At 46.6% G+C, this 46,642-nt stretch carries 38 protein-coding genes and 1 other RNA gene; 14 read left to right on the top strand and 25 right to left on the bottom strand.

What is annotated here, in order from left to right:
* Nucleotides 1-83 precede the first annotated feature (83 nt).
* The 3 genes from QUA13_RS18700 to QUA13_RS18690 all read right to left on the bottom strand — a co-directional run bounded on the left by QUA13_RS18700 (nucleotide 84) and on the right by QUA13_RS18690 (nucleotide 2,758).
* Entirely contained in the window at nucleotides 84-1,535 is a 1,452-nt protein-coding gene (locus tag QUA13_RS18700; RefSeq protein ID WP_333200844.1) for a cryptochrome/photolyase family protein, read from the bottom strand.
* 96 nt (nucleotides 1,536-1,631) lie between these two features.
* Nucleotides 1,632-2,291, bottom strand: a complete 660-nt coding sequence (locus tag QUA13_RS18695) for a class I SAM-dependent methyltransferase (RefSeq protein ID WP_333200842.1) — start codon at nucleotides 2,289-2,291, stop codon at nucleotides 1,632-1,634.
* A gap of 179 nt (nucleotides 2,292-2,470) precedes the next feature.
* Nucleotides 2,471-2,758: a hypothetical protein gene (locus QUA13_RS18690; RefSeq protein ID WP_333200840.1), complete on the bottom strand. Its 288-nt coding sequence runs from the start codon at nucleotides 2,756-2,758 to the stop codon at nucleotides 2,471-2,473.
* A gap of 199 nt (nucleotides 2,759-2,957) precedes the next feature.
* Between QUA13_RS18690 and QUA13_RS18685 the strand changes: the two genes are divergently transcribed.
* Complete coding sequence (locus QUA13_RS18685; RefSeq protein ID WP_333189688.1) at nucleotides 2,958-5,003, top strand: ATP-binding protein; 2,046 nt, start codon at nucleotides 2,958-2,960, stop codon at nucleotides 5,001-5,003.
* A gap of 31 nt (nucleotides 5,004-5,034) precedes the next feature.
* On the opposite strand, the gene QUA13_RS18680 is transcribed toward QUA13_RS18685, so the two are convergent.
* From QUA13_RS18680 to QUA13_RS18660, 5 genes are all read right to left on the bottom strand, one after another.
* Nucleotides 5,035-6,231 (bottom strand): Gfo/Idh/MocA family oxidoreductase, encoded by a 1,197-nt coding sequence (locus QUA13_RS18680; RefSeq protein WP_333200838.1) that lies wholly within the window; start codon nucleotides 6,229-6,231, stop codon nucleotides 5,035-5,037.
* Nucleotides 6,232-6,394: 163 nt separating this feature from the next.
* Entirely contained in the window at nucleotides 6,395-7,117 is a 723-nt protein-coding gene (gene rnc, locus QUA13_RS18675) for a ribonuclease III (RefSeq protein WP_333189691.1), read from the bottom strand.
* A gap of 370 nt (nucleotides 7,118-7,487) precedes the next feature.
* An RNA gene (gene rnpB, locus QUA13_RS18670) (RNase P RNA component class A) lies at nucleotides 7,488-7,914 on the bottom strand.
* A 436-nt stretch (nucleotides 7,915-8,350) separates the two neighbouring features.
* Complete coding sequence (gene corA / locus QUA13_RS18665; protein ID WP_333200835.1) at nucleotides 8,351-9,541, bottom strand: magnesium/cobalt transporter CorA; 1,191 nt, start codon at nucleotides 9,539-9,541, stop codon at nucleotides 8,351-8,353.
* Between the two features lie 76 nt (nucleotides 9,542-9,617).
* The gene (locus tag QUA13_RS18660; protein ID WP_333200834.1) at nucleotides 9,618-13,853 is read right to left on the bottom strand and encodes a PAS domain S-box protein; all 4,236 of its coding nucleotides are present in this window, start codon (nucleotides 13,851-13,853) and stop codon (nucleotides 9,618-9,620) included.
* Between the two features lie 840 nt (nucleotides 13,854-14,693).
* Between QUA13_RS18660 and hemG the strand changes: the two genes are divergently transcribed.
* Nucleotides 14,694-16,154 (top strand): protoporphyrinogen oxidase, encoded by a 1,461-nt coding sequence (hemG, locus tag QUA13_RS18655; RefSeq protein ID WP_333200832.1) that lies wholly within the window; start codon nucleotides 14,694-14,696, stop codon nucleotides 16,152-16,154.
* Between the two features lie 117 nt (nucleotides 16,155-16,271).
* Here the strand turns inward: hemG and QUA13_RS18650 are convergent, their stop codons facing one another.
* From QUA13_RS18650 to QUA13_RS18630, 5 genes are all read right to left on the bottom strand, one after another.
* Nucleotides 16,272-16,964, bottom strand: a complete 693-nt coding sequence (locus QUA13_RS18650; protein ID WP_172187699.1) for a response regulator transcription factor — start codon at nucleotides 16,962-16,964, stop codon at nucleotides 16,272-16,274.
* A 105-nt stretch (nucleotides 16,965-17,069) separates the two neighbouring features.
* Nucleotides 17,070-19,277 carry a tetratricopeptide repeat protein gene (locus QUA13_RS18645; RefSeq protein WP_333200830.1) on the bottom strand — a complete coding sequence of 736 codons (2,208 nt, stop codon included), beginning with the start codon at nucleotides 19,275-19,277 and terminating at the stop codon, nucleotides 17,070-17,072.
* Between the two features lie 432 nt (nucleotides 19,278-19,709).
* Nucleotides 19,710-19,877: a photosystem II assembly protein Psb34 gene (gene psb34 / locus QUA13_RS18640; RefSeq protein WP_015177107.1), complete on the bottom strand. Its 168-nt coding sequence runs from the start codon at nucleotides 19,875-19,877 to the stop codon at nucleotides 19,710-19,712.
* 69 nt (nucleotides 19,878-19,946) lie between these two features.
* Complete coding sequence (locus tag QUA13_RS18635) at nucleotides 19,947-20,978, bottom strand: thiazole synthase (RefSeq protein WP_333189697.1); 1,032 nt, start codon at nucleotides 20,976-20,978, stop codon at nucleotides 19,947-19,949.
* Nucleotides 20,953-21,471, bottom strand: coding sequence for a CdiA C-terminal domain-containing protein (locus tag QUA13_RS18630; protein ID WP_333200828.1), 519 nt, complete (start codon nucleotides 21,469-21,471; stop codon nucleotides 20,953-20,955). The genes QUA13_RS18635 and QUA13_RS18630 overlap by 26 nt, the downstream gene beginning before the upstream one ends.
* 45 nt (nucleotides 21,472-21,516) lie before the next feature.
* Here QUA13_RS18630 and QUA13_RS18625 point away from each other — a divergent pair, with 45 nt between their 5' ends.
* On the top strand, nucleotides 21,517-22,218 hold the full coding sequence (locus QUA13_RS18625) for a Crp/Fnr family transcriptional regulator (RefSeq protein WP_333200826.1): 702 nt from the start codon (nucleotides 21,517-21,519) through the stop codon (nucleotides 22,216-22,218).
* A 170-nt stretch (nucleotides 22,219-22,388) separates the two neighbouring features.
* Here the strand turns inward: QUA13_RS18625 and QUA13_RS18620 are convergent, their stop codons facing one another.
* The 4 genes from QUA13_RS18620 to QUA13_RS18605 all read right to left on the bottom strand — a co-directional run bounded on the left by QUA13_RS18620 (nucleotide 22,389) and on the right by QUA13_RS18605 (nucleotide 25,159).
* Complete coding sequence (locus QUA13_RS18620) at nucleotides 22,389-22,721, bottom strand: cupin domain-containing protein (protein ID WP_333200824.1); 333 nt, start codon at nucleotides 22,719-22,721, stop codon at nucleotides 22,389-22,391.
* A 100-nt stretch (nucleotides 22,722-22,821) separates the two neighbouring features.
* A complete protein-coding gene (locus tag QUA13_RS18615; protein WP_333200822.1) occupies nucleotides 22,822-23,601 on the bottom strand; it encodes a class I SAM-dependent methyltransferase in 780 nt (259 codons plus the stop codon).
* 177 nt (nucleotides 23,602-23,778) lie between these two features.
* Complete coding sequence (locus QUA13_RS18610; RefSeq protein ID WP_333200820.1) at nucleotides 23,779-24,717, bottom strand: DUF389 domain-containing protein; 939 nt, start codon at nucleotides 24,715-24,717, stop codon at nucleotides 23,779-23,781.
* Nucleotides 24,718-24,958: 241 nt separating this feature from the next.
* Nucleotides 24,959-25,159 (bottom strand): hypothetical protein, encoded by a 201-nt coding sequence (locus QUA13_RS18605; RefSeq protein WP_333200818.1) that lies wholly within the window; start codon nucleotides 25,157-25,159, stop codon nucleotides 24,959-24,961.
* Nucleotides 25,160-25,190: 31 nt separating this feature from the next.
* Between QUA13_RS18605 and QUA13_RS18600 the strand changes: the two genes are divergently transcribed.
* The 4 genes from QUA13_RS18600 (at nucleotide 25,191) to QUA13_RS18585 (ending at nucleotide 26,500) form a co-directional block, all read left to right on the top strand.
* Nucleotides 25,191-25,601: an MAPEG family protein gene (locus tag QUA13_RS18600; protein ID WP_333189704.1), complete on the top strand. Its 411-nt coding sequence runs from the start codon at nucleotides 25,191-25,193 to the stop codon at nucleotides 25,599-25,601.
* Nucleotides 25,602-25,779: 178 nt separating this feature from the next.
* The gene (locus QUA13_RS18595) at nucleotides 25,780-25,962 is read left to right on the top strand and encodes a hypothetical protein (protein ID WP_333200816.1); all 183 of its coding nucleotides are present in this window, start codon (nucleotides 25,780-25,782) and stop codon (nucleotides 25,960-25,962) included.
* Nucleotides 25,931-26,293, top strand: coding sequence for a hypothetical protein (locus QUA13_RS18590; protein ID WP_333189718.1), 363 nt, complete (start codon nucleotides 25,931-25,933; stop codon nucleotides 26,291-26,293). The genes QUA13_RS18595 and QUA13_RS18590 overlap by 32 nt, the downstream gene beginning before the upstream one ends.
* A gap of 51 nt (nucleotides 26,294-26,344) precedes the next feature.
* Nucleotides 26,345-26,500 carry a hypothetical protein gene (locus tag QUA13_RS18585; RefSeq protein ID WP_172187672.1) on the top strand — a complete coding sequence of 52 codons (156 nt, stop codon included), beginning with the start codon at nucleotides 26,345-26,347 and terminating at the stop codon, nucleotides 26,498-26,500.
* A gap of 21 nt (nucleotides 26,501-26,521) precedes the next feature.
* Here QUA13_RS18585 and tnpC read toward each other — a convergent pair whose 3' ends face one another.
* The 3 genes from tnpC to glyS form a co-directional block, all read right to left on the bottom strand.
* On the bottom strand, nucleotides 26,522-27,964 hold the full coding sequence (tnpC, locus tag QUA13_RS18580) for an IS66 family transposase (protein WP_333200813.1): 1,443 nt from the start codon (nucleotides 27,962-27,964) through the stop codon (nucleotides 26,522-26,524).
* Between the two features lie 138 nt (nucleotides 27,965-28,102).
* A complete protein-coding gene (gene murD, locus QUA13_RS18575; protein ID WP_333200812.1) occupies nucleotides 28,103-29,455 on the bottom strand; it encodes a UDP-N-acetylmuramoyl-L-alanine--D-glutamate ligase in 1,353 nt (450 codons plus the stop codon).
* A gap of 417 nt (nucleotides 29,456-29,872) precedes the next feature.
* On the bottom strand, nucleotides 29,873-32,089 hold the full coding sequence (gene glyS, locus QUA13_RS18570) for a glycine--tRNA ligase subunit beta (protein WP_333200810.1): 2,217 nt from the start codon (nucleotides 32,087-32,089) through the stop codon (nucleotides 29,873-29,875).
* 167 nt (nucleotides 32,090-32,256) lie between these two features.
* Between glyS and QUA13_RS18565 the strand changes: the two genes are divergently transcribed.
* Both QUA13_RS18565 and QUA13_RS18560 read left to right on the top strand, forming a co-directional pair.
* A complete protein-coding gene (locus tag QUA13_RS18565) occupies nucleotides 32,257-33,438 on the top strand; it encodes a HetZ-related protein 2 (protein ID WP_333200808.1) in 1,182 nt (393 codons plus the stop codon).
* Between the two features lie 603 nt (nucleotides 33,439-34,041).
* On the top strand, nucleotides 34,042-35,109 hold the full coding sequence (locus tag QUA13_RS18560) for a hypothetical protein (RefSeq protein ID WP_333200806.1): 1,068 nt from the start codon (nucleotides 34,042-34,044) through the stop codon (nucleotides 35,107-35,109).
* Nucleotides 35,110-35,520: 411 nt separating this feature from the next.
* Here QUA13_RS18560 and QUA13_RS18555 read toward each other — a convergent pair whose 3' ends face one another.
* The 4 genes from QUA13_RS18555 to trpB all read right to left on the bottom strand — a co-directional run bounded on the left by QUA13_RS18555 (nucleotide 35,521) and on the right by trpB (nucleotide 38,072).
* A complete protein-coding gene (locus QUA13_RS18555; RefSeq protein WP_333200804.1) occupies nucleotides 35,521-36,153 on the bottom strand; it encodes a ribonuclease D in 633 nt (210 codons plus the stop codon).
* Nucleotides 36,119-36,274 carry a hypothetical protein gene (locus QUA13_RS18550; protein WP_333200803.1) on the bottom strand — a complete coding sequence of 52 codons (156 nt, stop codon included), beginning with the start codon at nucleotides 36,272-36,274 and terminating at the stop codon, nucleotides 36,119-36,121. The genes QUA13_RS18555 and QUA13_RS18550 overlap by 35 nt, the downstream gene beginning before the upstream one ends.
* Complete coding sequence (locus QUA13_RS18545; protein ID WP_172187659.1) at nucleotides 36,258-36,764, bottom strand: CAP domain-containing protein; 507 nt, start codon at nucleotides 36,762-36,764, stop codon at nucleotides 36,258-36,260. The genes QUA13_RS18550 and QUA13_RS18545 overlap by 17 nt, the downstream gene beginning before the upstream one ends.
* A 69-nt stretch (nucleotides 36,765-36,833) precedes the next feature.
* On the bottom strand, nucleotides 36,834-38,072 hold the full coding sequence (gene trpB, locus QUA13_RS18540) for a tryptophan synthase subunit beta (RefSeq protein WP_333200800.1): 1,239 nt from the start codon (nucleotides 38,070-38,072) through the stop codon (nucleotides 36,834-36,836).
* 16 nt (nucleotides 38,073-38,088) lie between these two features.
* Between trpB and QUA13_RS18535 the strand changes: the two genes are divergently transcribed.
* Nucleotides 38,089-38,211 (top strand): hypothetical protein, encoded by a 123-nt coding sequence (locus QUA13_RS18535; RefSeq protein WP_333200798.1) that lies wholly within the window; start codon nucleotides 38,089-38,091, stop codon nucleotides 38,209-38,211.
* Nucleotides 38,212-38,544: 333 nt separating this feature from the next.
* Here QUA13_RS18535 and QUA13_RS18530 read toward each other — a convergent pair whose 3' ends face one another.
* Nucleotides 38,545-38,817, bottom strand: coding sequence for a hypothetical protein (locus QUA13_RS18530; protein ID WP_333200796.1), 273 nt, complete (start codon nucleotides 38,815-38,817; stop codon nucleotides 38,545-38,547).
* A gap of 224 nt (nucleotides 38,818-39,041) precedes the next feature.
* Here QUA13_RS18530 and QUA13_RS18525 point away from each other — a divergent pair, with 224 nt between their 5' ends.
* The 4 genes from QUA13_RS18525 to QUA13_RS18510 form a co-directional block, all read left to right on the top strand.
* The gene (locus QUA13_RS18525; RefSeq protein WP_172187651.1) at nucleotides 39,042-39,410 is read left to right on the top strand and encodes a translation initiation factor; all 369 of its coding nucleotides are present in this window, start codon (nucleotides 39,042-39,044) and stop codon (nucleotides 39,408-39,410) included.
* A 152-nt stretch (nucleotides 39,411-39,562) separates the two neighbouring features.
* Nucleotides 39,563-40,156 (top strand): recombination mediator RecR, encoded by a 594-nt coding sequence (gene recR, locus QUA13_RS18520; protein ID WP_190744271.1) that lies wholly within the window; start codon nucleotides 39,563-39,565, stop codon nucleotides 40,154-40,156.
* A 125-nt stretch (nucleotides 40,157-40,281) separates the two neighbouring features.
* Complete coding sequence (locus tag QUA13_RS18515) at nucleotides 40,282-42,405, top strand: prolyl oligopeptidase family serine peptidase (protein WP_333200794.1); 2,124 nt, start codon at nucleotides 40,282-40,284, stop codon at nucleotides 42,403-42,405.
* An 804-nt stretch (nucleotides 42,406-43,209) separates the two neighbouring features.
* On the top strand, nucleotides 43,210-46,642 hold a 3,433-nt coding region (locus QUA13_RS18510), incomplete at its 3' end, for a DUF4347 domain-containing protein (protein ID WP_333200792.1).

Here is a 46,642-nt window from a genome sequence, read left to right as displayed (position 1 = left end):
GGGGGCATCGCGGCAGGGGTTGTCTCTTTCATGGGTCATTTTTTAACGTTATATGCTTGCTATGTAAGCATTATAACCTATTTTTATCGTATTTTATGTTTAAGTCCCGCTAAGATAAAGCTCATGCGACCGAGCGACTGAAGTTTGTCCCGGTGGCGCGCTAGGAAATCCCAGTAGAAGAAGTTGAAGGGACAGGCATTTTCGCCGGATCGCACTGTACGATCGAATTTGCACCCCCGACAATAATCGCTCATTTTATTGATGTAATTGGCAGAAGCAGCATAGGGCTTCGACGCCAACACACCGCCGTCAGCAAACAAACCCATGCCCAGCACATTAGTCTGCATTACCCAGTCGTAGGCATCAACAAACGCACTGTGGAACCACTTTTCTACCTCTGTCGGCGAGATTCCCGCAATTAGACCAAAATTGCTCAAAATCATCAACCGCTGGATATGGTGCGCGTAACCGCTGCCTTCGACTTGAGTTAAAACTTGGCGCAAACAGTTCATATCTGTTTTGCTGGCGTCCCAAAAAAACTCCGGCAGCGGCTGAGTGTGGTTGAACCAATTATTCTTAAAATAATCAGCATCCACGTAAAAATACATACCGCGAATGTATTCTCGCCAGCCCAGAATTTGGCGGATAAAACCTTCGACGCTGTTTAAATTTAAGTTTTTTTCTAGGTAGGCTGTTTCGGCAGCTTGAATAACTTCTAAAGGATGCAGCAAGCCAATATTGAGATACGGAGAAAGTAGGGAATGCCACATTGTTTCCTCCCCCTTTACCATCGCGTCTTGATAAGGGTCAAAAGCGGGGAGACACTGTTCGATGAAATTATCTAATACTTGCAGTGCTTGCTCTCGTGTAACCGCCCAGCGAAAAGGTTCAATGTTTCCGTAAGTTGGGAAAGATAGAGATTTAACTTGTGCGATAACTTCTTGAGTTATGGCGTCCGGTTCAAACCGCAGAGGTTTCGGTGTATCCAGTTTTCCTTTGGGTGGCTGACGATTTTCTTTGTCAAAATTCCACTGACCTCCGACAGGCTTATCGCCCTCCATTAAAACTTGGAAACGCTGGCGGCTGGCTCGATAGAAGTCTTCCATTAACAAACGTTTTCGGCTTGACGCCCAATCTTTGAATTCTGTTTCTGTCCAGAGGAATTGATTGTTGGGAATTAGGGTTGTTTTGCAGGGGAGTTGCAAGTTTTGAATGAGCTGTAAAAAAGGTCGATCGTTCGGAGCCATCACCCGCACTTCGGTGATATTGTGAGCTTGTATCCAAGCTTTGAGAGGTGCTTCAAAGTCCCCCGATGTTGTGTAAGTGACTTGGCAGCCCCCGCCGCGCAATTCTTCAGCGAAGTGCCGCATTGCCGACCAAATTAATACTAATTTTTGTCGGTGGTAGCGGCGCTGTTGAACGTGCTGCCAAGATTCAATTAAAATTACGGGTAGGGAAGAGTTATCATCTGTGCGGTTGAGAGCAGCTTGGTTCTGCCAAAGTTGATCGCCTAATATCCAAACGCCAACAGTCATTTTACTTTTTTTACCTTAAAAGTTATATTTTACTTTTCCTGAGCGCTGATTGTCTGTTCCGACAACTTAATGGGATGAAAAATCACCACTCCAAACTTATGATTTTTTCGTTTTTCCCGAAAACTCACTAGAGCATAACATTGATTTCCAAAGATAGGGACACCGACCAGCAAATTTAAATTTTATGTCTGTGTATCCTTCAGATGTTAATAACTTGGTTAGCGTCTTTACTGAAAAAAATTTAATGTGACCGTTATCCCAAAGTACGGTAAAATGTTGATCTAGTTTGCCAGAAATAGCTAACGCCAGGTTTTTCAAATAGCCGTGATAGGGTGTGGAAATAATTAGTTTTCCTCCCGGCTTGAGGCATTTTTTTGCAGCTTTTGCTAATTCTTTAGGATAAAGCAAGTGTTCGATTACTTCAATGGCTAAGACAACATCAAATGATTGCAGCATATCGGTATCTGGGAGGTCGTAAATATCTGCTTGGATAAACTGACAGTCGGGGAAACTTTGACGGGAGATGGCAATTCCGGGTGCAGAAGTGTCAACGCCGACAACTTCGCAGCCGTGCTCTGCGATGACGTGACTGAGGCTGCCATTGCCGCAGCCGAGATCCAAAACTCGGAGTTGTGTCTTGCTGGCCTGCTGAAGTGTCGCCAGCATTTCTAAAAGGGGAGATATCAAATAAGCGTGATGATATCTGGGACGGTTGTTTGTGTAATAATACGTATAATTGCTAAAGTTTTTTTTCATCGATTAAGTTATGGAAATTATTGCCGAGACCGCCAATTTACGGAGCGCGGGTGTACTGTTTGGGCCAACCTTCGCCAGCTTAGGGTTGTCAGAGTCGATCGGCAGCTCGATCGTCTCATTCTTTTTTTTTGACAGGTGAATTGTTATCACCGGATCAATCGGATGTCAAAAGAAATCTTTCACAGGGTGCAAAATCTCGAATCGCCCATCTCTCGCCCATCTCTCGAAGGCATTCGGAAAGAAAAAGTCCTATCGAGCAAAAATTCTCTCCGTACACTAGCCGGAAACCGAACTTTTTGCCTCTTAACTTTGGCCGAGTCCATCCATGCGATTCTAGCTTCAAACAACTGCGGTACGTCCAGCCGAGGCTTTTTTGCAGCCTGAAAAATCTGCGCTGGGGCGATCGGGTGCAAGTCGATCGGAGAAGTGAGGAGGGATGTGTGACCGAAATCACAGGCATTCGCCAAACAAATTGCTGAGCATCTTTAAGTCCACACACTTAGAATCGAGATTACTACAAGTGGCTTCTATAATTGTGTTTAAATGTTGTTCGGACGCTGTGTTGTCCCGTCAGCAGAGCACCCTAGACTGATTGGCGCTTTGGATCTGGTTTATTTCACTTTAATGGTCGCTGTTGGGTGTTGCACCTTAAGTTAGATACGTCCTATGGTTAAGTTAGGTCAATCCTCCTTTCGCCGTATTTTACTGTCGCGGATTTTGTTGCTCAGCGTACCTGTTCTACTGGTGGGGGAGTATGTTACCTATCGCAAGGCACGCTCGACGCTTCTGGAAACTGCTCGTCAAAACTTGACAGAAAGTGCAGTCAGAAAAGCAGAAACTATTGAACAGTGGGCGAAATCGCTGAAGTCGAATCTGATCGGCGCTTCGGAAAGCTCGATGTTGCAGTCTGTAAATCCGAAGGATTATCAAAAGTTTATCGCGCAATTAGGGCAGCGGTTGCCAGCGCAGGTTGATTGCTTGCAATTGACTAATTTAAAGACAAATCAAGTCATAGCAAGCACTTGCGGGCAGCAGCCGATTCAGTCGCTGCCGGCTAAATTTTGGCCGCCAGTACAGCAGCAGCAGACGCTGCTGGACGACAAGAGCGTTTACATCAGTCTGTCGTTGCCTCAGCAGCCGCAGGCGAAAGCAAACGACCAGAAGGTGGCTTTGGGTGCTGAGGATTTTCCAGAGGCGGGTAAAGAAGGCCGCGATAGCCAAGTGAGTTTGGTGTTGAGCGCTCCTGTTTACATTCGTCGGGGCAATAGCCTGCAGTTGAGTTATGCTTTGAGTTTGCAGTCGGCCTTGCCTGTGCAAACCAGCGCTCCCAAGGGTTCTCTAGCCGGCTATACGGTGGCGATCGACCAAGATGGGACGATTTTGGCGCACCCGAATATCAACCGCGTGGGCCGCAATATCGCCCAAGAGGCAGATGCCGATCGACTAAAAAGTATTGTCAGAAGGGCGATCGCAGGCGGAACAGCTTTTCTCCACCTATTTTCCTTTGAAAGAAATGGTGTAGAGTTGCTAGCAGGATACGCTGCTATCCCGAGTCCTTCAACTAAACAGGAGAACAGCAAGTGGATTATTTTAGCTGTTTCTCGTTTAGATTACGCTCTGTCAGGTTTGGAAGAAATTCAGCAAGTTTTATTTAATTTAATTGTAGGTTTGGTTGCTGCTAGTATCATCGCGACTTTATATCTGTCTCGCGACTTGGCGCGTCCTCTGGAAAAACTGAGAGATTACGCGCTGAAAGTAGATACAGAAGCGCCTCAGGCAGTGCCGCAAAATTTCCAAATTAGGGAATTCAATCAACTATCAGAAGCGCTAAACAGCATGGTGCAGCGCCTCAGATCCTGGGCTAGAGAATTGGAAGTGGCAACCAAGGAAGCGCAAGTTGCCAATCAGTTAAAAAATGAATTTTTGGGAAATATTTCTCACGAATTGAGAACGCCGCTCAACGGGATTATTGGTTTTATTCAAATTGTTCGGGACGGCTACTGCGATGACAGAGATGAAGAGATGGAGTTCTTACAGCGGGCTCACGACTCGTCTATGCAATTGCTAAATATTATTAATGATATTTTGGACATTGCTAAAATAGAAGCCGGTACGTTCTCCATGATGTTAGAAGTAGTTGATATTACCCAGGTACTTGAAGACGCGATTGATTTGCAAGCACCTCTAATGGAGGAAAAAGGCTTGAATTTAAGTTTGCCCGCACCTCACGATCCGATTATTGTTCATGCCGATCCGGAGAAGCTAAAACAGGTGTTTTTGAACGTTTTGAGCAATGCGATTAAGTTTACCGAGTCGGGCAGCGTTAATATATCTGTGCGGCTAGAATCGAGGAAGAATTCTCCTGGTTTTAACGGCAGTGCGGAAAGTACGACTGGCCACAGCAGTCAAAGCGATTGGGTAGTGGTGACAATTAAAGATACGGGAATTGGTATCGATCCCGAGCAACAGCAGAAATTGTTTCAACCTTTTGTGATGGCTGATGGTTCTACAACTCGCAGGTTTGGCGGTAACGGTTTGGGTTTGGCTATCTCCAGAAGGATAATGGAATCTATGATCGGAAGCATTACCCTGCACAGCGCGGGTGTGAATCAAGGTACTACGGTGATGATTTCTTTGCCTGTCAATCAGCAGTCAAGTTTTTATTATCACAGCGAGGACTTGGTAACAGAAAATGGGAATTTCAAAAGTTGATGAGTGATTTTCCCAATCTAAAATCTAAAATCTAAAATGGTATTAGGGGCTGTCCGCCGAGTTCGAGGGATTTGCTCAAAGTGCTGAGAATGCGGATTAATTCTACGGAGGCAGAGCCGGATGAGGTAGGACAGGGGGTATTAGTTTGCACGCTGTTGAGGAAGCGATCGCACACTCGCTGTAGCGGTTCAGCCGATTCTAAATTCAAGACTTCGCGGTGTCTGAGGCCCGTTGGCTGCGGTGCGATCCTCTTCGAGGGCTTCGCTAACGCACTTTCAAAAGAGTTATTCTCTTCGCCTCCCCAATCTGAATTGCCGCGCTGCACAATCAGGGGAGTTTCTGGGGACATTTCATCAAAAATCAAGGTTCCCAAACTGCCAACAACTGTTAAGCGCCTTTGTTTGTCGGGATTTAGCCAGCACAGGTGAATAAATGCTTGAAATCCGTCGGGATAGGTGAGGGTTACCCACACTAAATCTGCTAGTCCTTCTGAATGATTCGCAGTCATCCGTGAAGAAGCAAATTGATTTTGTATTTCTGCTGCTACTTCTTTATTTATTCCTTCTTCCTTCTTCCCTCTTCCTTCTTCCTTCTTCCCTCTTCCTTCTTCCTTCTTCCCTCTTCCTTCTTCCTTCGGAAATACAGTGCCGATCGCGCTTACTTGAATTGGGGTTTGTTCCAGCCAAGTATTGAAAATAGCGATATCGTGAACGGCCAAGTCCCAAAGGGCATCAACGTCATGGCGCACCGGTTCAAAATGCGTGCGCTGGGCGTAACCGTAGCGCAATTTTCCGAGTTGATGCTGTTGAATAATTCTTTGGCCTCGATCGACTGCTGGATGAAACAAATAAGTGTGGTCAACGAAGAGTTGCCGCTGCTGTTTTTCGGCTAATTGACAGAGTTCTATTGCTTCAGTCAGGTTGAGGGCGAGAGGTTTTTCTGCTAAGACGTGGTAGCCTTTTTTCAGCGCTGCTGCTGCGAGGGTGTAGTGTGTGGAAGCTGGAGTGGCGATCGCCACAGCTTCCAGTCCCGGCAATGCTTGCACTTGAGACCAATCGGCAGCTAAAATCACCGAGGCATCGAGATTAAACTGTTTTTGGACGGCCGCCAATGAATCGAGATTCGGGTCTACTACCGCTAAAACTTGGCTGTTGGGATGTTTGAGAAAGTTGCGAATTAGGTTAACTCCCCAGCGGCCGGCACCCAATACAGCTATTCCGATTTTCATTGATTATAATTTCAAAAATCGCACGGTAATTATAGCATATTTTGTTATTATTATCTATGTTTTAACTCCAAAAAATCACTGTTGACTGTTGACTGTTGGCAGTAGTTATTGGTTATTGGTAGCAGCTAACAAATAACCAATAACTGATAACACCAGTCAACAGTCAACAGTCAACAGTCAACTGACTACCAACTAATTTATTGAAAGCTGCCTGAGCCGCTGCTTGTTCCGCCGCTTTAATCGATCGACCTTTTCCCTCTGCTACCAACTTTCCCTGAACGAGAACTTCTGCTGTAAAACGATCTTCCCCGCCCTGCACTGTCCCGGTTTCTTGCACGCTATATTTGGGCAAAGTTTTGTATTTCCCTTGAGTCAATTCTTGGAGAGCAGCTTTGTAGTTTTGGCGGGCCGGATCGCTGCGGATTTCTGTCGCTAAGCGTTGAAAGTGAGAATCTAGCCAAGGGCGAATTAATTCTAACGTCTGGGTACTCAAATAAAGCGCAGCCAGTACCGCTTCCAAAGCATCGGCCAGTCGGGGTTCAGCGCCTGTTTTGTCCGAGGCGGCGCTGCTGGAAACAATTAAATAGCGATCGAACCCGTAACTTTCAGCGATTTTAGCAAGATTGCGATCGCTCACCAAGATCGATCGAATAGCAGCAAATTCCCCCACTGTACAGTCGGGATAAGTCTCAAACAACAATTCCGACGCCGCCAGCCGCACAACTGCATCCCCCACAAACTCTAGTTGCTCGTAATTTGCCTTAGCTGACGCGCTCGCATGAGTTAAAGCTAAATCGAGGAGATGCCATTTGATCGCAGCATTCTTTGGCAGTCCCAATTTTTGAATTAATGTTTCAAGTTGCTTTTGGCGACCCGGATAAATCATACCATTTTAGATTTTAGATTTTAGATTTTAGATTTTATAATTGGGAATTACGCATGACTCTCCGGGCTTGGAGCTTGTCTAAAATTCCATTCTTTTTGGAAAATGGTATCAGATTCATATCACTAGAAAGCTTTTCATTAAAAAACTAAATAGTCCTCCGGGTGCTTGTAGTCCGCTCTGTCAAGGCGATCGAGAAGTGCCTCAAACGCTGGAAATCTCTGCTTCGGGCGATCGAGAAATCTTCTTTATTTAATAGACCATTAGCAATAAATAACATTTCAAGAACAAAGCTCAACGGTTACGATGACGCAAACACGTTAACGACACCTTGACAAGTCTGGCCACAAGCACCTTACCCAAAATTGGGTGGGGAAAAAGTCGGACATAAGCCGGGTTCTGTTCTCTCAACTGCAAGCAGTTTTCGAGGGCAGTTATCTATCTGGGACGCCTGTTACCAGACGCCTCAAGCGGTACCAAAAAACAGAACTGGTAAAAAACCAACCGTAGTCCCTCCGACCTTGCTCCCAACTGGGGTTTACCTAGCCAGCACCTCTCGATGCTGCTGGTGCGCTCTTACCGCACCTTTGCACCCTTACCCCCTAACACTTTGCGATTTTTGATGCTCGATTTTTGATGCAATCTCAAATCTCAAATCTCAAATCGGGGGGCGGTATCTTTCTGTGGCACTATCCTCACGATCGCTCGCACTGGGCGTTACCCAGCAAGTTTGGTTTTTCGGGAGCCCGGACTTTCCTCAGACAAGCTTTCGCTAATCCGCAACCGCCTGCGCCTACTTTTTCCCCAGATTTATTGTACGCGATCGTTCGTCAATCAATTTGGGATTTGAGATTGACGATTTTAAGTCGCCCAGTTAATTTGGACATTTGTGTTTCTTCAAACTCTTGTGCGGTGGTCACGAAAGCCCGCCCAACAATTAAATTGCCATGCAAATCCCAATACGGTTCAGTTAACGCTGTCCGACGAATTTAACCTCACGATTTTATGGGAAATACAGGCATCTTTTAGAAGTCAGATTGCTCTTAACTGAACCGTATTGATGCAAATCCCCTTAAATTCACTCACGGATGAATCTGGAGGCGGAAAAATTTGGGAATTATGATGCAAGGGTTTATGAGACGGCTTCAACTAAGGCAAGGAAACCTTTTTACCTCACAGGATTTTGAATTATTCAATCCTCAACCCAAAATCTTAAACCTCAAGTATTAAATCCGGTTACTTTACTGAGTCATCTTTCACCACAGTAGAAAAATTATCAAACCAGCCCCGCCGCCAGAAGAAGTAAACTAAAGCCGAGGCGATCGCTAGCATCAGTGCCCAACAAAGCGGATATCCAAAATACCAATTCAGTTCCGGCATATTGAAAGGCGATTTCTCTGTATCGAAATTCATCCCGTATACTCCCGCCACAAAAGTTAGAGGAATAAAGATACTAGAAATTACTGTGAGCAATTTCATAATTTCATTCATTTTATTGCCCACCGATGACAGATAAACATCCATTAAACCCGAAGACAACTCTCGATAGGTTTCCACCATATCCATCACCTGCACCGTGTGATCGTAACAGTCGCGCAGGTAAATTCGCACCTCTGGACTAATCAAATCACTGCTATCTCGAATCAAAACATTAATTGCATCCCGCTGCGGCCAAATAGCGCGGCGCAGCGTCAGCAATTCTCGCCGGATTTTATAAATTTTTTCCAGGGTTTTGCGGGTGGGGTTCACCACCACTTCATCCTCTAGTTCTTCAATGCGCTCTCCGTAAACTTCTAATACTGGGAAAAATCCATCTATAATCGAATCTAACAGAGTATATGCCAGATAATCTGAGCCGTGTTTTCTAATACTTCCTTGTGCTTTACGAATGCGATCGCGCACGGGGTCAAAACAATCATAGTCCGGTTCTTCCTGAACAGTTAGCAGGTAATGTTTACCCAAAAGCAAACTAACTTGTTCTTTATGAAAATTCTCTGAATTCGGCTTAATCATCACCATCCAGGCAATGATTAAAATATGATTTTCGTAATGTACAACTTTAGGGCGCTGGGGTACATTAACCACATCCTCTTGAGCCACAAGATGCAAATCAAACACTTCGCCCATTTGATGCCAAGTTTCTTTATTTCCCAATCCCAACATATCAACCCAAGAAACAGATGCTGTATCTAAATACGCAGCAGCTTCTTGAGGATTGGCTAATGTGGTGCGAGTAGCTGCTGTCTCGCAATAGTCAATTAATATAATCTCGGGAGGCGGCGCATCGATTGGTAAGTCGAGAGTTCCCGGCGGAGACCCCGGAACGTCATAAAAATAGTCAACGTAGGAATCATCATCATCATCATCATCATCATCTTTAATTGTTTTTGCAACTGCACTAGAAGTATGTATGCTTTTGGATACCATGCTAATATTCCTGACTTTTAGAACCTTTAATTAGATTATCATTTTTCTCGTGCGACTACCAATTACCAATTACCAATTACCTCTGCCGAATTGGAATCTCGATCGCGAATTCAGTTCCCCCTCCCGGCGCGTCCTTGCAGCGCAGCGTACCCCCGTGTCTTTCCACCACAATCTGATAAGAGATAGACAGTCCTAAACCAGTATTTTTGCCCACTGGTTTAGTAGTAAAAAACGGGTCAAATATCCGAGACTTAACAGACTCTGCCATTCCCGAACCGTTATCTGAAATTGCGATCGCAACCCGATTGTTTTCCAACACCTCCGTGCGAATCCGAATCCAAGGCAATGCGTCGCCACTTAAAGGTAAAGTCGGAAAATCTTGCCGTTCCGCATCCGAAGAACTCACCAATTCTAACTTTCTATTCCTGACATTTGCCAAAGCATCAATGGCATTACTTAATATATTCATAAAAACTTGATTTAACTGTCCGACATAGCACTGTATTAATGGCAGATTTCCATATTCTTTAACTATTTCAATATTACGATTCCTGCCATTTTCTTTAAGTCTGTGCTGCAAAATCAACAGAGCACTGTCTATTCCTTCGTGGATATCAACACGCTTAATATCTGATTCTTCGAGGCGGGAAAAGTTGCGCAAAGACAGAACTATTTGGCGAATTCGCTCGGCTCCGGTTTCAATTGAAGTCAGCAAATTCGGGAAATCCTCTTTCATAAACTCGAATTCTATTTCTTCAGCAAACTCCGCAATCAAAGAAACAGGTTCCGGGTAATGTGCTTGGTACAAACTGCACAGTTCCAGCAAGTTTTTAGCATACTCGCTAGCGTAAATGATATTACCGTAGATAAAACTGACAGGATTATTAATTTCGTGAGCAATTCCCGCGACTAGCTGTCCCAAACCCGACATTTTTTCCGCTTGAATTAGTTGAGCTTGAGTCCTGCCTAATTGTTTCAATGTTTGCTCTAGCTGGCGATTTTTATGTTTTAATTGAGCTTCGGCTTGTTTGCGCTTGGTAATATTGCGGGCGATAGCGATCGCTTGATTCGAGTTAAAAGGCAGCAATCTCGCTTCATAAGTTTCTTCTCCTGCCGGCAGGGGTAGCGAATACTCTAGATTAACAGGAGTTCTATTTTCTGAAACTTCAAGCATTGCCTGCTCGAATTGGCTGGCGGCGGTTGCCGGCAATATATCGATCATTCGTTGGCCCACAAAATACTCGGGACTCAGGTACAAATCCGATGAATTTCCTGACAAGTAATCCAAAATAATTCCGTCAGCATCGATTCGGAAATACAAATCGGGCAATGCCAGAAAAACAGCTTCCAACTCGGAAGTTTTTTGTCGCAATGCTTCTTGGGCGCAGTAGCGATCGCTAATATCAACAATCACCCCATCCAAACAGCAAACGTTCCCATCTGCGTCGAACACAGGAGAACCTTTATCCCACACCCATTTAACCGTGCCGTCTGCTGCTAGCAAGCGGTATTCCAAGTTATAAGAGTGTTTGTTTTCTATTGCTTGCTGAATAGTGCCTTCTACTTTTACCAAATCTTCTGGGTAAATAATGCTAGCAAAAGCCCTACCTCCCCTGTTCAAAGGCGAAATAAAATCGGCAGCAGGGTAGCCCGTTAGTAAGTAAACGGCATTGCTAATAAAACTTGTGGAAAAATCGCATTGCCAGCGATAAACTACTCCGGGAATATTCGCGACCAAAGACCTAAATCTGGTTTCGCTCCGGCGCAAAGCTGCTTCCGATTCATAGCGTTCTGTAATATCGCGAGCGAAAGCTAGCACTGCAAATATATTGCCTTCAGCGTCGCGCAGGGGAAGTTTTTGGGTGTCAAGAATATGTACTGAACCGTCTGCAACAGTGGCCGGATCGCAGGGATTGTGGATGATTTCGCCGGCTAGTACAGCAGAGTCGTCTGTGCGGAATCCTCGGATATTTTTGGCTAAATTTCCAAACACTAGCTCTAATGAAAACCCTAATTCTAAATCTGATTGGCTAATGATTTCTTCGACTGTTTTACCAATTGCTTGAGCGAAACTATTGTTTGCCAAAATATAGCGAAAATTTTTGTCTTTGGCAAAAATCCAGTCGCTGGTTTTGTCTATTACTGTGCGCAGCAGTTGTTCGGAACGTTCGGTTTTTTCCAAAGCTACCTGCAGTTCTACTTCCAGGCACTTGCGAGCAGTAATATTTTCAAAAGCAACGCCGACGCAGTTGTTGGGTAATGGAAAAGCTTTAATAGAAAAAGCGCGAGTTATTCTGCCGCCTTCATCGCAGTCAATATCTTCAATTTCTACGGCTTTTTGACCCAGAATTACCGAAGCAAAAGCTTGGGGAATGTTTTTCGATCGCAGGTGGGGAAAAATCTCGTCGATTGTCATGCCCAAAACGTCGGCCATTTCTAATCCGGTAAACAGGGTAGCAGCGGGATTCGAGGCGATCGCCCTCAGAGTGCTGTCATCGTCTATATTTTCTAAATGGTAGACGTACAAACCAATTTGCATATTCTCGACAATTTGGTCGTAGAGGCGCACGCTTTCGTCTACCTGCCTGCGTTCGGTGATATCTTCAGTAATACCTAAAACGTACTGAGGACGGCCTGCAGCGTCGAGAATTGGCACTTTGCGGGTGTGCAGTATTCTCATACCTTTGTGGCGAGTTTGAATCGGCTCTTCGGCTATGTCTTTAACAGTAGATTGGTTGTGCTCGCCGGTCAATATTTCCCTGTCTTGAGCAGTAAAAACATCAGCTTGTTCTTTCGGGTAAATATCGTAGTCATTTTTGCCGATCGCCTCTTGAGAGGTAACACCTGCGATCGTTTCTCCCGCTTTATTCCACAGCACAAATTTCAGCGAAGAAGCATCTTTAGCAAAAACTCCCACAGGCAGATTTTCTACTACGGAATTGAGGAACCCTCTAGCTGATTTTAATTCAGCTTCTGCACGCTTGCGTTCGATGCCTAAAGCGATGACATCGGCAACCGATGCTAAAGTTTCTTGAAAAGGTGTTGTCAGCGGCTGGCTGCTGATAATTACCATGACTCCCACCAGGCGTTCTTCGACTATCAAAGGGTAGCCGGCGAAGGTGAGAATTTGCTTGGGGATTGGGCAATTGTCCGGCTTGTGACTGGTGTCGATCATTGCTACTTCGGAACTGTGTGCCGCTGTTTCTTTCGCGGATTCTTCCTCTGCGAGTCCAAAATTATTCAGTTCAAATCCGCAGTCAAATTCCGGTTTTTGCTGTTTGGCGATCGAGTTAACCTTACTTTCAATAAAGCTAGCCCGATCGTCTGTACGGCCGTAGATTCCCGAGGCTGCTTGCAATTCCCAAACATTATATTGAGAGTTGAAAGTCCAAATTTCAGCAGAGGCGACATCGAGATTCCGCACCATTGCCTCACAGCAGGGAAGCAGGATATCTTGAGGGTGTTTGGTGAGGGCAATACCAACATCGGCTACCATTGCTGTGAGGCGAGAAGCTTGGGCTTTTTCTGCTTCCAACCGTTTGCGATCGGTGATATCTTCCACCAAAGAAAGCACGGTAAAAGTCTCGTCGCTGCGAATAATCGAGTTGAACCAGCGACACCAAATTACCTGTCCGCTTTTAGTATAGTTGCGGTTAATTGAAGTATTGCCGTTGCCGGTGGCTAGTTCGAGTTCGATCGCGCTTACAGCCTCTCTATCTTCGTCGCAAACCAAATCTAAATCGCCGAACTGCTTGCCCATCATATCATCGGATGTCCAGCCAAAGATTTCCTCGGCGCGTTTAGACCACTCAACTATCCGAAAATCTTCATCCCAGCCCACCATTGCCAGGGGAGTGTTAGCTGCATTCAACCGCAGTAAATGGTTCGATCGGCGCAACTGTTGAGTTTTCTGCTGCTGCCAGCGGTAGTGCCTGGTGATATCTCTACCGACGCCCAAAACCCGCATCTGGTTGCTAGAGGCATCCACCGCTGGCGTGTAAGCAGTTTCGTAAATTTTAATCCCGCCGTTTGCCGACGTAACCTCATGAATTGCCAGCCTTTTTTCCCCGCTTATAAATACTTGTTGCAGGCAGGAATCAACCTGCAAGATTATATTTTTAAGAGCAGCATTATTGGGATATAATTTTAATAATTCCTGATTAGTTTTGTTGACTATTTCAGCAGGATCTAATCCCATCCAAGCAGCAGCAACAGGATTGATTGATAGGTACTTTTGCTGTCGATCGCACTCTAGGAAAGCATCAACAGAGTTAGAGAAAAAAGACTGAAACGAGTTGATAACTTCCTGCATGGGTATTTTTTCATGAGAAAAGCTTAGAAGTGTGGAAACCTCGTGTCTTTAGGCTCATACGTTGCACCATTTTCAATAAGTTTTTATGGGCGGGAGCTCCTGCCCACCCCACATGAATTTAACTCTTCGCTTCACAGGCCGGAAAGCCTGTTCTTAAGAATGGTGCAAGATGTGAGTAGACTAGGCGAGGAAACACACATCAGGCAGTTTTAACCGCCTTGAATATTAATTATTGTTACAGGGGGACTACTTGGTCGCTTAATACTTTTGTGATCTACTTTCCACGGGACAATTACCGTTTCAAACATTTCACCCGCGATCGCATAGCAGCTTGCACTAACACCCATATTTTTGATAACGTCATCAGTTAAGACGATATGTGGTCAACTCTCTCTTTTGATTAGGGCAGGAAGCCCCATCTCTTCAGAGCGGGTGACTTGCAAGTTAAGCTGTAAAATTTTCCTAAAGTTAGTTTAACCCACTCAATTCTTTTTGCGCACTTTACTGCTGCGTTTCCTAGTGCAATTTTCGGCACAGTTCCCTATAATACAAAAATTTTCAATAAATAGTATTTTTGGAAATATAGCTTAATTAGAGCATCTGCTGTTTTTTTAAACCAGACCCAGCGGATACAAAACGGAGATGGGGAGAAGGGGAGACGGGGAGAGGTTAATCGATAACCTTCGAGAAAAATGCTTGAGAAATGCGGGATAGCTTACCGATTGCCCATTCGCAATTCGCAATTCGGTAATCTGAAAGCGGTTTTGCAGTACGCTCCGCAAAGAACGCAAGCCGTGCAAAGCCATGTAACATAAAGATTGCGATATTTTTATATGTAACATGGAACTATTAGATACCTTGATTGTGGGTGCGGGTATTAGCGGTTTGAGTTTGGCGCACGCACTTCACAAGGAAGCAACGAGTGCATCCTCGCTGAAGATTTTAGTCGCTGAGAGTCAGGGACGTGTGGGCGGGAACATCACAACTGTGACAGCGGGGGGGTTTCTCTGGGAGGAGGGCCCGAACAGTTTTTCGCCGACTGCGGAATTGATGAAGTTGGCTGTGGATGTGGGATTGAAGCAGGAGTTGATTTTTGCCGACCACAAATTGCCTCGTTTTGTTTATTGGGAAAATAAGCTGCAACCGGTGCCGATGACTCCACCGGCGATGATTCAGTCTCAGTTGCTGAGTTTTCCGGGGAAACTGCGGGCGCTGTTCGGGGCTTTGGGGTTTGTCGCGCCGGCAATGGGCGATCGACTTTCGCAGCAGGGTGACGAGGAAACTGTTTCTCAATTTTTCCGCCGTCATCTGGGGACGGAAGTGATGCAGCGGTTGGTCGAACCTTTTGTTTCTGGGGTTTATGCCGGAGATCCGCAACAACTTAGCGCGGCGGCGGCTTTTGGGCGAGTAACGAAGATGGCTGATGTGGGTGGCGGGCTGGTGGCGGGGGCGCTGCTTTCTGCTAGGAAAAGACCGAAGAAAATGCCCGCAGATCCGAATGTGCCTAAAACTAGGCCGGGGGAGTTGGGTTCGTTTAAACAGGGGTTGAAGGCTCTGCCAGAGGCGATCGCTGCTCAATTGACCGATCGACTGAAACTCAACTGGCAATTGACTCGCCTCCAGCGTACAGAACGCGAAACTTACATTGCTGAATTTTCCACGCCCGATGGGCCCCAACAAGTTGAGGCGCGCACCGTGGTTTTGACAACGCCGGCTTACGTTACAGCCGATTTGTTGCAGCCTCTGCAACCGGAAGTTAGCAGCGCTTTACAAGCTTTTACTTATCCTACGGTTGCCTCCGTTGTATTAGCCTACCCGCAGTCGGATGTCAAGGGTAAATTAGTAGGTTTTGGAAATTTAATTCCGAGGGGGCAGGGAATTCGCACTCTCGGAACGATTTGGACATCGAGTTTATTTGCCGATCGCGCGCCTGCAGGCTGGCAAACTCTAACCAGTTACATCGGCGGGGCAACAGACTCGGAAATTGGCAATCTCGACTCAGAACAAATCGTTCGGGAGGTGCACCGAGATTTGTCTCGGATTTTGCTGAAACCAGATGTGCCACAGCCAAAAGTTTTAACGGTGAAGCTGTGGAAGCGGGCAATTCCTCAGTACAATCTGGGGCATTTCGATCGCCTGCAACAAATCGATCGGGGCTTAAAATCTTTGCCTGGGGTGTATTTGTGCAGCAACTACTTTGGCGGTGTGGCTTTGGGAGATTGCGTGCGCAGGAGTTTTGAGCGTGCGCTAGAAGTGCGCGAGTATTTGCAGAACCAGGAATCAGATACTCGATCGATCTGAATTATTGCGTGGGGAGGGCGGGTTTACAAATATCGAGTATGTTAATCAGAGATATTCGTGAACCCGCCCCTATACAGCCTTCTGCCTTGTGTTCCGGCGGACGTTTGGCGAATGGTACTAGGTTGTTGGCTCAAACTTGTAACCCACCCCCCGGACGGTTTGAATCATCGATATTTGAGTGGCATCTGGTTCAATTTTGCGGCGAATTTGACCGATATGAACATCCACCACGCGATCGGCTCCTACATACTCGTAGTCCCACACTTCATGCAGCAATTCCGATCGCCTCCACACGCGACCGGGTTTGCTGGCCAAACAGTACAACAGGTCGAATTCTAAAGCAGTCAAAGCAACTATCTGACTGCCGATAATTACCTCGCGGCGAACCGGATCTATTAGTAGCTCTCCAAAGGTAAGACTTTGTTGTTCGGCGGGAGTAACAATGCGCTTGCGCTTTAAAATTGCTGCCACGCGAGCTCCAATCTCTACAAGACTAAAAGGTTTAGTAATGTAGTCGTCAGCACCTTCGGCAAACCCTTTCATTTTGTCAGCTTCATCGGTTCGGCTGGTCAGCATCAACACAAACACGCCCGTGCGTCTTTGCATTTCTTGACACAGTTTGTAGCCAGTAGTATCGGGTAAATTTACATCTAGAACTACTAAGTCAGGATTGAGTTGCTCAAATAATTCCAGACCAGTCTGACCGTCCTCGCCAGACTCAACTTGATAACCTTGCTGGCTCAAAAAACGCTGAATTAAATTTCGGATTGCCGGGTCGTCATCAACCACAAGGATTTTTACAGGGGCCATGACCACAAGTTTGCTTGAAGAATTTGGCAAGAATATTCAGCCATAATAATAGAAAACTGGATACAAATCTCGAAAAAATTGAGCTTTTAATAGTTATAGCCATATTTATAACCTACGCAAGATTTCAGGCAATAAATCTCCGGGAACTTTGGATAAGGCTAAATTTTGGCCAGGCAGCCCACATTCACTATAGAAAGCTCTAATCGTTTTGACAATATAGCTCAATGCTGTTTGCCGGGAATCAGCAGCTTGGGAGTTTGCTGGGGCTTGCAGGCTGAGTTTATCCCCATATGTTAACCCTTTGTCCTTGAGATGTTGTCCCCATTCGGCGCACACTTGCAACTGGTGGTGCAGGGCTGCTTCTAGATGGCTTGTCTGTGCGGCTTTGTTGAGGGCGAAATCTGGGTCTGTGGCTAGTTGATAGTGGGCTAGTCCAAGATTGTTGCGGGCGGCCAAGGTGTCAAAGGTGAGTTGCGTTCGATCGATCTCTCCGGCGATATCCAGGGCGGCTTCGTAGGCGGTAATTGCCTGCTGCAAAGATTCCGTCCGCGCCTGTTTTTGCTGAAACTGGTTCGCCAAATGCCAATAAGCGGTACCGAGATTGTTGTAGGTGGCGGCGGCTGCTGCGGGTACTAATTCTCGGGTGCGGTATTTCAATGCTTCGCGGTAGGCCTCAATCGCCGTGACTAGCAGGGGTTCTGAGGGTTCGTGCTGGGCGAGGTTCCAGTAGGCGGTACCGAGGTTGTTTTGCACTCCGGCATAGTTGAGCGGTTCTCGTTGGGGACTGTAGCAGGAAAGGGCTTGGGTGTAAGCTACGATCGCGCTTTTGAGGTAGACGATCGGCTGACCATCTTGGGCTAAATTCCAGTATGCTGTCGCCAAATTATTCTGAGCAGCAGCGTACTGCTGGGGTTCCGCGGCGGGGTCTAGATCCTGTAGCGCTTGTTGGTAAGCTGCAACTGCTTGCTGCAAGTTCTCTGTCTTGTCTCGATAGCGCGCTAAATCTGCCGAGGCGATTCCCAAATTTTTGTTTAATCTAACGCGGGTTTGGGGTGCGCTCTCGGGATCTGTTCGCCTCAAACCTTCAAGGTAGAGGGCGATGCTGCGTTCGAGGCAGGATACCGGATCTGAGGCGTTGTGCTGCGTGCGATCGCGCGACAGCATCCAGTAGAGAGTGCCGAGATCGTTGAGCAGATCGGAAATTGGCGGTAGGCTGTAGGACTGTTGGGCGTACTGAGTTAAATTTTGTGTCAATTGGGCAATCAGCCGGGCGCATTCTTCGGTTGGTGGTTGATTTTGCTGCGAGTTGGCGTCAAGTTCGAGGTACGCAATCACTTGTTCGATCGCGCCAATGGCGATTGTCAGGTTTTGCTCTGAAGCGTCTCCGCCCAGAATGCGATCGCGGTAGTAATTCCCCAAACTGTGATAAGCCAAAGCCAATGCTTCGCAACAACACTGATGTTCTTGCAGCAGTTCGATGTATTGCAAGGTTTGCAGCGGCAGAAAATTGTCCTCCGATGCGGCATTATTTTCTGCTTCCAACTCCTGCGAGGTGGCTGCTAGCACCAAATCTGCCAGTTCGACGGATTTAGAATCTGGCGCTGGGGATGGGGAATCGGGAATTGGGGATGGGGAATCGGGAGTTGGGGATGGGGAATCGGGAGTTGGGGATTGTCCGGACAGAAAAGATATTACAAGTTTGTCGCCGGAGTCTCCGTTGTCCTGACAGTTTCTCAAATCTTTGGAGTGCCCGAAGTCTCCCTTAGCTGGAGTTGGTTCGCCTTCAAATTCAAATACTCCGGTTCGCCAGTGCCAAAATTCCGGGGCCGACTGCTCGATCGAACTCAGCCAGGGGCGCGACACCCACAGCAACAGAGTAGACTCGCACAATTGCAGGTGTGCTTCGATGTCCCTCAAATAGCTCAGGAACGACCACTGCACGGATGCTGAGTGCCTGGTCAGGTGTTCTGCCCCGATAATTTGGAATCCCGGCAAACGGCTGTAGCTGCCCCTGTTTTGGGGCGGTGGGTGTTGGGTCAGCCACGCGGCGATCGAAGCCCAAGGATTTGGATCGCTCAAGTCGAGTTCCAAACTGACAAATCGGGGGTAGTCGATCGGGGAGCGACGAGGATTGGAGCCTGCGCTCTCTGCAAGTAATTCTGCCTGCAAGCGGGCTGCCAGACAGTCCCGCAAGCACAAGTCGTCGCAGGCGGCAATAAAAATTTGACGGCGTAAATTGAGGTCGATCGCCTGTTTCAAGCGTTGGTAGATCAGCTTGTTGGAGCTAGAAACTTTTTGGGAAGGAATAGACATCAGAGTCTGGCGATTTTAGATTTTAGATTTTAGATTTTGGATTGTAGATTTTGGATTGTAGATTGTAGATTGTATAGTTGAGAGTTGAAATCTCGATCGCTCATAACTCGCAACTAAGCCCCGAAGGCAGTCAATCGCACCGGTGATGACCAAAGGATTGTAGATTTTCAATTGGCAATTTTATATTGGTGACGCACCCGTCGGATTAATTGCAACTTAAGTCCCCGATCCCGACGGCAGAGAGGAAAAAACCAAAATTCTGCTTGTGTTATTTAGCTTTCCAGCTCGCTTGGCACGCTTCAGGATTGTTGCAACTACCTGCTTTGTATTGAAACACAAAAACCATGTTTCCATTGGTTGGAAAACATGGTTTGCTGAAGGATTATTTAAAATTGCGATTTGATGAAGCAGCTTTGAGTCTCAGCCCAGCTTTTAGACGGAAGCAGCCACGAACACCAAACCAGCGACCAACATGGCTGCTGCAATTCCCATGATGATATAGTTCCGTTGCTGATTTTTGTTGGGAGGTACGGCTTCATACACCTTCGGCTCTTTAGCAAAGTTGTTCAGGCGTCCATCGTCATCTTTGATGTAAGGCATCAGTCACAATCCTTAATATTTTTGATGTTTACAACTGTACCAAAAAAGCGCCCAGGAAAATTCGGCCATTTATTTGGAGGTGACAGTGCCTGTTTGGGGAGAAGAGGCGATCGCGTAATCTTTGACCGGCATTCTGCCTGCTAAGTACGCTATCCGGCCCGCTTCTGCTGCCATTCCCATTGCTTTTGCCATTGCCGGGGAATTTTGGGCATTGGCGATCGCGGAATTAATCAAAAGTGCATCGGCTCCCATTTCCATTGCTTGAGCCGCTTCGCTGGGCGTTCCGATCCCCGCATCGACAACCACAGGAACCTTTACCGTCTCAATAATTATTTGAATGTTGGCGGCATTGTTGATCCCTTGTCCCGAACCGATGGGCGAACCTAAAGGCATGACTGTCGCACAACCGACTTCTTCGAGCCGTTTTGCCAGCAAGGGATCGGCATTGATGTAAGGCAAAACTGCAAAACCTTCTTTAACTAATTGTTCTGCGGCTTCCAAAGTGCCGATCGGATCTGGCAGCAAATATTTAGCATCGGGAATCACTTCTAATTTGACAAAATTATTGTCTTCTTGCCCTAATAGTTTCGCCATTTCCCGGCCCAAACGAGCTACTCTAATCGCCTCATCCGCAGTTTGACAACCGGCAGTATTTGGCAGCATCCAGATTTTAGTCCAATCGAGAGCCTCTGCCAATCCTTCATGGCCGGGAGCATTTGTTTGCACTCGCCGCACAGCTACGGTAACAATTTCGCACCTGCTAGCGTTGACACTTTGCTGCATTTCTGCAATGCTGCGATATTTTCCCGTCCCCGTCATCAAGCGAGAATGAAAAGTTTTGCCTGCAATAACCAGAGGTTTGTCTAAAGGTGGCGTTGCTGTGTCTACTGGATAGCCAAAAATGCTGTACTCAAGTGCCTCTTCCCACTGTGTTCGGCCACCCATCATCTCTTCAAGCTTCCAACCTTCTTCTATTGTGAGATCGTCGTGGCTAACAGCATATAAAATTTGCCCTACAGTAATTAATTTAGCATCTCGCGGCATATTGTTCTGCAATCCCCGCGCTACAATCTCTTTAAATTCGCTGAAATGATCTTCCATTGTTCCACTCTTCCCTTGTGATGATTTGAATTTGTTCGCTATTAACAACAAAAAATATTTTTTGAATTTGCTTTTCGGTATCCCAAAACAGAGCTTGTTTGATGCCAGCGTTGATTTTCCCGACATCATAATTTTCTCGATTGATGTGAAAAACAACGGCTGATGCACCTTGCTTTTTGGATCTACTGATGCCTTCTTGCACTCGGTCTCTGATGTTTTGAGTCTGTTCAGTCAACTCCTTAAATTCGCAAATCTCACCGTCAATCTCAGCGTCTGGTGTTCTCACACCTTCTGCTGCTTGCTCGCTCAACATTCTAACTCTCTTCCCTATTTTAGCCAAAATTTCAGCTAGAAATATTTCCGAATTATTAAGATTGTGTTGTTGGTGAATTAGCACAAATCCGCCAGCTATCTCATCAAAATAATATCGCCGATATTCTGGTTCTGCATTTTCGTAGATGGCTCTGCTTGTCTCGATATATTCTGAATTCACCGTTATTATACTGTTGATAGGCTCCGAGCGGGTAGAGTTAAAGGTATGAAATCAACTGTCGAGCAACTGGCTCAAATTGGAATATTTGCCAGCTTAAACCGAACTGAATTAGAGCGATTGCAAGAACATACAGCAATTCGGACGTACCGGCAGGGAGAAGTTGTGATGTATGAGGGCGATCGCATCCCCGAAAAATTATACACTCTTTTGAGCGGTTCTCTGCGGGTTGCAAAAACAGCGGCGGCGGGCAAAGAAACAATTCTCCGCACTTTATTTCAGGGAGATATTTTTGCCGCACCTGCTTTGTTAGGCAACGGCATTGCCCCCGCAACGGTGACGGCAGAAACTGATGTCCAAGTTCTTACCACAGAACGGGAAGTTTTGCTAGCAGCTATTCGGGAAAATCCCGAGATTGCTTTGCGAATATTGGCGGTTTTCAACCAGCGGTTGCAGCAACTGCACGAGACAGTACACGGTTTGGTGTCGGAAAGGGCGATCGTGCGGCTGGCCAGATTTATTCATTACTTTGCCGTCGAGCAAGGTACGAAGATTGCGGATAATAGTGTATGTTTAGAGAAACGTTTTCCCTACTATCAAATTGCTCGCAGTATTGGAATTACCTACGAAGAATGCGTGCGGTTATTTAAGAAACTCAAACCGTTTGTATCCTACAGTCGAGGCGGTAAAATTATTGTATTGGATTGGGAAAAATTGGAGAATCTCGCCTCGGGAGAAGAAATAGACTAAATGTTAAAATGCCAATTTTTGTAGGCGGCTTTCACAAAGAATACTTGATTGCAACTCACTATCTATATAAACCCGCCCCGCACAACCTGTGAATCGGGGCGGGTTGATGAGATTATTGATTTTAGGCAATTAGGGTTGGTAAAACCTGTGCCTACAGAATAATGAGGGCATTAATGAGGCTCAGAAAGTGTCAAGATAAATGCCAAATTTGACTCGGCTTTCAAAGCGTGGAGTGCGCGAGCAGGCATGAAAACAAACACCCCCGATTCCAAAACAATATCCTTGCCTTCCAAAGTCAAAATACCCTTTCCTTCGATGACATTAACCGTGGCATTGCGCGGCGAAAAGTGTTCTGCAACTTCGCTACCCGCAGCCAGACAAAGTAAATTGTACTGACAATTATTGTCTTTGATTAAAACTTTGCTCGACACTCCGGCGGGATATTCAATTGTGTCTCGGAGTTGGATAGCTGAGGATTGTAGCGGTAAAAGAGTAGTAGTCATAGTTTTTGACAATTAATTAATTCGGTCACAAGGCCCCGGATTTATCAGAGGCTTCACTTTCTTCAATCGAAAATAGAAAATAGAAAATCGATTGACTTTGTTAAGATGGTTTTTTTGCAGAGATAACAATGTAGCCTAGATCTTGTTGGTAATGCTGGAAAACTCGACGCATTGCTAAGATACGATCGCGAATTTGCGATCGGCTTAATATATTCCACAAAATCCGCACAGTACCCACAAACCCTTCATCTTCAACCATTCGCGGCAAATTGAGGAGCCCCATCGCCCCGGTTTGACACTTTTCTACTTGCAAACCCGCGTTTTCGTAAACAGCAATCCAGCCAGACTCCGACAAAGGCGTTGAATTAATCCGAATCACTTCTGATAAAGCTTTGTGAATTTCAGATTCTCGGTTTCTAGCTAAAAGTTCGTGAGAGAGAAACTTGCCGCCTGGTTTTAAACGATCGCAAATTCCCGATACAATTTTAGCTTTCCCTGACGGCGACTGCATCGTCAGGATAGCTTCAGCCAAAACCCAATCAAACTGTTGGGAAATCCGATCCAAGTGAAAAATATCTCCTTCCACAATTTCCACTCGATCGCTCAAACCGGCTGCTGCAACATTAGCACGAGCGCGGGCCACACTGTCGGGATTTTTCTCAACTCCCACTACTTTTACGCCAAAACGTTCAACAAGGGCGATCGAACTATATCCAAAACTAGCAGCCAACTCCAAAACAGTCTCCCCAGGCTGAAAATCCGCCCATTCAAATAACTGTTCCGTAGCAAATTTCCCCCCCGGCCTCAGCATTCTCTTACCCGCCGCGGCCAGAACTTCATGTCCGGGTGCAGTCTTAAAATTGAGAGCAGTATTGGTCATTAAATTGACCTCCTATTTAACCTTACTCTCAGTTTGTCAAATTCTCCCAAATCTTTCTATGAGCTAGCTCATATTCAAATTATCGTAGGCTGACGCACCCTACAATATCCGGAATTATACTCGATCGTCACTTCGTGAATTAGAGTTTCTGGGGTCCTACAATTAGGGCTAAAATAGTTAAAATTTCGGTTTTGATCCGGACTTATTCAGGGTTGAGCGCCGCACTTCTTCAACTTGACTGACTTGAAAAATCAGGGTAAATGGTTGACCCATTTCTTTTTCGACAAATGCTTCTAAAAGCTGCACCTGTTTGGGTGTCAAAGCTTCGCTGCTGCGAACACTCAGACGAACTTCCGGCGGTTTCGCCAACCAGTTAGTATCGCTTTTAATCATTTCCACTCGTTGAAAAGTGATAGTTCGGTTAAGCAACGCCCGCTTCAGACTGGCTTCTAGTTGCGCTTGCTCGATCAATTCCGCAAAACTCACCCCCAGAGGAATCACAAGTATAGTCGTCAATCCTAGCGCCCACAAGAGGGCTTTACCGGCGCGATGCAGGGGCGTGTAGCCGGCCATTAAAGAGGTTAGCATACAGGAAAGAGTAATCCCCAGCAAATTAGTAAGATACAGGAGGCTTGCTCCCAAACTGAGCGACCAATTAGCTTGAGATAAGCCTAAACCTATAACACAAATGGGCGGCATGAGAGCCACGGCGATCGCAGTTCCCGCCAGAGTAGCAGAAACTTTGGGCTGAACTTTCGCATAGCCGCTGATTCCCCCAGCGGCGATCGCAATTCCTAAGTCTAGTAATGTAGGTTTAGAACGAGCTAGAACTTCGCTCCCAAAGTCGGGAAGTTGTACCAAAGCGCCCAAAAAACAAGCTAGAAAAATTGCTAGCAGCGTCCCGACTGCTAATGCAATTAAACCTTTGCGGAAGAGGAGAACGTTACCTTCTACCGCTCCAAATGCTAACCCTCGAATTGGCAACATCAGAGGCGCAATTATCATTGCACCGATAATTACGGCCGCACTGTTGGCAAGCAGTCCAAAAGTGGCAATTATACAGGAGCCGAGAATTAAGACAAGATAGTCAATATCTAGGGTTGATTCTTCCAACAAGTCAACTCGTATTTGCTTTAAATGCTCTGGAGCAATCCTGCTCCTGGTGAAATATTTAAGACGGTCTCGAATATTGTTGAGCAAAATAATCTCCTTAAGTCAGGGGCTTGTATCCGTCAAACGATTTTAGATTTTAGATTTTAGATTTTAGATTTTAAATTTACTCCACTGATTTGAGATTTGAGATTGACTCCACTGATGAATCTGGGAGCTTGAACAAAAGTCTAAAATTTGGGGCTGCTCACCAGAGGAGTCGGGGCTTGTATCCGTATGCAGGTGCGAGAAAAAGAATGAAAATCCCAGCCAGCAAGTGTTCGAGGATGTCCCGGAACCCGAAAGCAATTGCCGCGCCACTAATACCCAGCAGTTGCATCAAATCCCCTGCTTTGAATGACTGGATGGCGATGAATGACCCGATCGGCAATAATTGATTTATAATCAAGATATCTACTCCACCCGAATAATACCGAATCATGCTCGCAGAAGCAAACGCGACACTTTGGCCTAGTCTAATTACTGTTTCAGCATTAATTGTCTACTTCGTTGTTACCATCAACGTCAGCAGAGCTAGATTCAAACACAAAGTTTCTCCCCCGCAGATGACAGGAAACCCAGACTTTGAGCGAGTGGTGCGAGTTCAGCAAAATACCTTAGAGCAAATGATTCTATTTTTGCCCTCGCTGTGGCTGTTCTCGCAATTTATCAGCCCAATTTGGGGTGCTGCTATCGGCGCAGTTTGGATAATTGGACGTATTTTGTTTGCTTGGGGTTACTATCAAGCTGCCGAAAAAAGAGCGGCAGGATTTGGCATTAGTACCTTAGCTACTTTAGCTTTGCTCGGTGGTTCCCTAACTGGGATAATTATGTCGCTGCTGAAGGTTTGAGCATAGCTTCCGATCGACATAATTGTTTTTCTACTCGTTACCAGGCTCTACCTGGTAACGCAGATCCGGAGGCTCAGCCTCCAATTTTCCTGCTGAAAAAGCGAGGCAGAGCCTCTCGACAGCGGTTCCCAGGCAGAGTCCGGGAACCAGTTAAATGTAATAAATGTTAGGAGTGAATATGTCAGAAACCAACAAACCCGTATTTGAAATTACCCCGAAACTTTTTCAGGAGCTTGTCGAGTGGCAAGAAAAACTTGAACGAGAAGATGAATTAGCAAGCGAGTCAGAAAACGAGAAACCAACTGAGGTAAAAACTCCTCCAGACAGTGATGAACAGCATTCTCAAACAGATAATTTCTAGCTGGTGGCTAGCAGCATCTTTTGGATTTCCGGCTGCTGTCTCGGCTCAATCGCTGACACCCAGCCAAATTCAGCAAGTCAATAGTGGTTTGTTTCGTTCTAACTCTCAAGATTTCTTTCAGCAAGGCAATCGGCAACTGGAAAGGGAAATCGCAATTTTGTTGCAAAAAACTGTCACTTCTGAAGGTCAGATTCTGGAGATTGATGAAAAATTGCGCTCTCAGATTTGCAGCGAAGAATTAAAAATATCTTCGCGCAACTTTGATAGAGTAAATGCTACTCAGGTTGCCAGTTTTAATGCACAACTGAAAGAGATTTGCAGGCACAATTAAAATAAAAATGAGGTAAAAATTAAAAGTTTCGTGTTAATGGATAAAGAAGCAATGACCAAATTAAAACTAGCAATGCTGGAAGCGGAAACTGTGGCTCAATTGGCGGCGATTATTATTGATTATACTCATGAGGAAATGATGCTAGTTTTTGGTGAGCTAGAATGGGAACAGCAGGCTAGAATTAAGGATATTTGGAAGACAGTTTGAAGACTTACAAATCGTAAGGATTCAGGTCTGAAAGAAGGGAATGAGCTCAGGCATAGCCAAGTCACAAGAATGGGCAGAAATAGCATCACGGAAAAAAGCCATTACTGAACGAGTTTGAAAACGACAGGTTTGAATCACACTCAGCAGATTAGCCGTTTCCTCAAATCGTTTCATCGAACGAGAGCCGCCAGAAACTTTCCGTTTAGTTACAGCTAGCCGTAGAGAACGTTCTGCTAAATTATTATCCGGAGGAACCGAGGGGTCATTGAGAAAATACCACCATTGTTTTGCCTTATCCCGTAAGGATTTTAGTAACAGACCTGCGGCATAACCCACAAGGCTTAACCAAGTCGCCAAAGCTTGATTCAATCGTATTTTGAAATCATTTGCCCACGAGTGGTAGGTGAGTAGATCCCTCGTCTTGCGCCAGGACTCATGGGCTCGAAAAGCTTCATCAATTAATGAAAGAAATATTTGAGCGACTGCTGCATTGTTGTTGCCAGGAAGTTCCAGCACTTTCTTGAAATGCCGCCGTAAATGAGCCAGACACTTCTGTTGGGCTGCGATGTTCCCGCCATTATAAACGCTGAAATCATCTGAGCTTAAGACTCCCGCAAATTCTGTGCCCAGCATGGTTTCTAATTCCACACGTCCCCTGGTATCTGCAGCATGGAATAAACAGAATCCTTCTCCACTCGCCGTCCATAGCCATTCTTTAACCCCCATCACACACCAAGGCGTTTCATCTACATGAACGTTTGATTGCTCCCGGGCCCATTCCCACAGTACATTTATCGCTGGCTTTACCGCTGCTGCTACTCGTTGATTGGTTTTTTGGAGTGTTCCCGCTCCCACTTCAATCGCCCCTAGTTCCCACAACAACTCAGTCAGCTTGGCATAGGAAAGATGCCCGTAATTACCCAGCCAGACTAATAGTGCTTGGAGATTAACGCTCAAGTCTTGCCCTGGAACTACTCCCTGGGGTGGTTCTCCTCTAACTACTGCACCACATTCGAGACATTTACACGATTGTGTCTGATATTCGACGACTTCGATTGGTTTTGCCACTAGACTTGCTACTTGCTGTCTGTGGATGTTAATTACTTCACTTAATTCTTTACTGCCACAATTGAGACAGATGTCGGGTGAGCTAATTTCGGTTCTGTCTACTCGTCCAAACCCTTTTCGGGTTTTCCCCTGATGACCTGGTTGTCCACCTGGTTTTTGTTTTTGGTCTGCTTCTGGTTTGACTGTTGGTTTCTCTGGTTTTTGGAGTAGATCCGTTGATGGGGGTTTGGATGAAGTCTGACTGGTGGTTTGATTTTTGCCCGTAGCAATCGCTAGTTTTTCTTGCAATTCTTCAATGATTTTTTGCAGCCCCAGTACCATTTCCACCAGTTCAGCTTGGCTCAACTGCTCTATTTCGGTTTTTTTCTGCTTTCTGGTTGCTGTGGGCTTTTTCATTGGTTTATTTTACCAGATGCCGCCACCGAAGTTTTTTTGACCTGAATCCTTACTACAAATCTATAAAGTAGCAGATCCCGGGGCAGGACACGGCAATGCCGTGTCCCTACAGATATCGCGTGCGCTCTATATCTAGCTCTACTCTTTAGCAAGCGATTCGAGACACAATTGACGGAAATGATCGCCCCGCTGCTCGAAGTTTTGGTATTGATCGAAGCTAGCACAAGCTGGCGAAAGCAGCACTACTTTAGCATGATTTTGTCTGCCTAATTCTGCGGCTCTCGGGATTGCTCGTTCCATTGTTTCGACTATTTCCCAAGCGTTGTAATTTGCTTGTTTGAGCCGATCGCCAAAAAGACTCGCTGCATCTCCAATTAACAGCACCGCAGCAGCTTTCGCCTTGATTGTATCAATCCATGCGCGATCGTCCCCTTCTTTGGGGTCGCCGCCGGCAATTAAAATCGCCGGTGCACTAACAGAAGCCAACCCGACTTGGGCCGCGTCATAATTAGTAGCTTTGCTGTCGTTGATGAAATCTATGCCTTCCCAAGTGCAGATGTGTTCGAGGCGGTGCGAAACTCCGGGGAATTTAGCGATCGCCCGGGCGATCGCACTTTTATCTATCCCCGCCAAATTAGCCGCAGCCACCGCCATTAACAAATTCTGCAAATTGTGTTCTCCCACCATCCGCAAAGACTCAGCAGGCAGAATTTTCTCGCTTTGAGCTATTACCCAACCGTTTTCGATGTAGGCTCCAAAAGTGCGATCGCCCAACAGTTCTTTTTCACCTTTCACACTCGTCCAACACGCATCTGGCCAAATGTCAAGTCCTTGCTGGCGCAAATAAGGATCGTCGCCGTTGATTATTTGCAATTCAGACTTTTTCAGCAAATGCGCTTTAATGTTGTAGTAATTTTCTAAAGTTTTATGGCGGCTGAGGTGATCCGGCGTCAAAGTCGTCAAAACTCCGATTCGCGGCGCTACAAACGGCGAGGATTCTATCTGATAGCTGCTAATTTCTGCGATTACCCAATCCGGCTGTTTTTCGGCTAAAGCTAATTCACACGCAGCATAGCCAATATTGCCGCAAGCGGGAGCGTAAAGCCCGGCTTCTTCAAAAATAGCAGCAATTAAAGCAGTAGTAGTAGTTTTGCCGTTAGTGCCAGTAATTCCCACCCAAGGAGATTTGAGGTAACGCCACGCGAGAGCCATTTCTCCGATTGTTTCAATCCCTAACTCTCTGGCGCGCGCTAATGCTGGACTGTCCCAGGGAACGCCCGGACTTACTACTATTAATTCTATAGATTCGACTGGTTCAAAAGATTGACCTAGCTCAACATGAATTCCTTCGTTAGCGAATTCCTGTTGCTGTTCGAGCAAGCTTGGGGAAGATGAGCGATCGCTCAGCGTTACTTCCCATCCTTCGCGTTTTAGCAGTCTGGCAGCGGCAATTCCTGATTTTCCTAGTCCAATGATATGAGCGATCGGCATAAGTTGTGTGTGTGATGGAGCGAACTTCCCTGGTTTTATAAGTTTATATCTTAACCTTCCATTGGTTTTTGGCTATTGGCCATTTTGCTTATTTTTTAAGAGAGCGATCGAACTCTGCTGAGAGGCGCGCGGTTCGGCAATAATCCTAATAGATTTACTTTTTTTATTGGTAACCTTTAAGGTTATTTCGAGCGACATTTTTAACAAGTACGTTTCTCAAGTTTGCCCTATACCCGCCAGGGGTTGAAAACCCCTGTCTAACAGCTAAAGTCAGTTAAAACTGATTGAAAAGTTTGGTATGTATGGCTTTGAGTCCTCATAGCGAGGACTTTCGCTTTCAGACGGGGGTTGAAACGAACGGCAAACTGCGGGCAAAGGTGGAATCTGCGGGCCCAGAATATTCAGGTGTTGTCAATTTTAACTTTTCACGATCGCCCCAAAGTCAGCTAACACCCGCGCGTGATTCCGCAGCAAACCCAGTAAATTCAACCGATTTTGCTTAATTTCGGGGTCGGAGTCCATCACCAAAACGCTTTCTGGCCCGTCGAAAAAGTTGCTGACAGTCGGAGCAATCTCAGTCAAGCTATCTACTAATTGCTGGTAATCGCGAGTTTGTTTGGATAGCAGCGTTTGCGGCACTAACTGCACGACTGCATCATAGAAAGCTTGTTCAGACGACTTTTGAAATAACTCCGGTTTCACCGCCGTTTTCGGTTCCAATTCTACTTTATCCAAATCACCTTGAGCCGCCAAACGAGTTGAACGGTTGACGGTTTCGTAAATCAGATCCAAAGTCTGATTATTGCGGATTTGTTGCAGAAAAAGCGCTCTTTCCAGTGCGTCCAACAAATCTCTCAATGCTCGTTCAGTATATTCTGGGTCGTTTTCTCCCAAAACTGCATTTACCAAATCGTAATCTACATTCTTTTCTTCTTGCAACAAAGTCCGAATTCTTTGCAAGAAAAACTCGTATAACTGATCGAGCAACTCCGGCGGTGTTTCTGGGCGCGTTGCGGTAAATTCGGCAACAACTTCTGCGAGCAACTTGTACAAGTTGACTGGCAACTCAGCCGCCCAAATAATGTTAGTTATTGCATTGGCTGCGCGGCGCAAAGCAAAGGGATCGGATGAACCAGTCGGCAACATTCCCAAGCCGAAGATGCTGACTAATGTATCTAATTTGTCGGCTATTGCGACAACTTGACCTGTCAGAGTTTGCGGTAAATTATCGCCAGCGCCTTTGGGCAAATAATGTTCAAAAATCGCTGTGGCTACTGCTTCCGGTTCGCCGCTTGCTAAGGCGTATTTCTGCCCCATGATTCCTTGCATTTCGGGAAGTTCGTAAACCATTTGGGTTACGAGGTCGGCTTTGCAAAGCAATGCTGCTCTTGCTATGTAAGCTTGTTCTTCGGCTGTTATTTGCAGTTGATTTGTGATTAGGCTGGCAATCTTGCACAGCCGATCGACTTTTGCGCGCACTGTCCCCAAATCTTCCTGGAAAGTAACTTTTTCCAACTTGGGCAAATAATCCTCTAGAGGCTTTACCAAGTCTGCTTTGTAGAAAAACTGACCGTCTGCCAATCTCGCCCGCACTACTCGCTCGTTACCGGCGGCAATAATCGCCGCTTTAGCCGGGTCGCCGTTGGAAATTGTAATAAAATAGGGCAGAAGTTCGGGAAAATCGGGGCTTTTGAGGATGGGAAAATACCGCTGGTTTGTAACAATAATTGTGGTGATTACTTCCGGCGGCAATATCAAAAATTCCTCGTCAAATTTGCCGACAACTGCATTCGGCCATTCTACTAAGTCGGTGACTTCTTCTAACAAATCTTCGGTAATGTCGGCGTAACCGCCTTGTTTTGTTGCTGCGGCTTCTACTTGTGCTTTGATTTGAGTTTTGCGCTGGGTTCGATCGACCTCCACGCAAGCAGCCCGCAGACACTCGACATAATCCTCGGCTTGCGGAATCGAGACCCCCCCCGTCCCCCCCTTGCCAAGGGGGGGTGTAGGAAGCGATGTCTCCCCCTTACCAAGGGGGGGTGTAGGGGGGGTGTATAACACCCGGTGTCCTTGGGAAATTCGATCGCTATTGACCGTATCCGAACCGCTCACCAATGTAATTGGCAGTACAGTATCATCCAAAAGTGCCACCATCGATCGAATCGGGCGCGGAAACTTCAAATCTCCGTCGGCCCACCGCATAAATCTTTTGCCTTCTAACTTATTAATCCACTGCGGCACAAGTTCTGCTAAAATATCCGCACTCATCCGGCCCGGAATCTTTTTGAGCACAAAAACAAAATCGCCTTTATCGGTAGCGCGAACTTCCAAAGCATCAATTTCTACGCCCTGCTTTTTCGCAAAACCTTCGGCTGCTTTCGTCGGTTTGCCATCTTTAAAAGCGGAACTCGCCGGCGGCCCTTTTACCTCTTCTTCTCTATCTAATTGCTGAACTGGTAATCCTTTCACCAGAACGGCCAAACGCCTCGGAGTAGCGTATACATTAATTGAGTCATTTGTCAAGGATTCTTCTGCCAGACTTGCAGGTACAAGCCGCTGCCACTGCTCGGCGCTGCTTTTGACAAAAGATGCGGGCAATTCTTCCGTACCGAGTTCTAATAAAAAGTTAGCCATATAACAGTTTTAGGTGTTTGTGTCAATAGGCAATTAATCTGCCCGTTCAATCATTACAAAAGTTACCGATCGCCAGTTAAAAAAAGCCTGCAATTGCGCTCGGGATAACCCAAATACAGAATTATTTTAGCGATGCGCAAGTCCTATTAGATCCAAAAAAGAATCAAATGATCAGCATACCACGTAAAATCGGGGGTGAAAGACAAATAGCTCAACAGCTCATGACCTTGGCGGAAAGACTGGCACAAGATTGGAAGTCGCGACTTGAACAAGATTGCCCGGATGAGAGTTCTAGCACTCGCGAGAGCGTTGTCCGCTGGCTGTTGGGAGACAGGCCAGAAAGATTTGACACTCTTGCTCCGGCTCAGCTAACCGTCGCCTCCGGCGCGATCGACTTTTTATATCGAATTTTGCTTTCTCGGTATCTGGGAGTACCGCCAGAAAAAGCTTACCGCAACTTGATCGGGCGGCTCGGCGGTTTAGTGGTGCTCCGGCAAAAAATCCAAGCATGGGTTTCCCTGAGTCGCGACAGACAGCGGAGTGCGGTGGAGGTACTGCAAGAAGTGATTCAGGAAATGCTCAATTCCGATCGCTACCTGCAGCAGCAAGTCGCCTGGATTGCCGAATGCACCTCAGACAGACGCCTGCGAAATGCTTTGCTGCTGGCGAGCACAGAAGAATACTGCTTGCGGCCGATCCGCAACCAGCCGCTGCTGGTGTACCGTTTTGTCAACTACCTGCGGCGTTCCCAGCGGGGCGGGTTGACGCAAGTGCCTGCGGGAGACTGGGTGCGGCTGGTGTCGGAACAGGTTCTACCCGACGATACAGACGAACCGCTCAGCCTGCTAGACGAACAGGCAATGTCCGAGTATCGAGAAAATCAAGCTTGGGAAGAGCAGCAAACTCAGCGGCAGATTGTCCAACAAGAATTTGAAAATTACTTGGCGGCTGAAGTCGATCCGCTAGCTTCCCGGTGGCTGCGGCTTTACCTGCAAGGTCGTTCCCAAGAGGCAATTGCCGAGGAGTTGAAGGTTCCTATCAAGCAAATTTACCGCTTGCGAGAAAAAGTCAGTTACCACGCGATTCGGGTTTTTGCGGTCAAACAAGCACCGGAATTAGTCGCCAACTGGCTGGAAACTTCGCTCCAAGAACACAGTTTGGGCTTGACTCCCGCTCAGTGGCAGCAATATTTACAAAACCTCACGCCGGTGCAGCGGCAGTTGGTAGAATCGCTGAAAGCAGGCAAAAGTGTAGAGACGATCGCATCTGAATTAAAGCTGAAAACCAATCAAGTCATCGGCGAGTGGAGCAAACTCTATTTAGCAGCTCAATCGCTCCGCAACGAGTAGATCGATCATGGGTGGCAGGCAATTGCTCGCGGTTAATTGGCGGTAGCATTTTTCAGAATCCGCGCTACAAATCAATTCCCGGACAGCCACAAAGTGCTGCGAGTTTCCCCGTGGAAAACCGCACGATGCCCCTTGTATCAAATCAGGTTAGATCGATCGGGATATCGTAGCGCTGGCGCGACGATCGCGATCGGAGACGATCGCAGTCAACTCTCTGGGCTAAGATACTAGCAGCACGATCGACTTTTTAGGGTGTTTTAACCAATCCTAAATTCAGCGGTTGCCCGTAAATCTCGGTTCGGGTGCATCTATAATACTTGCGCGTTAAAGACATAATTCTGTCGTTGCCAGCCACGGGAAGCAATCTCCCGCGATCGATGATAGTTGGTCTAGACTGCGCCTGTTATCATCAAGTTCTCCATCTTTTGGTAGAATTTGAGGCTGCAATAGAGAAGGGAGAAAATTCGGGGACTAAGGATTTTTATTTCATAAAAGCTTCCGGTTGTTAGACCAATTCCTCCGTCAGGGAAGTTGCAGCGTTTAAATTTATCGCATCAGGTTGGTGCGTCGCGCTCGATCGCGCTTCCAACTACATAGCAGCTAATGGTACATACATCTTCAACAGACTCGGCAGCTACAATGGACTCCGATCGAATCTTTCACCTAATCGACACAGTTGTCCCCTTTGAAGCTTGCCTTTACTATCAAGTTTTGCCTTTATCTCTAGAAGGTAATCTGTTTAAATTGGGCGTAGTCGATGCCCAAGATGATTCCGCCTTGGACTACGTGCAGCGGATTTTAGCTTACATGAATTGCTCAGTCACAACAGAGCCAATTGCCTCGGAAACTCAGCGCTCGATGCTCTCAGCTTACTTGCTCCACGGGAGCCAGCTCAGAGAACCCAGCCAGACAGAAACCGCCGCAGCCCCAACACCCAAAAATCCCGCACCAGCAACTTCAGGCCCCAAAGCAGAAACGCTGCTGTCTGTGCCAGAACCCTCGATGCCCGCTCCTGAACGCTTTAAACCTGCTGGCGCTGAGGTTCGCCCGACACCGACACAGCTATCGGTTTTGAATGTCGAGGCCTTGCACTTGTCAAGCCAAGTGGAAGTTTTGGCAACTTTGCCCGCGCCCCAACTGCTGCAAGAATTGCTCGGTAGAGTGCTGCGAGAGGGTATCGGCCGCCTGTTTTTTGAGCGGCATCAGTCCCAAGGTCGCATTCTTTGGAGTCAAGACGGCGTTTTGAAATCGATGCTCGAAGGTATCGATATCGTCCTGTTCCAAGAGGTCATCGACGAGTTGAAGCGGCTGACAGATATGCCTGTTTGCCCGGTGGAACAGCCCAAACAAGTCGAAGTTGAGCGCATATATCAAAACACTCATTTGCTGTTGCGCTTGCGGGTAATGACGGTGGGTGGCAAGGAAGAAGCAACCCTGCAAGTTTTGCGGGGGGCCGCTTTGAGGTTTTACCAGCAGCAGCAGTTGTCTACTTTGAGTCGGGACGCACTGCGGCTGGCAGAAGAATTGCAGCGGAAAGTGAATCAAATTCGCGATCGAACTCGCCTTTCTCCTGTGCCTTTAGAGGGGTTGCCCGCTTTGGAACAGGTGGTTAGAAATGTTGACGACCAAATTGAAGCTTTGCTGCACGAACACAATCCCGAGCAGCCCTAATCAACCATAGATCGCTGTTTTGAATTTTCTTTAACTCACATCAAGTCCGGTCAATCGATTTTAGATTTTAGATTTTAGATTTTAGATTGAAGCATTGACCCCACGGATAAATTCGGGGGGCAAGTTTCATCGGAAACAGGTTTTTTATTTCTCCACGGATGAATCCGGGGGCTTGTATCCTGGATGCTTTCGGTCAAATAATAATAATTACGTTTGTAGTGAGGACTAAAGTCCGAGCGAGTTTCATGATAACTCAAGTCTTCACTACAAACCAATTTGATAGCAGTTCTGCGAGGTGACAGAATATTATACCAGTTCCCAAAAAAATGCAACTGTATTCCCGTGCTCTAAACCCTGGTAGTCATCAGTCATTCCCAATCTAAAATCTAAAATCTAAAATCTAAAATGGTATTAGCCGTGCTCGAAAACATTGTTGTACTGCAATAAATCCAAACTCACAAAAACAGGCAAACACTGAAAACATTGCTGTGCAATTTCCCAGCGTTCTTCTCGCTGCAACATAGCAGTCAACTTTTGTTTAGCGCTCAGCAAATAGCGGACATCGTTAGCAGCGTAGCTGAGTTGGTCGTCTGAAAGATGCTCGGAATTTCCCCAGTCAGAACTTTGAGAAGTTTTGTTTAGTTCTACTTTTTCCAATTCTTGGATTAAGTCTTTAAGTCCGTGTTTGTGGGTGTAAGTTCTCGCAAGTTTGCTTGCTATTTTTGTGCAGAAAACAGGTGCAATGTCAATACTTAAATTGTAACGCATTGTTGCCAAATCGAAGCGCGCAAAGTGAAATACCTTCTCAATATTTTCAGCTTCCATTAGCTTTTTTAAATTCGGCGCCGCAGTCTGGCCTTTGGCAATCCGCACCGCCACTACTTTACCTTGCGGATCGCACAACTGAACCAAACACAAGCGATCGCGCCACGGTAGCAAACCCATTGTTTCCGTATCAACGGCGATCGCCGGAGCAGTCAAATAATAAGATAAGAGAGAATCGGGAATATCACGATCGCACACTTGAAAATCTGGAAATTCCATTATTGGTAACTGTTGACTGTTGACTGTTGACTGTTGACTGCCTTCTTCCTTCTTCCTTCTTCCTTCTTCCCTCTTCCTTCTTCGTTTTTCCTTCTTCCTTCAGCTTATCGGCTGCGAACAAAAAGCTGAGTAAAATAATACTCGCCTTTGGCATTTTTTGCAACCCCAATACCGGTCACATTAAACTGACCTTCCATATTCTTGCGGTGGCCCTCACTTTTAATCCAACCCTCAACAGCATTGCGTACCGGGTCGCTGAAGCCGAAATTGTAAGCAACGTTTTCAGCTACGCTTTGATAAGGAATAGTAATTGCCTTCGCCCGGCCTTCAAATCCATCGTGGCTGAAACGTACTTTACCGTTAGCCATATTTTGGCTGTGAATTCTTGCTATCTGAGTGATTCGCGGATCGATACTCAGCGGCGGCAACTTTTTAGATGCTCGGTATTGATTTATCTGTTGGTTAACCGCTTTTTCTAAGTCAGTAATAGCACTCGAAGCAACATTAGTATTCATGGGAGTTTGTGGCAGCGATCGCACCGGAATAAACGTGTCACACTTAGGCAGGATTGTCAACAATCCCAAGCACATCAACATCAAACCTTTGGACATGAAATCAAACGAGAAATAAAGTTAATTGTTACCGATTCCTACAGAGCGATCGCCCCACATTCCGCCAAACTAGATATTTAGAACTTTCGCCACAGTGTTCACGTCTTTGTCGCCGCGTCCCGAACAGTTAAGCACAATCCGCGGATTGCCTGTTAGCTGCGGGCAGAGAGTCTCTAAATAGGCGATCGCGTGAGCAGTTTCCAAAGCCGGAATAATCCCCTCCAACTGCGAAAGCCGCTGAAATGCTTCCAGCGCTTCTGCATCAGTTACGCTATAATATTCAGCTCGGCCCGCATCCTTCAAATAACTATGTTCCGGCCCCACACCCGGATAATCCAAACCCGCACTAATCGAATGTGGCTCAATCACTTGACCTTCATTATCTTGCAGCAAATAACTCATCGCCCCGTGCAGAACTCCCACACTTCCCTTAGTTAAAGTAGCAGCGTGTTTATCAGTTTCCACACCTTCGCCCGCCGCTTCAATACCGATCAATCTGACAGTTTCTTCCCCGACAAACTCGTGAAAAAGACCCATTGCATTAGAACCGCCGCCGACGCAAGCTAATAAAATATCCGGCAAACCAGCCCACTTTTCCTGACACTGAGCGCGGGTTTCTTGACCGATTATCGCATGGAAATCGCGCACCATCATCGGGTAAGGATGCGGGCCCGCTACCGAACCGAGAATGTAATGAGTTGTCTCCACATTTGTCACCCAATCGCGAATCGCTTCGGAAGTCGCATCTTTCAGCGTTCCCGTACCCGCCGCCACCGGCCGCACTTCGGCTCCCATCAAGCGCATTCTAAACACATTTAAAGCCTGTCTTTCCATGTCGTGAACGCCCATGTAGACAACGCATTCTATACCGAAACGAGCGCAAACTGTGGCGGTAGCAACGCCGTGTTGGCCGGCACCAGTTTCAGCAATTACCCGCTTTTTGCCCATGCGTTTTGCCAGCAATGCTTGAGCTAAAGCGTTGTTGATTTTGTGAGCTCCGGTGTGGTTTAAATCTTCGCGTTTGAGGTAAATTTGCGGGCCAGTTCCGTCTGCTTTAGCGTAGTGCTCGGTGAGGCGTTCGGCAAAATACAAAGGGCTGGGGCGGCCGACATAATCTTTGAGCAATTGTTGGAGTTGCTGTTGAAATTCCGGTTCGCTGCTGTATTTGTGGAAAGCAGCTTCTAGTTCAAATAAAGCCGGCATCAGGGTTTCGGGGACGTATTTGCCGCCGAATTTGCCGAATCTGCCGAGGGAGTCGGGGCGTTGAGTGCTGGTTTCGGGAGTGAGATGCAGGGGGGTGACTGTCACGAACTTTGTGGGGATAATGGGACAGATTTCATTATATCGAGTCGATGGGGCTGTGGGCGATCGGGTGCGATCGCGAGGGCTGCAAGAAATCGCTGGGATGGCTGAAGTTGGTTTGAGCCTTCAATATATTGTGCTGTAAGGGTTTCAGCGATTTTTTTTGTGGGTGAGAGGCTATTTGTACAGACATTTTTGGGAGCGATCGCAAATTGCCTGTGGACACGTTGCGCTGTATGGGGTGTATAATCAAGCTCTCCTCACTCGTTGGGGAAACTAATTGAATGAAAACATTGCTCTATTTTTAGCTTCTTTAGGAATTTCTTTCGTTATCTCCCCACTTGCTGGGGAAATTAATTGAATGGAAACATGAAAAACTTAGAAACCCGACTCCTTGAAGAAGTCGGGTTTTTTACGCTTGCATCCGATCGCACTTACGAGATTAGGATTTACGCAAGGGTGGTCAGAAACCGGGTTTTTACGAGAATATTTCGTTGCAGCGCGCAGATAAGGTAAAAAACCCGATTTCTTTGGTCGCACTGCGTCCACTATTGTAGATAAAATTAAATTTCCCGCTCAAATCAAATCCCTTAAGATCGCAATTATCCATCCTTCTCATCTCTTCCTCAGCGCCCTCAGCGCCCTCTGCGGTTAAATCCTCCAAAAACAACCGTAAACGATATAATTCAATCAAAACCGGGAAATGTGCGATCGTCCTTAAGCCCGCCAGGGAATGAATTACCTGTCTCATAGCTAAAGTCAGTTAAAACTGACTGCTAATATCAAGTACAATCTCTGCAAAACCAACTGTAAATCTCATAGATTATCTTCCCTGAAAACTCATCTAAATCAACCATTCTCAAACACATCCTACAGTCCTCGACCGAGGACTTTCGCTATGAGGCGGGGGTTTCAACCCCTGCCGGACTGCCGGACTCATCGGCTACTTAGCCTAACTCCAAACACCAAACTACTATGAGTACATCAAAGCCAAAAAACTCCAATTCCAATAACCAATCAGGAAAACGAATTGTTTATTCCGAATTTGGCAATGTTGACAACTCCGCCGCCCTCGAACGAGGAATACAAGAAGTCCCCCCAAATCAACAAAACCTCAAAATTGAAGCATCCCGAAAAGGACGCGGCGGCAAAACTGTTACAGTTATCAGCGGCTTTCAGGGAAAACCCGAAACATTAGCAACTCTAGCCAAACAGCTAAAAGCCCAATGCGGTACTGGCGGCACTGTCAAGGAAAATGAAATCGAAATTCAAGGCGAACACAAGCAAAAACTGCTAGAAATTATCACCAAGTTAGGCTATAAAGCTAAAATTAGTGGAGGGTAAATTAGTCAATAGTCATCAGTGTATGGGCGGGGCTGGTTTATGATATACTTAGTTTTAAACATAGATGGTTGGTAAAACCCGCCCCTACATCGCGCAAATTATACGATCGCGAATCAACCAGAAATGATATTACCAATTACCGCCAATTTTTAATGTACACTCGACCTTTAGCTCGTTTAATCGAACAATTGCAGCGCTTGCCCGGAGTCGGTCCAAAAACAGCCCAGCGTTTAGCTTTACATATTTTGAAGCGACCGGAAGAAGAAGTGCAAGCCCTAGCTAAATCTTTGATTGATGCCAAACAGCAAGTAGGTTTCTGTCAAGTATGCTTTCACTTATCTGCTGACCCTGTTTGCGAAATTTGCCGCAATACCAACCGCGACAGTCATACCATTTGTGTAGTGTCAGAATCCCGCGACGTAATCGCTTTAGAAAAAACGCGAGAATATATGGGCAAATATCATGTTGTTGGCGGCGTTATCTCGCCGATGGATGGAATTGGCCCGGAACAATTGAACATTCAACCGTTAGTCCGGCGCGTCAGCCAGCAAAAGGTTAAGGAAGTAATTATTGCTATTAGTCCCAGCGTGGAAGGCGAAACTACTACTCTTTATATCGGTCACTTATTAAAACCTTTTACCCTAGTGACGCGGATAGCTTTTGGTTTGCCGATGGGGGGAGATTTGGAATATGCCGATGAAGTTACATTGGCTCGTGCTTTGGAAGGAAGGAGAGAGTTGGATTAGTTCTTCAATATTATTCGGCGGCTGAAACCGATCCTACGCAAACGAAGTCCGCCTGCACGAACTAACAGCGGACTAACAACAGATAATAAGGCTACACTAAACTAAGTTACCGATAGTGAAAAATCATGGCTAAATTCGATCGACCTTTCACCTACCCCACAACCCGCAAAATCGACCAAACAGACGACTACCACGGCGTCAAAGTACCTGACCCCTACAGGTGGCTGGAAAATCCCGATTCTGAGGAAACTCAAGCTTGGGTGGAAGCCCAAAATGCAGTTACTTTTGCCTACCTCAACGAAATTCCGGCGCGGGAAAAAATCAAACAGCGCCTGACTCAACTTTGGGATTACGAGAAATACGGCATACCTTTCAAAGAAGGCGATCGTTATTTCTACTACAAGAATAATGGCCTGCAAAATCAATCCGTACTCTACACTTTGACATCCCTCGACGGCGAACCCAAAGTATTAATTGACCCCAACACTCTCTCAGAAGACGGAACCGTTGCTTTGGGTGGGGTAGCTATCAGCGAAGACGGCAAACTTATGGCCTACGGTTTGTCAACTTCCGGCTCCGACTGGCAGGAATGGAAAGTCCGCGATGTGGCAACCGGCGAAGATTTATCAGATCATTTAAAGTGGATTAAATTTTCAGGAGCATCCTGGACTCACGACGGTAAAGGCTTTTTTTACAGCCGCTACGACGAACCCAACGAAAAAACCAAACTAGAAGACGTTAACTATTACCAAAAACTGTTTTACCACCAAATCGGCACGCCGCAATGTGAAGACGTATTAATCTACGAGCGATTAGACCAGAAAGAGTGGGGATTTAGCGGCGGCGTCACCGAAGATGGCCGTTACTTAATTATATCTGTTTGGCAGGGAACGGAAACGAAAAACTTGATTTTCTACAAGGATTTAACGGCACCGGAATCAACAGTTGTAGAACTCATTAGCGAATTCGAGGCTGAGTACAGTTTCATCGACAATGACGGTTCTCTTTTCTGGTTTCAAACAGACTTGAATGCACCGCTGGGCCGCATAATTGCGATCGACACCAACAACCCACCTCCTTCATCCCTCGCTGGTGATGAAACCGCCCCTGAATCCCCCTGCAAAGGAGGGATTCAGGGGGGATTCACAGAAATTATCCCCGAAGCAGCAGAAACTCTCGAAGGCATTAATCTCCTGAACAATCAATTTGTCGCTTCCTACTTGAAAGACGCTTACACCCAGATTAAAATCTTCAACTTAGACGGCTCTTTCGTGCGAGAAGTGGCATTGCCCGGAATAGGTTCGGCGGGAGGATTTGGCGGCAAGCGGCACGATACCGAAACTTTTTATGCTTACACCAGTTTCACCGCGCCCAACATCATCTACCACTACAATATGGTGACAGATGAAAGTACGATTTATCGGCAACCAAAAGTCGATTTTAATCCCGAGGATTACGCAACAAAACAAGTATTTTACCCGAGCAAAGACGGTACGCAAGTACCGATGTTTATCACGCACAAGAAAGGCTTGCAGTTGGATGGCAACAACCCCACCTACCTTTACGGCTACGGCGGTTTTGGCATCTCGCTGACTCCGAGTTTTTCTGTTAGCAATGTCGTGTGGTTGGAGATGGGCGGAGTTTATGCGATCGCCTGTTTGCGGGGAGGCGGCGAGTACGGTGAATCATGGCACCAAGCAGGCACAAAGTTGAACAAGCAAAACGTGTTTGACGACTTTATCAGTGCCGCTGAATGGTTGATCGAAAACAAGTACACCAAACCGGCTAAATTGGCGATCGCAGGCGGCAGCAACGGCGGTTTATTAGTGGGAGCTTGCATGACTCAGCGGCCGGAATTGTTCGGTGCAGCACTGCCGGCAGTCGGCGTCATGGATATGTTGCGCTTCCACAAATTTACCATTGGTTGGGCTTGGACTTCTGAATACGGTTCGCCGGAAAATCCCGAAGAATTTTCCACAATTCGCGGGTATTCTCCCCTGCACAACCTCAAACCGGGAACGGCTTATCCGGCGACAATGATTACAACTGCCGATCACGACGATCGAGTAGTTCCGGCCCACAGTTTCAAGTTTGCTTCTGCTTTGCAAGAAACCCATGCGGGAGAAAAACCGGTGTTAATTCGCATTGAAACGAAAGCGGGACACGGTGCCGGCAAACCCACTGCGAAAATCATTGAAGAATTGGCAGATGAATGGGCTTTTTTAGTGCGGGAACTCGATATTAACTAACGTTTAAAAAGTGCGGAATTGGGGGTGGCGCAGTCGGAGAAAGTGCGATCGCGCCACCCTCTATTTTTCTGCCTCTCCCGTAGGGTACGCACGCAGCACAAACCACCTCACCCTAGTATTTGAAATAATTTTTTGACCTAATCTCGCGTTCAATTTTCACATCCTGCGATCGCTTCACTACTTTTGGCTGCGGACACCCGAAAATTAAAATCATAGATTAGTGCAACTTGGCAACTCCTAGCTCGTGTTAACTTGCCTGACGCGATGTTAATTTTTGTATGTTTTAGTGGCATTTTTAATCTTTTTTTGATATGGCTTCAAGATAAGTAAATTTGGTGGCGATGTCAATGACCAACAGTAGTAAATCGCATCGAAAATTAAAAATTTTCCAATTCTCCGAAACCACCTTTTTAAGTTGACTTACGGTGAAGATTCAACAAAAAATCCTACTTACAACGGTACTGAGAAGCCTCGCGTTACCGGAATTACTGCCTTTTTTCAGCAATGCGTAAGTAATTGGCGATCGAAATCTCCATGTTCTTGCATAGCCTCTTCTCCAATAAAAAGAACTGACTGGCGCAGTCAAAGCCAGAAAACGCTTGCCTAGGAGTTGGGGTGATTTGTCCTCCTAGCGACCCGTGATCGCCCGCAGCAGTCCTCGTCCAATTCTTTGCTAAAATCTCAAAAAAACACGTAAGTATTAAATTATCTGTATAAAAATAATTCATCGAAAATTTATATTTTTGTGTTTATGGAATATTATCAAGGTGGGTAGGCTAAAACAAATAACTAAATCAGGGAATAATGGAAATGATCTCCCATCTGCCGAATTTTTCTGCCGTAAAAATACCTAAATTTACGAATATTGCCACTAAAAACAACTTTTTTAAAAAAGCAAGCTCTACAGCATGGCGTGAAGCGAAAAAATCTCTAGTGATTGTTGACTCCCGAGTAGAAAACTACGAACAATTGATCGGTGGTATTAAAGCTGGAACCGAAGTATTTGTACTCAATCCAACCAGGGGGGCGATCGAGCAAATCACCGAAATTTTGGGTCAGCGCAGCAGCATCAATAGCCTGCACATAGTTTCTCACGGCCGAGAAGCAGCAGTAGAAATCGGCTCAACAGAACTTAATATTGATAATCTAGAAACCTACAGCCACCAATTGCAGCAGTGGGGAAAAGCCCTTAGCGAATCCGGCAGCATTCTACTTTACGGCTGTAACATAGCAGCCGGCGAATCAGGCCTTAAATTCATACAAAAACTCAGCGAATTAACCGGGACAAATATTGCGGCTTCCAATAATTTAACAGGGAGTGCAGCATTAGGTGGCGACTGGGAATTAGAAATTGCTACAGGACAAATAAATACCGAAATAGCCTTTGAAAAAAAAGTCCTAGAAGGCTATACATCAGTCCTGGCTACCTTAGCGGCTGAAGAATTTAAAAATTCAACAGTAATCGGGCCTTGGATATATGGAGTTGGCAACACCCTTACAGATAACCCAGGCTTAACCGCAGGTAGTACACCCAACAGCAGCGGCGTTATTCCCGCTTTAGGGACTGGCGATCCACCTGGAACAGGTACTTTGAGATTAACATCAAATGAATTTACACAAGCAGCTTTTGTAATCTACAACAACCCAATCTCTGCCACTGAGGGTCTGAAAGTTACCTTTGATTTCTTTGCCTATAACAGAGGTACTGTCCCTTCTCAAGGGGATGGTTCCCTCCTTGGTGCCGATGGCATTAGTTTTTTCCTGATTGACGGAACAGCTACGCCAACAGAAGCGGGAGGATATGGTGGCTCTCTCGGCTATGCTCAGAATAATAATAGTCCCGCTTCACTTGGTATTTCAGGAGGTTATTTAGGTGTCGGATTAGACGAGTTTGGCAATTTTTCTCTCCCTCAAGGAGGAGCGGGAGGGCGTGTGGGCGGCCCCGGGCCGCGGCCGGATTCATTAGGACTTAGAGGCAGCCAAAGCACATCTTATAATTTTTTAACAAGCACTTCCATTGCCATTGGCATAGATAATAAAGATACAACCACTCGCACTGCTGCTAAAAGAAGCGTCCAAATTACATTATTCCCGGCCAATTCAATAATATCTCCTAACCGTCTGACAGTTGCCTTCGACTTAAACACCAATGGCATCTTTGATCCGGGCGAAACACTGATCGACATACCAAATTTGGCAACCGTAAACGGAACAGTGCCACGTACTTTTAAATTTGGGTTTGCTGCTTCGACAGGGGGAAATACAAACATTCACGAAGTTAATAATGTCATCGTCGAAAGTCTAGAGCCCCCTACACTCGTAGCCGACGTTTCCATTGTTAAAAAAGGCCCGCTCTATGCCATACCCAATAGCACGATTACCTATACGATTACTTCCACAAATAACGGGCCAAACAGCGCCGAAAGCGTCCTGATTCAAGATCCGCTCCCAGAGGGCTTAACTTTCGTCAGCACTGACAACGGCGGTACTTTCAACCCCACAACGAGGACGGTCATCTGGCCGGCGATTCCGACTCTGGCTAACGGTGCTAGCGAAACCCGCACCATAACCGCAATAGTTCCGGCAACAGTCGGCGCTGCCTTAACTAACAGTGCCTATAGCACATCCAGCACTTTCGACCCAAATCTAGCTAACAACAATAGTTCCCAACCAATCTCTCAAGTCTCAACTACAATTGTTGCTGCTAGTGCCGACGTTGTTACCACCAAAAGCGGGACTGCGACAGCAGCAGCGGGTGAAAGAGTTACTTACACAATTTCGACAGTCAACAACGGCCCAAGCACAGCCGAAAACGTCACCGTTACCGACACCATCCTTCCGAATTTAACAGGAGTAATTCCCTCCAACGGAGGTGTCTACGATGCCGCTACAGGTATAGTCACCTTCTCGGCTATCAACTTAGCCAACACAGCCACCGTCACCAACACAGTCAGCTTCATCGCGCCCCCATCCGGCAGCGTCACCAACACCGCCAGAAGTACCTCACCTACGCCTGACCCCACTCCGGGCAACAACGAAGCTACATTCACCACACCTCTGACACCTAGTGCCGACGTTGTTACCACCAAAAGCGGGACTGCGACAGCAGCAGCGGGTGAAAGAGTTACTTACACAATTTCGACAGTCAACAACGGCCCAAGCACAGCCGAAAACGTCACCGTTACCGACACCATCGTTCCCGGCTTAACAGGAGTAATCGCCTCCAACGGCGGTGTCTACGATCCCGCTACAGGTATTGTCACTTTTGCTGCAGGCAGCTTAGCCAACACAGGCAGTGTCACCAACACAGTCAGCTTTGTCGCACCCCCATCCGGCAGCGTCAGCAACACCGCCAGAAGTACCTCACCTACGCCTGACCCGACTCCGGGCAACAACGAAGCTACATTTACCACACCTCTGACACCTAGTGCCGACGTTGTTACCACCAAAAGCGGGACTGCGACAGCAGCAGCGGGTGAAAGAGTTACTTACACAATTTCGACAGTCAACAACGGCCCAAGCACAGCCGAAAACGTCACCGTTACCGACACCATCCTTCCGAATTTAACAGGAGTCATCCCCTCCAACGGAGGTGTCTACGATCCCGCTACAGGTATAGTCACCTTTTCGGCTATCAGCTTAGCCAACACAGGCAGTGTCACCAACACAGTCAGCTTCATCGCACCCCCATCCGGCAGCGTCAGCAACACCGCCAGAAGTACCTCACCTACGCCTGACCCGACTCCGGGCAACAACGAAGCTACATTCACCACACCTCTGACACCAACTCCAACACCGACTCCAACTCCAACTCCAACACCGACTCCAACAACTCCAACTCCAACACCCACTCCAACACCCACTACAACGCCGACTCCAACTCCAACTCCAACACCGACTCCAACAACTCCAACTCCAACACCCACTCCAACACCCACTCCAACGCCGACTCCAACAACTCCCACTCCAACGCCGACTCCAACAACTCCAACTCCAACACCGACTCCAACAACTCCAACTCCAACACCGACTCCAACAACTCCAACTCCGACTCCAACAACTCCAACTCCAACGCCGACTCCAACAACTCCAACTCCAACACCGACTCCAACAACTCCCACACCAACGCCAACTCCAACTGACAACCAACCGCCATTAGCCAACAATGCCAACTCCAGCCTCGGGCCCAACAGCAGCCAGTTAGTCACGGGATTGGGAGGAAGCGACCCCGACGGGT

The sequence above is a fragment of the Microcoleus sp. S28C3 genome (genome assembly GCF_036700785.1).
Taxonomy (GTDB): Bacteria; Cyanobacteriota; Cyanobacteriia; order Cyanobacteriales; family Microcoleaceae; genus Microcoleus; species Microcoleus asticus.
This window is presented reverse-complemented; position numbering and strand designations above follow the sequence as displayed.

Excerpts from the sequence above, each read along its gene's own strand:
- QUA13_RS18700 (WP_333200844.1), bottom strand. The coding sequence starts at position 1,535 with ATGACTGTTGGCGTTTGGATATTAGGCGATCAACTTTGGCAGAACCAA.
- QUA13_RS18695 (WP_333200842.1), bottom strand. The coding sequence starts at position 2,291 with ATGAAAAAAAACTTTAGCAATTATACGTATTATTACACAAACAACCGT.
- QUA13_RS18685 (WP_333189688.1), top strand. The coding sequence starts at position 2,958 with ATGGTTAAGTTAGGTCAATCCTCCTTTCGCCGTATTTTACTGTCGCGG.
- QUA13_RS18680 (WP_333200838.1), bottom strand. The coding sequence starts at position 6,231 with ATGAAAATCGGAATAGCTGTATTGGGTGCCGGCCGCTGGGGAGTTAAC.
- rnc (WP_333189691.1), bottom strand. The coding sequence starts at position 7,117 with ATGATTTATCCGGGTCGCCAAAAGCAACTTGAAACATTAATTCAAAAA.
- corA (WP_333200835.1), bottom strand. The coding sequence starts at position 9,541 with ATGGTATCCAAAAGCATACATACTTCTAGTGCAGTTGCAAAAACAATT.
- QUA13_RS18660 (WP_333200834.1), bottom strand. The coding sequence starts at position 13,853 with ATGCAGGAAGTTATCAACTCGTTTCAGTCTTTTTTCTCTAACTCTGTT.
- hemG (WP_333200832.1), top strand. The coding sequence starts at position 14,694 with ATGGAACTATTAGATACCTTGATTGTGGGTGCGGGTATTAGCGGTTTG.
- QUA13_RS18650 (WP_172187699.1), bottom strand. The coding sequence starts at position 16,964 with ATGGCCCCTGTAAAAATCCTTGTGGTTGATGACGACCCGGCAATCCGA.
- QUA13_RS18645 (WP_333200830.1), bottom strand. The coding sequence starts at position 19,277 with ATGTCTATTCCTTCCCAAAAAGTTTCTAGCTCCAACAAGCTGATCTAC.
- psb34 (WP_015177107.1), bottom strand. The coding sequence starts at position 19,877 with ATGCCTTACATCAAAGATGACGATGGACGCCTGAACAACTTTGCTAAA.
- QUA13_RS18635 (WP_333189697.1), bottom strand. The coding sequence starts at position 20,978 with ATGGAAGATCATTTCAGCGAATTTAAAGAGATTGTAGCGCGGGGATTG.
- QUA13_RS18625 (WP_333200826.1), top strand. The coding sequence starts at position 21,517 with ATGAAATCAACTGTCGAGCAACTGGCTCAAATTGGAATATTTGCCAGC.
- QUA13_RS18620 (WP_333200824.1), bottom strand. The coding sequence starts at position 22,721 with ATGACTACTACTCTTTTACCGCTACAATCCTCAGCTATCCAACTCCGA.
- QUA13_RS18615 (WP_333200822.1), bottom strand. The coding sequence starts at position 23,601 with ATGACCAATACTGCTCTCAATTTTAAGACTGCACCCGGACATGAAGTT.
- QUA13_RS18600 (WP_333189704.1), top strand. The coding sequence starts at position 25,191 with ATGCTCGCAGAAGCAAACGCGACACTTTGGCCTAGTCTAATTACTGTT.
- QUA13_RS18595 (WP_333200816.1), top strand. The coding sequence starts at position 25,780 with ATGTCAGAAACCAACAAACCCGTATTTGAAATTACCCCGAAACTTTTT.
- QUA13_RS18590 (WP_333189718.1), top strand. The coding sequence starts at position 25,931 with ATGAACAGCATTCTCAAACAGATAATTTCTAGCTGGTGGCTAGCAGCA.
- QUA13_RS18585 (WP_172187672.1), top strand. The coding sequence starts at position 26,345 with ATGACCAAATTAAAACTAGCAATGCTGGAAGCGGAAACTGTGGCTCAA.
- tnpC (WP_333200813.1), bottom strand. The coding sequence starts at position 27,964 with ATGAAAAAGCCCACAGCAACCAGAAAGCAGAAAAAAACCGAAATAGAG.
- murD (WP_333200812.1), bottom strand. The coding sequence starts at position 29,455 with ATGCCGATCGCTCATATCATTGGACTAGGAAAATCAGGAATTGCCGCT.
- glyS (WP_333200810.1), bottom strand. The coding sequence starts at position 32,089 with ATGGCTAACTTTTTATTAGAACTCGGTACGGAAGAATTGCCCGCATCT.
- QUA13_RS18565 (WP_333200808.1), top strand. The coding sequence starts at position 32,257 with ATGATCAGCATACCACGTAAAATCGGGGGTGAAAGACAAATAGCTCAA.
- QUA13_RS18560 (WP_333200806.1), top strand. The coding sequence starts at position 34,042 with ATGGTACATACATCTTCAACAGACTCGGCAGCTACAATGGACTCCGAT.
- QUA13_RS18555 (WP_333200804.1), bottom strand. The coding sequence starts at position 36,153 with ATGGAATTTCCAGATTTTCAAGTGTGCGATCGTGATATTCCCGATTCT.
- QUA13_RS18545 (WP_172187659.1), bottom strand. The coding sequence starts at position 36,764 with ATGTCCAAAGGTTTGATGTTGATGTGCTTGGGATTGTTGACAATCCTG.
- QUA13_RS18535 (WP_333200798.1), top strand. The coding sequence starts at position 38,089 with ATGGGACAGATTTCATTATATCGAGTCGATGGGGCTGTGGGCGATCGG.
- QUA13_RS18530 (WP_333200796.1), bottom strand. The coding sequence starts at position 38,817 with ATGAGACAGGTAATTCATTCCCTGGCGGGCTTAAGGACGATCGCACAT.
- QUA13_RS18525 (WP_172187651.1), top strand. The coding sequence starts at position 39,042 with ATGAGTACATCAAAGCCAAAAAACTCCAATTCCAATAACCAATCAGGA.
- recR (WP_190744271.1), top strand. The coding sequence starts at position 39,563 with ATGTACACTCGACCTTTAGCTCGTTTAATCGAACAATTGCAGCGCTTG.
- QUA13_RS18515 (WP_333200794.1), top strand. The coding sequence starts at position 40,282 with ATGGCTAAATTCGATCGACCTTTCACCTACCCCACAACCCGCAAAATC.